Origin of the sequence: Actinoplanes oblitus (assembly GCF_030252345.1) — a bacterium.
Lineage (GTDB): Bacteria > Actinomycetota > Actinomycetes > Mycobacteriales > Micromonosporaceae > Actinoplanes > Actinoplanes oblitus.
The window spans coordinates 285718-343388 of the sequence record NZ_CP126980.1; the positions used below are offsets into that span (position 1 = coordinate 285718).

General features: G+C 70.6%; 51 protein-coding genes, 1 tRNA gene and 1 pseudogene (2 of these 53 only partly in view). 28 read left to right on the top strand and 25 right to left on the bottom strand.

The genetic code is table 11. The annotated features are described in order from the left end of the window. From Actob_RS01315 to acs, 5 genes are all read right to left on the bottom strand, one after another. A protein-coding gene (locus tag Actob_RS01315; protein ID WP_284918095.1) for a hypothetical protein crosses the window boundary here: on the bottom strand, positions 1-64 show its 5' portion. It extends 437 nt beyond the left edge of the window; only the first 64 of its 501 coding nucleotides appear in the window; the start codon lies at positions 62-64; its stop codon lies off the left edge, out of view. Positions 65-187: 123 nt separating this feature from the next. Beyond that, a complete protein-coding gene (locus Actob_RS01320; protein WP_284918096.1) occupies positions 188-2611 on the bottom strand; it encodes an immune inhibitor A domain-containing protein in 2424 nt (807 codons plus the stop codon). A gap of 200 nt (positions 2612-2811) precedes the next feature. Continuing rightward, a complete protein-coding gene (locus Actob_RS01325; protein ID WP_284918097.1) occupies positions 2812-4170 on the bottom strand; it encodes a vanadium-dependent haloperoxidase in 1359 nt (452 codons plus the stop codon). Between the two features lie 113 nt (positions 4171-4283). Continuing rightward, on the bottom strand, positions 4284-5219 hold the full coding sequence (locus tag Actob_RS01330; protein WP_284918098.1) for a helix-turn-helix domain-containing protein: 936 nt from the start codon (positions 5217-5219) through the stop codon (positions 4284-4286). A gap of 83 nt (positions 5220-5302) precedes the next feature. Beyond that, a complete protein-coding gene (gene acs / locus Actob_RS01335) occupies positions 5303-7288 on the bottom strand; it encodes an acetate--CoA ligase (protein ID WP_284918099.1) in 1986 nt (661 codons plus the stop codon). 168 nt (positions 7289-7456) lie between these two features. On the opposite strand from acs, the gene Actob_RS01340 reads away from it, so the two are divergent. Both Actob_RS01340 and Actob_RS01345 read left to right on the top strand, forming a co-directional pair. Then, complete coding sequence (locus Actob_RS01340; protein WP_284918100.1) at positions 7457-8188, top strand: Fic family protein; 732 nt, start codon at positions 7457-7459, stop codon at positions 8186-8188. 34 nt (positions 8189-8222) lie between these two features. Then, positions 8223-8702: a PH domain-containing protein gene (locus Actob_RS01345; RefSeq protein WP_284918101.1), complete on the top strand. Its 480-nt coding sequence runs from the start codon at positions 8223-8225 to the stop codon at positions 8700-8702. Between the two features lie 573 nt (positions 8703-9275). On the opposite strand, the gene Actob_RS01350 is transcribed toward Actob_RS01345, so the two are convergent. Then, positions 9276-10076 (bottom strand): HAD family hydrolase, encoded by an 801-nt coding sequence (locus tag Actob_RS01350; RefSeq protein ID WP_284918102.1) that lies wholly within the window; start codon positions 10074-10076, stop codon positions 9276-9278. A 352-nt stretch (positions 10077-10428) separates the two neighbouring features. After that, positions 10429-10800, bottom strand: a complete 372-nt coding sequence (locus Actob_RS01355; RefSeq protein ID WP_284918103.1) for an STAS domain-containing protein — start codon at positions 10798-10800, stop codon at positions 10429-10431. Positions 10801-11006: 206 nt separating this feature from the next. Between Actob_RS01355 and ssd the strand changes: the two genes are divergently transcribed. The 7 genes and pseudogenes from ssd to Actob_RS01390 all read left to right on the top strand — a co-directional run. Next, positions 11007-12077: a septum site-determining protein Ssd gene (gene ssd, locus Actob_RS01360; protein WP_284918104.1), complete on the top strand. Its 1071-nt coding sequence runs from the start codon at positions 11007-11009 to the stop codon at positions 12075-12077. Further along, positions 12074-13234, top strand: coding sequence for a TadA family conjugal transfer-associated ATPase (locus tag Actob_RS01365; protein WP_284918105.1), 1161 nt, complete (start codon positions 12074-12076; stop codon positions 13232-13234). The genes ssd and Actob_RS01365 overlap by 4 nt, the downstream gene beginning before the upstream one ends. Next, the gene (locus tag Actob_RS01370; RefSeq protein ID WP_284918106.1) at positions 13231-14022 is read left to right on the top strand and encodes a type II secretion system F family protein; all 792 of its coding nucleotides are present in this window, start codon (positions 13231-13233) and stop codon (positions 14020-14022) included. The genes Actob_RS01365 and Actob_RS01370 overlap by 4 nt, the downstream gene beginning before the upstream one ends. 211 nt (positions 14023-14233) lie before the next feature. Beyond that, positions 14234-14995: a type II secretion system F family protein gene (locus Actob_RS01375; RefSeq protein ID WP_284918107.1), complete on the top strand. Its 762-nt coding sequence runs from the start codon at positions 14234-14236 to the stop codon at positions 14993-14995. Positions 14996-15042: 47 nt separating this feature from the next. Then, the gene (locus tag Actob_RS01380; RefSeq protein WP_284918109.1) at positions 15043-15228 is read left to right on the top strand and encodes a DUF4244 domain-containing protein; all 186 of its coding nucleotides are present in this window, start codon (positions 15043-15045) and stop codon (positions 15226-15228) included. A gap of 31 nt (positions 15229-15259) precedes the next feature. Next, entirely contained in the window at positions 15260-15625 is a 366-nt protein-coding gene (locus Actob_RS01385) for a TadE family type IV pilus minor pilin (RefSeq protein ID WP_284918110.1), read from the top strand. Beyond that, positions 15625-15990: pseudogene (locus Actob_RS01390) on the top strand (Rv3654c family TadE-like protein); the annotation flags it as partial. The gene Actob_RS01385 and the pseudogene Actob_RS01390, both read left to right, overlap by 1 nt. Before the next feature lie 17 nt (positions 15991-16007). Here the strand turns inward: Actob_RS01390 and Actob_RS01395 are convergent. After that, positions 16008-18578: a DEAD/DEAH box helicase gene (locus tag Actob_RS01395; protein ID WP_284918111.1), complete on the bottom strand. Its 2571-nt coding sequence runs from the start codon at positions 18576-18578 to the stop codon at positions 16008-16010. 156 nt (positions 18579-18734) lie between these two features. Between Actob_RS01395 and Actob_RS01400 the strand changes: the two genes are divergently transcribed. From Actob_RS01400 to topA, 6 genes are all read left to right on the top strand, one after another. Next, positions 18735-19091 (top strand): STAS domain-containing protein, encoded by a 357-nt coding sequence (locus Actob_RS01400; RefSeq protein WP_284918112.1) that lies wholly within the window; start codon positions 18735-18737, stop codon positions 19089-19091. After that, positions 19088-19528 carry an ATP-binding protein gene (locus Actob_RS01405; RefSeq protein WP_284918113.1) on the top strand — a complete coding sequence of 147 codons (441 nt, stop codon included), beginning with the start codon at positions 19088-19090 and terminating at the stop codon, positions 19526-19528. Before Actob_RS01400 ends, Actob_RS01405 begins: the two co-directional genes overlap by 4 nt. Before the next feature lie 673 nt (positions 19529-20201). After that, complete coding sequence (locus Actob_RS01410; protein WP_284918114.1) at positions 20202-22622, top strand: sodium-translocating pyrophosphatase; 2421 nt, start codon at positions 20202-20204, stop codon at positions 22620-22622. Between the two features lie 89 nt (positions 22623-22711). Then, positions 22712-23230 carry a hypothetical protein gene (locus Actob_RS01415; protein ID WP_284918115.1) on the top strand — a complete coding sequence of 173 codons (519 nt, stop codon included), beginning with the start codon at positions 22712-22714 and terminating at the stop codon, positions 23228-23230. After that, positions 23227-23985, top strand: coding sequence for a hypothetical protein (locus Actob_RS01420; RefSeq protein WP_284918116.1), 759 nt, complete (start codon positions 23227-23229; stop codon positions 23983-23985). Before Actob_RS01415 ends, Actob_RS01420 begins: the two co-directional genes overlap by 4 nt. A 235-nt stretch (positions 23986-24220) precedes the next feature. Then, positions 24221-27013, top strand: a complete 2793-nt coding sequence (gene topA, locus Actob_RS01425; protein WP_284918117.1) for a type I DNA topoisomerase — start codon at positions 24221-24223, stop codon at positions 27011-27013. Between the two features lies 1 nt (position 27014). On the opposite strand, the gene Actob_RS01430 is transcribed toward topA, so the two are convergent. Beyond that, entirely contained in the window at positions 27015-28313 is a 1299-nt protein-coding gene (locus Actob_RS01430; protein ID WP_284918118.1) for a D-arabinono-1,4-lactone oxidase, read from the bottom strand. 153 nt (positions 28314-28466) lie between these two features. Here Actob_RS01430 and Actob_RS01435 point away from each other — a divergent pair, with 153 nt between their 5' ends. Then, on the top strand, positions 28467-29096 hold the full coding sequence (locus Actob_RS01435) for a TetR family transcriptional regulator (RefSeq protein ID WP_284918119.1): 630 nt from the start codon (positions 28467-28469) through the stop codon (positions 29094-29096). 16 nt (positions 29097-29112) lie between these two features. Here the strand turns inward: Actob_RS01435 and Actob_RS01440 are convergent, their stop codons facing one another. Then, entirely contained in the window at positions 29113-30318 is a 1206-nt protein-coding gene (locus Actob_RS01440) for an amino acid deaminase/aldolase (protein ID WP_284918120.1), read from the bottom strand. 74 nt (positions 30319-30392) lie between these two features. Here Actob_RS01440 and tmk point away from each other — a divergent pair, with 74 nt between their 5' ends. Continuing rightward, positions 30393-32549, top strand: a complete 2157-nt coding sequence (gene tmk / locus Actob_RS01445) for a dTMP kinase (protein ID WP_284918121.1) — start codon at positions 30393-30395, stop codon at positions 32547-32549. Between the two features lie 31 nt (positions 32550-32580). On the opposite strand, the gene Actob_RS01450 is transcribed toward tmk, so the two are convergent. Continuing rightward, the gene (locus tag Actob_RS01450) at positions 32581-33801 is read right to left on the bottom strand and encodes an SGNH/GDSL hydrolase family protein (RefSeq protein ID WP_284918122.1); all 1221 of its coding nucleotides are present in this window, start codon (positions 33799-33801) and stop codon (positions 32581-32583) included. A 196-nt stretch (positions 33802-33997) separates the two neighbouring features. On the opposite strand from Actob_RS01450, the gene Actob_RS01455 reads away from it, so the two are divergent. Beyond that, positions 33998-35110 (top strand): endo-1,4-beta-xylanase, encoded by a 1113-nt coding sequence (locus Actob_RS01455; protein WP_284918123.1) that lies wholly within the window; start codon positions 33998-34000, stop codon positions 35108-35110. Positions 35111-35467: 357 nt separating this feature from the next. Here Actob_RS01455 and Actob_RS01460 read toward each other — a convergent pair whose 3' ends face one another. Then, on the bottom strand, positions 35468-36661 hold the full coding sequence (locus Actob_RS01460) for a DNA polymerase III subunit delta' (protein ID WP_284922204.1): 1194 nt from the start codon (positions 36659-36661) through the stop codon (positions 35468-35470). A 320-nt stretch (positions 36662-36981) separates the two neighbouring features. Between Actob_RS01460 and Actob_RS01465 the strand changes: the two genes are divergently transcribed. From Actob_RS01465 to Actob_RS01475, 3 genes are read left to right on the top strand one after another with little or no spacing between them, the layout of a single operon-like run. Next, positions 36982-37308, top strand: a complete 327-nt coding sequence (locus Actob_RS01465) for a YbaB/EbfC family DNA-binding protein (RefSeq protein WP_284918124.1) — start codon at positions 36982-36984, stop codon at positions 37306-37308. A gap of 1 nt (position 37309) precedes the next feature. Beyond that, positions 37310-37606, top strand: coding sequence for a type VII secretion target (locus tag Actob_RS01470; RefSeq protein ID WP_284918126.1), 297 nt, complete (start codon positions 37310-37312; stop codon positions 37604-37606). Then, entirely contained in the window at positions 37606-38523 is a 918-nt protein-coding gene (locus Actob_RS01475) for a hypothetical protein (RefSeq protein WP_284918127.1), read from the top strand. Before Actob_RS01470 ends, Actob_RS01475 begins: the two co-directional genes overlap by 1 nt. 439 nt (positions 38524-38962) lie before the next feature. On the opposite strand, the gene Actob_RS01480 is transcribed toward Actob_RS01475, so the two are convergent. Continuing rightward, a complete protein-coding gene (locus tag Actob_RS01480) occupies positions 38963-40045 on the bottom strand; it encodes a hypothetical protein (protein WP_284918128.1) in 1083 nt (360 codons plus the stop codon). Positions 40046-40778: 733 nt separating this feature from the next. Between Actob_RS01480 and Actob_RS01485 the strand changes: the two genes are divergently transcribed. Beyond that, entirely contained in the window at positions 40779-41618 is an 840-nt protein-coding gene (locus Actob_RS01485) for a PSP1 domain-containing protein (protein WP_284922205.1), read from the top strand. A gap of 46 nt (positions 41619-41664) precedes the next feature. On the opposite strand, the gene Actob_RS01490 is transcribed toward Actob_RS01485, so the two are convergent. Continuing rightward, positions 41665-43413, bottom strand: coding sequence for a metallophosphoesterase family protein (locus Actob_RS01490; protein ID WP_284918129.1), 1749 nt, complete (start codon positions 43411-43413; stop codon positions 41665-41667). Between the two features lie 116 nt (positions 43414-43529). Here Actob_RS01490 and Actob_RS01495 point away from each other — a divergent pair. Beyond that, positions 43530-43606: transfer RNA gene (locus Actob_RS01495), tRNA-Thr, on the top strand. Between the two features lie 254 nt (positions 43607-43860). On the opposite strand, the gene Actob_RS01500 is transcribed toward Actob_RS01495, so the two are convergent. The 3 genes from Actob_RS01500 to Actob_RS01510 are packed head-to-tail and all read right to left on the bottom strand — an operon-like array spanning position 43861 to position 45569. After that, a complete protein-coding gene (locus tag Actob_RS01500) occupies positions 43861-44706 on the bottom strand; it encodes a helix-turn-helix domain-containing protein (RefSeq protein ID WP_284918130.1) in 846 nt (281 codons plus the stop codon). Between the two features lie 10 nt (positions 44707-44716). Next, positions 44717-45232: a DUF6879 family protein gene (locus tag Actob_RS01505; RefSeq protein WP_284918131.1), complete on the bottom strand. Its 516-nt coding sequence runs from the start codon at positions 45230-45232 to the stop codon at positions 44717-44719. 1 nt (position 45233) lies between these two features. Then, complete coding sequence (locus Actob_RS01510; RefSeq protein ID WP_284918132.1) at positions 45234-45569, bottom strand: hypothetical protein; 336 nt, start codon at positions 45567-45569, stop codon at positions 45234-45236. Positions 45570-46470: 901 nt separating this feature from the next. Between Actob_RS01510 and Actob_RS01515 the strand changes: the two genes are divergently transcribed. Continuing rightward, a complete protein-coding gene (locus tag Actob_RS01515) occupies positions 46471-48183 on the top strand; it encodes a GGDEF domain-containing protein (protein WP_284918134.1) in 1713 nt (570 codons plus the stop codon). Between the two features lie 106 nt (positions 48184-48289). On the opposite strand, the gene Actob_RS01520 is transcribed toward Actob_RS01515, so the two are convergent. The 5 genes from Actob_RS01520 to Actob_RS01540 form a co-directional block, all read right to left on the bottom strand. Next, positions 48290-49459, bottom strand: coding sequence for an MFS transporter (locus Actob_RS01520; protein ID WP_284918135.1), 1170 nt, complete (start codon positions 49457-49459; stop codon positions 48290-48292). Positions 49460-49537: 78 nt separating this feature from the next. After that, complete coding sequence (locus tag Actob_RS01525) at positions 49538-50056, bottom strand: DUF6226 family protein (protein WP_284918136.1); 519 nt, start codon at positions 50054-50056, stop codon at positions 49538-49540. Positions 50057-50112: 56 nt separating this feature from the next. Next, positions 50113-50313, bottom strand: a complete 201-nt coding sequence (locus tag Actob_RS01530; RefSeq protein ID WP_284918138.1) for a DUF397 domain-containing protein — start codon at positions 50311-50313, stop codon at positions 50113-50115. 203 nt (positions 50314-50516) lie between these two features. Further along, positions 50517-50711 carry a DUF397 domain-containing protein gene (locus Actob_RS01535; protein WP_284918139.1) on the bottom strand — a complete coding sequence of 65 codons (195 nt, stop codon included), beginning with the start codon at positions 50709-50711 and terminating at the stop codon, positions 50517-50519. A 553-nt stretch (positions 50712-51264) separates the two neighbouring features. Next, complete coding sequence (locus Actob_RS01540; RefSeq protein WP_284918140.1) at positions 51265-51711, bottom strand: DUF6232 family protein; 447 nt, start codon at positions 51709-51711, stop codon at positions 51265-51267. 408 nt (positions 51712-52119) lie between these two features. Here Actob_RS01540 and Actob_RS01545 point away from each other — a divergent pair, with 408 nt between their 5' ends. Further along, a complete protein-coding gene (locus Actob_RS01545; protein ID WP_328518410.1) occupies positions 52120-52578 on the top strand; it encodes a DUF2231 domain-containing protein in 459 nt (152 codons plus the stop codon). On the opposite strand, the gene Actob_RS01550 is transcribed toward Actob_RS01545, so the two are convergent. From Actob_RS01550 to ligD (Actob_RS01560), 3 genes are all read right to left on the bottom strand, one after another. Then, a complete protein-coding gene (locus tag Actob_RS01550) occupies positions 52572-53456 on the bottom strand; it encodes a helix-turn-helix domain-containing protein (RefSeq protein ID WP_284918142.1) in 885 nt (294 codons plus the stop codon). The two genes, Actob_RS01545 and Actob_RS01550, sit on opposite strands and share 7 nt — an antisense overlap. Before the next feature lie 511 nt (positions 53457-53967). Then, complete coding sequence (ligD, locus tag Actob_RS01555) at positions 53968-54876, bottom strand: non-homologous end-joining DNA ligase (RefSeq protein ID WP_284918143.1); 909 nt, start codon at positions 54874-54876, stop codon at positions 53968-53970. Continuing rightward, a complete protein-coding gene (ligD, locus tag Actob_RS01560; RefSeq protein WP_284918144.1) occupies positions 54869-55807 on the bottom strand; it encodes a non-homologous end-joining DNA ligase in 939 nt (312 codons plus the stop codon). The genes ligD (Actob_RS01555) and ligD (Actob_RS01560) overlap by 8 nt, the downstream gene beginning before the upstream one ends. A gap of 91 nt (positions 55808-55898) precedes the next feature. On the opposite strand from ligD (Actob_RS01560), the gene ku reads away from it, so the two are divergent. The 3 genes in view from ku to Actob_RS01575 are tightly spaced (at most 59 nt apart) and all read left to right on the top strand, a layout consistent with a single transcriptional unit that may run on beyond the window. Continuing rightward, on the top strand, positions 55899-56834 hold the full coding sequence (gene ku, locus Actob_RS01565; RefSeq protein ID WP_284918145.1) for a non-homologous end joining protein Ku: 936 nt from the start codon (positions 55899-55901) through the stop codon (positions 56832-56834). Between the two features lie 13 nt (positions 56835-56847). Then, entirely contained in the window at positions 56848-57336 is a 489-nt protein-coding gene (locus Actob_RS01570) for an NUDIX domain-containing protein (RefSeq protein WP_284918147.1), read from the top strand. A 59-nt stretch (positions 57337-57395) separates the two neighbouring features. Beyond that, positions 57396-57671, top strand: the start of a protein-coding gene (locus Actob_RS01575; RefSeq protein ID WP_284918148.1) for an MFS transporter. It continues 1029 nt past the right edge of the window; the window shows 276 of its 1305 coding nt (coding positions 1-276); its start codon is at positions 57396-57398; the stop codon falls past the right edge of the window.

Genomic DNA, 57671 nt, shown 5'->3' on the forward strand with positions numbered 1-57671 from the left:
ATCCGGCGGCGAGTGCCCCGGTGGCGACGGCGATGCCGATCCGGATCGTGTGGTGACTGCGCATCAGCCCATCCTCAAGGTGTGGAGCGTCGACGGTGGGACGAATCGCGGCGCGGATCGGTTCCCGGGAGAAAAGGGCGACGCCCGGGGCGTAGGGACCCCGGGCGCCGCTGTGGTGCGGGTCGGATCAGGAGACCGCCACCGTCATCGAGGTGCCGATCTGGCTCTTCACGGCGATCTTGACGCCGACCGCCGGCAGCTTGACGCCGTGGTTGGGCAGCTCGTCGTAGAAGTACTTGTCCTTGTCGTTGAAGACCGGGTTGCCCCACTGCGGGTAGACCAGCGAAGGCTTGCCGGCCTGGTGCAGCAGCATGCCGTCGGTCGGGAACAGACCGAACGGGGCGTCGTAGATCTGCACCCGCACGCGCCACGGGTTGCCGTCTGGAGCCTTGAACGGCTTCGGGTGCGCGTCGATGTAGAGGTTACGACCCTGGCCGGGGTGAGCCGGCGTGTTGTTGTCCGCCTGCGAGGTGTCCCAGTACGAGATCAGCAGGCCGGGCTGGTAGTTGTAGTGCTCCACGTAGTCCGGCTTGTCGGCGAACCCGAAGTTGTACGGCCCGGTCGCCAGGTACTTGTCGAACGAGGTGTAGCTGCGGTAACCGGCGATGTAGTAGTGCTGGTACTTGCGCACCACAGTGGAGCCGATCACGGTGAAGCCGTTCAGCGTCCAGGTGCTGGTGCCCTCGGCACCCTCGGTCGACACCGTGGCGCCGTCCGCGGTGACGGTGAGCTCGTCACCGAAGAAGCCGCCCTTGTTGGTGCCGCTGTCCGAGACGTAACGCGCCCGCAGGGTGATCTTCTTGCCGGCGTACGCGTCCAGCGGGACGTTGATGTCCAGCCACTTGCCGCCGCTCGTACCGGTCAGGCCGGGGTTCTTGCCGCCGTCGCGGGGGAACGCCGCGCCGGCCACCGTGCCGTCCAGCTTCGTCCAGGTCGTGCCGCCGTCGGCGGACGCCTCGAAGTACTGGTAGTCGTACCCGGACTCGATGTTGAAGCGGCCCTTCAGGGTGAGCGCCGCCGTCGTCTTGCCGGTCAGGTCGACCGTCTGGGTCATCGAGTTGTTCAGGTTGTCGGCGTTGCCGGAGTAGAACTGCTTGGCCCCGGCGAAGGGCGCGCCCATGTCGAACGTGACCGGCTTCTCCGGCAGGTTGACGACGACGGCCTGCTTCTTCTTGGTGTTGTACTCCTCGGGACCGAGCTTGACGGTCGCCTTCTGGCCGGCGTCGACCGACTGGTAGTTCAGCCAGCCGAGCTGCAGCTTGTTCCAGGCGCCCATGTCGCCCGGCCGGGTGCCGAGGGCCTGGTCGCCCTTGGCGTTGAGCCGGCTCTGCGCCATCAGGGTCCAGAACTCGTTCGGGTTGTCACCCGGGTGCATGCCGTCGGTGTTGTAGTCGTCCGGCAGGCCGAGGTCGTGGGTGTACTCGTGCGCGAAGACGCTGAGGCCACCGTTCTCCGGTTGGATGGTGTAGTCACCGATCCAGATGCCGGTGTTGCCGATCTGGGTGCCACCGAGCCGGTTGGTGGACGGGCCGGTGTAGCCGATGTCGTTGTTGTACGCGTACCACCGGTGGCTCCAGATCGCGTCCTCACCCAGGCTCGGGTCACCGTCGGCCTGGTCGCCGCCGGCGTGGACGATCTGGAAGTGGTCGATGTAGCCGTCCGGCTCGTTGAAGTTGCCGTCACCGTCGAAGTCGTACCTGTCGTACTGGTCGAACGACTTCATGTCGGCGGCGATCTGGGCGTCCGTGCGGCCGGCCTTCTGCTGGTCGGCGACCCAGGCGTTGGCGGCGTCGCGGACCAGTGCCCAGGTGTTGTTGCAGCTGCTGTCGTGGCAGACCGCCGGGTCGTTGGCCGGGTTGGTGGTGTCGTCGTCCTCCACCGGGTCGTTGGAGCGGCCGTAGCGCGCCTCGTTGTACGGCACCTTCACCCAGTCCGTGACCTCACCGTCGACGCTGTAGCGCCCGGACGACTGCGTCTCGAAGTAGGTCTTCAGCGACTCGGTGCCGGCACCGGTGCCGAAGTACATCTGACGGAAGTGGTCAGCGTTGTAGTCGGCCTGCCAGATCGTCGAGTTGTCGACCTTGCGGTCCGGCTTCGGGATCTGGTTGTGCAGCGGACCGTCGAACCGCGTCGGTCCCGCGGTGTCCGGGTTGGTGTCCTTGTCCGGGTAGGCCGGGTCACGCTTGTCACCGAACTCGGCCAGGATCACGAAGATCCGGTCGGTGCGCTCACGGCTCAGCTCGACGTACTGGTTCTGGCCGATACGGCCCAGCGGCCCGCGACCAGCCGGAGCCCGGCCCATGTTGACGACCCTGCTGCCGTTCCGGTTCTCGATCGACGCCTTGCCGCTGACGACGTCGGAGACCGCCTGCTCGCGCAGGTCCCGGCGCTTGTCTTCGAGCGGGTTGGGCAGATCGTCGACGAGTACGGCATCGGGCTTGGCCGACTGCCCGGCATCCGCTGGTGGGACCGCGAGGGCAGCGGCTGGGAAGGAGACCCCGACGCTGGTGACCATCGCGGCGCCAAGCAGTCCTGCGACCACCTTGCGCACTGCATACCTCCGTTGTGCGGCCGACCGCTGGGTGCAGCGACCAGGCGTAAACGGCCCCGGGTTTCGGGACTGCTTTTGAACGTAGGTAAATCAGTAGATGGACGGGAGTAAAGATCAAAATCGATAGTTGAGTGTTACGTGTTATGCCGACGCCATAACATCGGCGTCGGCACAACAGTCGTAACGGACAATATGGACGGTTAGCGCAGTCGGTTGCCGAACACGTAATTCGCTACGGAGTCACCGGTTGACAGGCCGTAATCGGCGTCCCAGCGGTAGTGGACGCCCAGCCAGAGCCGGCTCAGCGCGTCCTCCTGCGCGGCCGCGCTGAAGCTGGTGAACGTACGCGTCACGCCCGACGCGTGGATGTCCTCGGTCGTCGCGGTGAAGGTCGCGGCGTCCGTACCGTAATAGCGCTTCATGACGCCGGCCCAGGCGCCGGCGAAGGTCGCGTGCCCGGAGATGTACGCCGGGAACGGCGGTGAGAAGTGGTTGCCGGCAGCGTCGGCGGAGAGTGGCGTCCAGGCCGGCGACGGTGTCGTCAGCGCGTTGTTGTCGCTCTGCGATTCCTCGATCGCGCTGTCCGGCCGCCAGAGGTCGATGATGGTGTCGAACTTGGCATCCCAGGCCGCGATGGCGGAGTCGGCCATCGCCATCGAGAGCAGCGCGAACAGCTTGATGCGGTTGCTGCCCGGGTTGGCCTTCGAGTACTCCTGCGTGATCTTGAGGAGCTGGCCCGGCGGCTTGTAGGTGCCGTCCACGTCGTTGGCCCAGAAGTACGCGGCCGTCGTCTGGTCGGCGGTGCGCTGGTCCGGCGTCGCGGTCGCCGATCCGGCGGCCTTGACCTCGTTGACCTGGTCGGCGTAGGCCTTGCTGGTCAGCAGGGCGCTCATGCTGCTGAAGCCGCCCGGCAGCGGCGGACGGAACTGCGTGCTGGTGCCGATGCCGAACGGCTTGACCGAGCCCCAGTTCGGGGAGACCGCCGCCTTGCCCTCGGTGGGCCGCCACTGACCGGCCACGTTGCTCTGCGGGGAGTACGCGGTGGTGTTGTTCGACCCGTCGTTCGCCCGTGCGTTGATCACGTTCTGCGCCGCGGTGAGGCCGAGCTGGCTGCTGAACCCGTCCGGGCCCGGCTCGCCGTTGAAGCAGCTCTTCGCCGCGGTGCTCTGGTATCCGGAGAGGTCGAAGGACGGGAAGGCGTTGTGCAGCGCCGTCGTCGCCGCCGCGTCGAAGTTCGAGGTGGGGATGTACGTCGCGTTGTCGGTCTTGGCGACCTTGGCGATGTACGGCGTGCCCGGCGTGCCGAGCGAGATGTCGGTGTCGTACATGGCCAGGTACATCATCGCGGCGGCGCGGGTGAGCCGGGTCGGTGCGCCGGCCTCACCGGTCTGCTTCCGGAAGATGGTCAGCAGGACGTCGGTCCAGTAGTCGACGTGCGAGTCGCACGGCGGTACGGCGATGGCGTATGCCGGAGTGGGCGACACGACAGCCGCCACGCCACTGATGGAGAGCGCCGCGGCGGCCGAAGCCACCAGGGATCGCATCTTGATACTTCGCAAGGTTCCTCCCCCGAGAAGCCGGCTGGGATCTCCGCCGGCCCGAGGAAGATGATCGATGACCTTGGATCACTGCGACATGGCGAAGCGGCACTTGGCCGGAAGCTGCACGCGGCTCACACCCAGCCGCGGCGAGCGGCGGTGATGCCGAGGGTCATCCGGTTCGTCGCGCCGAGCATCTCCTCCAGCAGTTCGAAATGCCGGCGCACCCAGCGCACGCTGCGGCCCAGGCTGCGGGCGATCGCCTCGTCCTTGAGGCCGGCCGCGGCCAGGCGCAGGATCTGCTGCTGCGCCGCGCTGGGCGCCTCCATGGGCAGCGGGCCGGCCGCGTCCGGGACCGGCAGGGCACGCCGCCACAGCAGGTCGAAGAGGCGGTCCAGGGAGTCCCGCAACCCCTCGTCGCGAATCAGCAGGGAGGCGTCGCCGGTCAGCCGTACCAGGGCCGCGCTCTCCGTCACCAGCATCGGCGAGGGCAGGTCGGGCAGCACCGCGAACGCCATGCCGCCGGCCGCGGCGATCTCGACGGTCTCCCGGGACTCGGCGTCCTCCAGATGCGCGGGGGAGATCAGCCGCCGCTGGGACACCGAGGCTGGGACATCGGTCCGGGCCAGCAGGCCCAGAGGGTAGCCGTAGACGCCGTGGCACTGCCGGCGGGCCGCGGTCATCAGGTCGTGCGCCGCCGTCATCACGGCCTCCGCGTCGGGCAGCACCCGAATGTTCGCGGTCTGCTCCGCCAGCTCGGTGGGATAGTGCTGTTCCAGCAGCTCCAGCTCGGCGTACCGTTCGGCGAGCCGGCGCTGGGCGCGGGCGACCTGCCGTTGCTCCTGGTTCAGCAGGCGCCGCATCGCGACCACCGGGGAGACCGCGAAGACCCGCGGGGACGGCCCCGGCAGCTCCCAGACGAGTCCGTGGACGATCAGCTCCTGCAGTGCCGCGGACCGCTCGCGTAGCTCGTCGAGGGGCCGGCCACCGGCCCCGACCAGGTCCGCGTAGAGATGGCGGCCATCGTCGCTCAACAGGTCCACCAGCATCGAGATCATCCCAGCGGACATTAACATTTGTTAATTGATCGCGAACCGGGCGAGACCGGTGACGTTCGCTACGTCACCGGTCTCGGAAGGTGTGCTGGGGTGGGTCAGTCGTCTGACTTGCCCGTCTTCAGACCGGAACTGATCAGGTCCATGACTGCCGAGTCCTGGAGCGTCGTGACGTCGCCCAGCGACCGGTTCTCGGCAACGTCACGCAGCAGCCGCCGCATGATCTTGCCGGACCGGGTCTTCGGCAGCTCGGGGACCAGCATGATCTGCCGCGGCTTGGCGATCGGGCCGAGCGTCTTGGCCACGTGGTTGCGCAGCTCCTTGATCAGCTCCTCGCCGGCGTCACCGTCGGTCGCCACGTTGCCGCGCGGGATGGTGAACGCGACGATCGCCTGACCGGTCGTCGGATCGGTAGCGCCGACCACCGCGGCCTCGGCCACCGCCGGGTGCGAGACCAGCGCCGACTCCACCTCGGTGGTGGAGATGTTGTGACCGGAGACGAGCATGACGTCGTCCACCCGGCCGAGCAGCCAGAGCGCGCCGTCCTGGTCCTTCTTCGCGCCGTCGCCGGCGAAGTAGATCCACTTGTCGCCGTTACCGGCGCCCGCGCCGAACCGGGACCAGTACGTGTCGATGAACCGCTGGTCGTCGCCCCAGATGGTGCGCAGCATGGACGGCCACGGCTCGGTCAGCACCAGGAAGCCACCGCCGCCGTTCGGCACCGGGGTGGCGGTGTCGTCGACGACGTCGGCGTTCACCCCGGGCAGTGCGGTCATCGCCGAGCCGGGCTTGGTGGCGGTCACGCCGGGCAGCGGCGAGATCATCACGGCGCCGGTCTCGGTCTGCCACCAGGTGTCGACGATCGGGGTGCGCTCACGGCCGACGTGCTCCCGGTACCACATCCAGGCCTCGGGGTTGATCGGCTCGCCGACGCTGCCCAGCACGCGCAGCGAGGACAGGTCGTACTTCGCGGGGATGTCGTCGCCCCACTTCATCATGGTGCGGATCAGCGTCGGCGCGGTGTAGAGGATCGACACCTTGTACTTGTCGACGATCTGCCAGAACCGGCCGCGGTCCGGGGTGTCCGGGGTGCCCTCGTACATCACCTGGGTGGCGCCGTTGGAGAGCGGGCCGTAAACGATGTAGGAGTGGCCGGTCACCCAGCCGATGTCGGCGGTGCACCAGTAGACGTCGGACTCCGGCTTCAGGTCGAAGACCGCGTTGTGCGTGTACGACGTCTGGGTCAGGTAGCCGCCGGTGGTGTGCAGGATGCCCTTCGGCTTACCGGTGGTGCCGGAGGTGTAGAGGATGAAGAGCGGCTGCTCCGAGTCGAACGGCTGCGCCTGGTGCTCCGGGCTGGCCCGCTCGACCGTCTCGTGCCACCACTTGTCCTTCTCCGTCCAGGCGACTTCCTGCCCGGTACGGCGGACCACCAGCACGTGCTCGATGCTCGCGCAGCGGGCCACCGCCTCGTCCACCGTCGGCTTCAGCGCGGACGGCTTGCCCCGCCGGTACCCACCGTCGGCGGTGATCACCACCTTGGCGTCGGCGTCCTCGATCCGGGTCGCCAGGGCCTCCACCGAGAAGCCGCCGAACACCACGCTGTGCGTGGCGCCGATCCGGGCGCAGGCCAGCATCGCGACCGCGGCCTCCGGGATCATCGGCAGGTAGATCGCGACCCGGTCGCCGGCCACCACGCCGAGCTCGGTCAGCGTGTTCGCCGCCTGCGAGACCAGCTTCAGGAGGTCGGCGTAGGTGACGGTACGCGTGTCGCCGGGCTCGCCCTCCCAGTGGATCGCGACGCGGTCGCCGTTGCCGGCCTCGACGTGCCGGTCCACGCAGTTGTACGCGACGTTCAGCTCGCCGCCGACGAACCACTTGGCGAACGGCGGGTTCGACCAGTCCAGAACCTGGTCCCAGGACTTCGTCCAGGACAGGCGCTCGGCCTGGCGCTCCCAGTAGGCGAGCCGGTCGGAAGCGGCTTCCTCGTACGCCTCGGCCTTGACGTTGGCGGCGGCCGCCAGGTCAGCGGGCGGCGGGAACTGCCGCGTCTCCGAGGACAAATTCTCCAGTGTCTCGCTCATGAGGGCGGCTCCTCTGCCGTGACCGGGGTCTCTTTGTTGCACACTAGTTCTGGACCGGCGCGCTGACGAAAGTTGGTGCGTCGATGCGCAGTCCTGCGCGAATCTTGCCAGTTCCACTCGTGTTTGTGCACCCCGGGTTTTCGGCGTTTTACCGCTTACCCTGTTCAGGTGGATCCACTAGCTCCCCTGCTCGACCTCGCTGACGTCGCTCCGGCCCTGACCGCGGCCCGGGACAGCGTCGACGCCGCCATGCGGCACCGTGCCCTGCGGCGCAACGGCGGCCAGGTCGCCGCCGAAGCCAGCCTGCGCGCCGCTGTCGCCAGCGCCGCCCTCGAGGGCAACGTTCATGACCTGGAGGACGTGCGCGCCGGCACGGTCACCGACCCGACCCTGCAGGGCGCCCTGCGGGTCGCCGAGGGGCTCGGCGGCCTGGTCGACCTCTGGCCTCGCGCGCCCCGCCAGGTCCTGGCCAAACTGCATGTGCTCGCCGCCCGCGGCGTGGTGCCGGCCGAGGAGCTGGGCCGGCTCACCGGCGGTGCCGAGCGGATCGACGCGCTCGCCGGCCTGGTCGCCGGCAACGAGGAGACGCCGCCGTTGCTGCTGGCCGCGATCGTGCACGCCGAGCTGATCACGCTGCGCCCGTTCGCCGGTCCGGCCGGGCTGGTGGCCCGGGCCGCCGCCCGGCTCACCCTGATCGGGCGCGGGCTGGACCCGCGCGGCCTGGTCGTGGTCGAGGCCGGGCACCTGGCGCGCGAGCCGGAATACGTCGGCTCGGCCGGCGCCTACGCCACCGGCACGCCGGACGGGGTCCGCTCCTGGCTGCGGCACTACGCGGCGGCGGTCACGGCCGGCGCCGAGGAGATCACTACCATCGGTGACGGCGTGCTGGCAGCCGCCTGACCTGGAGATCATCGGGCCGTCGCATAATTTCAGCGTGGCTGACAACTGGGTGCGTCCGTACCAGCCCGGTTCCGGGCGCTGGCTGGTGATCGCCTGGGAGGCGTTCGCGCTGGCGATGCTCTCCTGGGCCACGGTCCGGCAGTTCGACCTGATCGGGCACGGCGTCCGCGTGGTCGCCTGCCTGCTCGCCGCGGTCTGGGTGGTCGGCGCGTGGCGGATCCTGCAGCTCGGCGTCTACGTCAGCGCCGACGGCGTGCTGATCCGCGGCCTGCTGCGGTCCCGGGTGATGACCTGGCGTGAGATCGCCAGCGTCCGCCTGCACCGCGCCACCCACCGCCTGGGCCCGTGGCAGATCGAGAGCGGCGCCACAGTGCTGCTGGACCGGCTGGACGGCGCGACGGTGAACACCGAGCTGTGGGAGAAGGGCGTGGACTTCCATTCCCGCCCCACGCTCTTCCGAGCCGTCTACCAGGAGATTCGCACTCGTCACCGGACCGCCGCCGAGCCCACCTGACGCAATGGGGGAGGGCTCCGCCGCTCGTCGGCCGGGCACATGGAGAGGGGCCGCGCTCCGCGCTCTCGGCGGACACACGACCCCTGCCACTCTCACTCGCGCGTCCGAACCGGGTTATCAAGCGTGCACCTGGGTCGTTGTCGACGGTCCTGCGGCCTGGTGGCGATGATCCCCTTGACGGCGGAAGCACCACCTCTGGCGGAGGTCCCGTCGCAACGTGCCTGCCGTGGCTGATCGCGCGTGGGTTCCCGGTGGCCGTGCACGGTGCCCGATTGCCCGGTATCCGATCTCTCGACCGCTCCGGTTCTCGTTGGCTCCGCGACTTCCTTTCTACGCCGGTTCCAGCTTGATCGCCAGGGATCCGCCCGGCAAATCTGGCGATCCACTATTACTCAGACCAATGCCATTTGCCCAGGTCACTGCGTTGCCCAGGGGAAGATCAAAGACCACATTCAGGAGCTTCGCGTACGCGGGGTCCGCGCTGCTGACGGATCGCCGCCCGCTGCGGGGCCGCTCCGGGCGTACCGGAAATCGGCGGTCCGGACGGGAGCGGACCGTGCGTTTCGGGCGGGGTCAGGCGACGGCGGCGCGGGCGCGGCGGTGGCGGCCGTAGAGGGCGAAGCCGATGGCCACGCCGACGCCGACGCCCAGGGCGGCGGCGACCGGGACGGCCGGGCGGTCGCGCAGGCGTTTGCCGAGGGCGATCGGGTGGCGGAACTCCAGCACCGGCCAGCCGCGGTCGACGGCGAGGCGGCGCAGGGCGCGGTCCGGGTTGACGACGCTGGGGTGGCCGACCGCCTCCAGCATGGGCACGTCGCTGCTGGAGTCGGAGTAGGCGAAGCAGTGGGCCAGGTCGTAGCCCCGGGTGGCGGCCAGCTCGCGGATGCCGACGACCTTGGCCGGGCCGGCGGCGTAGAACTCGACCTCGCCGCTGTAGCGACCGTCGGCGATGGCCATCCGGGTGGCGATGATGTCGGTGATGCCGAGCAGGGCGCCGATCGGGCGGACCATCTCGTCGCCCGAGGCGGAGACCAGCACGACGTCGCGGCCGGCTGCCTGGTGCTCGGCGATCAGCGCGGCGGCCTCGGCGTAGACATAGGGGTTGATCAGCTCGTTGAGGGTCTCGGCGACGATCTGCTGCACCTGCTCGACCCGCCAGCCCTTGCAGAGCGTGGCGAGGTAGTCACGGGTGCGGGCCATCGCCTGCTCGTCGGTGCCGCCGCCGAGCCGGAACATCAGCTGGGCATAGGCGGATTTCACCACGTCACGCCGGCTGATCAGGCCATCCCGGTAGAACGGCCGTCCGAAGGCCAGCGCGCTGGACTTGGCGATGACGGTCTTGTCGAGGTCGAAAAACGCGGCGCTGGGGCCCACGGGGCGAAAGTGTAGCGGTAGGGGGCTCGGGGCCGAGGACCCGTTCGCCGTGACGCGCAGTGAAAACGGTCAGGCGGGCAGGTACCTCGCATCGAGTCCAATTCAGTACTCGACTGCCGACTCAGTCTGAGGCAGACTTGTGTTTGCGACTGGGTTCAGTGTTGTTACCGTCGCGTCCCGTAGCTCTCGAATTTTATAGCTCTCGAATTTCGTGGCTTTCCAACTTCATGGCTCTCAGCTCAAGGCCCTCGGCGGCTGCGCCCCCCGCGGTTGCCGAGTCGATTCGGCTCGACCCCCCCCGGAGCCGAATCCCAGGACGACCCCCGTCTCCCCCGACGGGGGTCGTTCCCTCTCAGGCTCCGGTCGCCCGGTTCGGCAGATCGTCGACCAGCGCGCGGCCCTCGCCGCCGTCGGTCAGGCCGAAGAAGCCGCTGAGGCCGGTCACGGTCAGGACCCGGCGGAAGGCCGGGCTGGCGTTGAGCACCACGTACCGGATGTTGCTCTCCGTAGCGGCGCGGTAACCCTCGATCAGGGCACCGAGGCCGGTGGAGTCGATGAAGGACGCGTCCCGCAGATCCACGTGGACGGCCGGCGGCGACCAGCCGGTGATGGCATCCCGGATGCCGTCGGCCACCTCGTCGGCGTTGGAGAAGTCGATCTCCCCGTCCACCGTGACCGTGACGGTGCCGTCGTCCGCGAGCGTGGTCCGAATCGAGTTCCCCATGCACAACTCCATCGGTCCGTGTCGGCCCAACATACCCAACTCGAGCTACTCCATGCTCCGGCGGCCTTAACAGATCCAGCCGTCCCACGGGGGCCGTCCACAGCGTCCGAAGTAATCCACAGGCGGGGCGGCCGGCGATTGTCCGAGCGGCGGCGGGCCGGGAGGTTGGGCGAGCCCCCAACCGTGCCCACCCACCGGAGACCGCGATGCCCCAGCCACCCCGCCCCCTCCTGGTCACCGCCGACGCCGACCTGCTCGACGACCTGCTCCGACTGGCCGCCGCGGCGGGCAGCGAGGTCGACGTGGCACCCGACCCGGTCGCCGCGCGGGCCCGCTTCCGGCCCGCGCCGGTCGCCCTGATCGGCGCCGACCAGGCGGCACCCTGCCTGCGCGCCCGGCTGCCCCGCCGGCCACGGATCATCCTGGTGGCCCGGGGCGCGCCCGGCGACGAGATCTGGTCGATCGCCGAGCCGCTCGGCGCGGAACACGTCGCGGTTCTCCCGGAAGCCGAGCCGTGGCTGATCGAGCAGCTGGCCGGGCAGCCCCGCCCGCCGGCGGTCTCCCGGACCCTCGCGGTGATCGGCGGGCGCGGCGGCGCCGGGGCCAGCATCCTGGCCGCCGGGCTGGCCGCGACGGCGGTCGAGGCCCGGCACCGCACCCTGCTGATCGACGCCGACCCGCTCGGTGGCGGCCTCGACCTGGTGCTCGGCTGGGAGGAGGTCGGCGGCCTGCGCTGGTCGGGGCTGGCCGGCGCGGGTGGCCGGGTGGACCCACCGGCCCTGCTCGACGCGCTGCCGCACCGCGGTGACCTGGTGCTGCTCTCCTTCGACAGGAAGGAGCTGTCCGGCGTACCGGCCGAGGCGATGGCGGCCACCCTGGACGCCGCCCGCCGTGGCCGCGACGTGATCGTCGCCGACCTGCCCCGGCAGCTCGACGACGCCGCGGTGCTGGCCCTGCAGGCCGCCGACCGCACGCTGCTGGTGGTCCCGGCCGAGCTCCGGGCCATCGCGGCGGCGGCACGCACCCTCGCCCAGATCCGGCCGCACTGCGCCGAGATCGCCGTGGTGGTCCGCGGGCCATCGCCCAGCCGGCTCAAACCGCGGGAGATCGCCCAGACGCTCGGGTTGCCACTGGCCGGCTCGCTGCGCCCGGAGCCGGCGCTCTGCCACGACCTGGAACACGGGACCCCACCGGCCACCGGCGGGAAGGGGCCGCTCGCCGAGCTCTGCCGGCGACTGGTCACCGAGCTGATGAGCGCCCGGGCGGTGGCGGCATGAGCGTGGTGGACCGGGTGCGGCGGCAGTTCGCGAACGAGGGGGTGGAGGCGACCCCGGCAGCGGTGGTGAACGCGGTCCGCCGGGAGAACGAGGTGCTCGGCGACCGGGCTGTGCTCCGCCTCGCCGACCGGGTGCGGGACGAGCTGATCGGGGCCGGGCCGCTGGCGCCGCTGCTCGCCGACGAGTCGGTGACCGACGTGCTGGTGAACGAGAACCAGGTGTGGGTGGACCGCGGGGCGGGACTGCAACGGGCGGCGGTGCGGCTGGGGAGTGCCGATGACGTACGGCGGCTGGCGCAGCGCCTGGTCGCGGCGTGCGGGCGGCGGCTGGACGACGGGCAGCCGTGTGCTGACGCGCGGCTGCCGGACGGGACCCGGCTGCACGCGGTGCTGCCGCCGGTGGCGACTCGGGGGCCGTACCTGTCGTTGCGGACCTTCCGGCAACGGCCGTTCGGCCTCGCCGACCTGGTCGCGCACGGGACGGTGCCGGCCGGGGTGGCGCCGCTGCTGGCGGCGGTGGTCGGGGCGCGGCTGGCGTACCTGGTCACCGGCGGCACCGGCAGCGGCAAGACCACCCTGCTCGCGACCCTGCTCGGCCTGGTGCCACCGACCGAGCGGATCGTGCTGGTGGAGGACGCGGCCGAGCTGCGACCGGTGCACCCGCACGTGGTGGCGTTGCAGGCCCGGACCGCCAACGTGGAGGGCGCCGGGACGGTCGGGCTGACCGACCTGGTCCGGCAGGCGCTGCGGATGCGGCCGGACCGCCTGGTCATCGGCGAGTGCCGGGGCGCGGAGGTGGTCGACCTGCTCGGCGCGCTGAACACCGGGCACGACGGCGGGGCCGGGACGCTGCACGCCAACGCGCCGGGCGACGTGCCGGCCCGGCTGGAGGCGCTCGGGCTGCTCGGCGGCCTGCCGCGGGCGGCACTGCACGCCCAGGTGCTGGCGGCGCTGCAGGTGGTGTTGCAACTGCGGCGGACCGGCGGCCGCCGGTTGCTGGAGTCGGTGAGCGTGCTGGTGCCGGCCGGGCCGGAGCGAGTGCCGGCCGTGCTGCCGGCCTGGGACCGGGCGGCCGGCGCCGGCCCGGGAGCCGGCGTGCTGGCCCGGATGCTTCACGAGCGCGAGACGGCGGTGCCGCCGGTGCTGGGGGCCTCATGATCTGGGTGCTTCCGGTCGTCTGCCTGCTCGGCTGCGCCGTGGTGATCGTCTGGCCGGGGCGCGGAGTGCTGGACCGGCTCGTCCGGCGGCGGGCGCGCCCGGTGTTCGCCGGTCGCGGCCGGCTGCGGATGCCGGTCCTCCGGGGCCGCCGGGCGGTGCTCGGGGCGGCGGCGTCGGCCGCGGTGCTGGGGCTGCTGCTGGGCGGACCGGTGGCGGCGATGATCGGAGCTGTCTACAGCGGCCTGGGTACCCACGCGTGGGAGCGCCATCAGGCGCGCCGGCAGGTGGTCGCGTGCCGTGCGGCGTCGGTGGACCGGATGGCGGCGATGGTCGCGGACCTGCGAGCCGGCCTGCCACCGGCGCTGGTGACCGCCTCGGTCGCGGCGAGCGGGATCGCCGGCTCGCCGCGGACCGGCCCACTCGCGGGCGATGCGGCTGGACGGCTGGTGGCGGACCCGCGGCTGGCGCGGCTCGCGGAGGCGGTGTGGGCGCTGGCCGAGCAGACCGGGGCACCGGCGGCGGACCTGCTCGACCGGATCGAGGCGGATGCCCGCCTGGCCGGCCGGGCGACGGCAGCGGCCGACGCCCAAGCCGCCGGGGTGCGGATGACAGCCGGGCTGTTGGTGGCCCTGCCGCTGGCCGGTATCCCGATGGGTTACGGGATCGGGGTCGATCCGGTACGGATCCTGCTGCACACGCCGCTCGGCGCGGCCTCGGCGGTCGGCGCGCTCTTGCTGCAGTGCGGCGGCCTGTGGCTGACGCGGTGGCTGATGGACGGGGTTCGCTGATGCGGGCGACGTGCGGGGTGGCCGCGCTGTTGCGGGCTGGTGGGCCGGTGCGGGTGCCGCTCCGGCAGTGTTGCGCGGCGGCGCTGGTCGGGGCGCCCGCGCCGGTGAGCGGCTGCGCGGCGGCTTCGCCGGTGCCGGAACCGGGCGCCTTGGCTTCGCCGAGGCCGGATGCCCTTGCTTCGCCGTCGCCGGCTCCGGGGGTGGGCGAGCGATGGTTGTGAGCTTCGTATTCGTGGTGGCCGCGGTGCTGGTGCTGGTGGCGCCGCTGGGCCGGCGACGGACCGGGCGGCGGTTGGCGCGGCTCGCACCGCCGGGGGCCGGCGTCACGCGATCCGGGCCCGGCCGCGGGACCGCGGGCCGGATCCGGAGCGGGATGAGCGATCGGCGGACCCGGGTGCTGGTCGCGGTGTTCGCCGGGGTGACAGCGGCCGGATTGGCCGGCGGCTGGTGGGGTGTGCCGGTCGGCGTCGCGATCGGGATCGGCACCGACCGGTTCCTGCGCCGTCGGGAGCCGGCGGCGGTCCGGCGGGAGCGCGAGAAGGCACTCGCCGACCTGCCGCTCGGTGCGGATCTGCTGGCCGCGGCGCTGCGCGCGGGTGCACCGGTGGACCGGGCCGCGGCCGCGGTGGCCGACGCGCTCGGCGGACCGCTCGGGGCGCGACTGCATCGCACGGCCCGATCGTTGCGGCTGGGCGGCACGCCCGCCGAGGCCTGGGCTCACCTGTCCGGTGTCACCGGCGCGGAACGGCTGGTCAGCGCGGCAGTGCGGTCCAGCGCGAGCGGCGGGGCGCTGGCCGGCGCGCTGGACCGGCTCGCCGGCGATCTACGAGCGGATCGCCTGGCCGCGGCGGAAGCGGCGGCGCAGCGGGCCGCGGTGCTGATCGTGGTGCCGCTCGGCCTCTGCTTCCTGCCGGCATTCCTGCTCGCCGGGCTGGTGCCGTCGCTGCTCGCGGTACTGGACGGCCTGTGGTGAGCCGAGGGCGCGGCGGTGGGCCGCGCCCGGAGATCGAGGAGGGTTACATGGTTCAACTCGTTGCGGCGTTCCAGCGGTTGCGGACCGGGGACGGCGAGGCCGGGGTGACCTCTGTGGAGTACGCGATGGTGCTCGGTGTGGCGGCGACGATCGTCGGAGTGCTGGTCCTCATCATGAAGAGCAAGGCGGTACTGGACGCGCTGACCGATCTCGTCCTGAAGGCTCTGCGGTGAGCGCGGGCCGAGGGACGCGCGGGGCCGTGCGGTGAGCGGGTGCCGGCGGTTCGGTGGGGACCGGGGTGCGTTCACCGTCGAGCTCGCGGCCGGGCTGCCGGCACTCATGGTGCTGTTGTTCTTCGGGCTCACCGCGGTTTCCGCGGTGGTGACGAAGGCGCAGTGTCTGGACGCGGCCCGGGAGGCGGCGCTGGCCGAGGCCCGGGGCGGGCCCGGGAGTCCGGTGGCGGCGCGGATGGCCCCGGCGGGTGCCGAGATCCGGCTCGGCGGCGATCGGGAGAGTGTCACGGCGACGGTGTCGGTGCGGGTGAGGCTGTTCGGTACGCACGTTCCCGGCATCACGGTCACGGCGAGTGCCGTGGCGGCCAGGGAACCGGCGGCCGGGCCGGTGGGCTGATGGCGATCAAGGGGAGGGCGAGCGGGCGGAGCGAGATCTCGGCGGAACCCGGCGCCGGCGATCGCGGCTCGGCTTCGATCCTCGTGCTGGCGGTGGGGTTGTTGCTGGTGGCGGCGGGGGTGGCAGGCGCCCTGGTGGCCGGGGCACACGTGGCCCGGCACGCCGCGCGGAACGCGGCGGACCTGGCCGCGCTGGCGGCGGCGAGCAGGGCGATCGAGGGGCCCGGGCCGGCCTGTGCGGAGGCCGCGCACTACGCGGCGGCGAACGGGGCCCGGATGGTCTTCTGCGAGGTCACCGGGTTGGCGGTGGTGGTGCGGACCGAGGTGCCGGTGACCTCGGTGTCCGGCGTGGCCCGGGCGACGGCTCGAGCGGGTCCGGTCGGCTATGCGGCGGCCGGGCGGTCCGGACCGGCTGCGGGTTCGCTGCCGACCGGCGCGACCGGCGGGGCCGGCTCGGCCGGGAGGGCGGCGAGGACGGTGTCGAGGACCTTGACGGCGCCCGTCTTGTCCAGCGGATTGTTGCCGTTGCCGCACTTCGGGGACTGGACGCAGGACGGGCAGCCAGCCTCGCAACCGCAGCCCGCGATCGCCTCCCGGGTGGCGCGCAGCCACTCCGCGGCGGTGGCGTAGGCGCGCTCGGCGAAACCGGCGCCGCCCGGATGCCCGTCGTAGACGAAGACGGTGGGCGCCTCGGTGTCCGGGTGGTTCGCGGTGGACAGGCCGCCGATGTCCCAGCGGTCGCAGGTCGCCATCAGTGGGAGCAGGCCGATGCCGGCGTGCTCGGCGGCGTGCAGGGCACCCGGCACGTCGGCCGGTTCCACGCCCGCGTCGGCCAGGGCGCGCGGCGCGACGGTGAACCAGACGGCGACGGTACGCAGCTCGCGTACCGGCAGGTCGAGCGGCTTGGTGTCGATCACTTCGCCGCTGCCCAGCCGGCGCCGCTGGTACGACACCACCTGGCTGGTCACGTCCACCTCGCCGAGGAACAGGCCGACCGGGCCGGCGTCCAGGTACGACCGCACCTCGACCACCGACACGTCCGTCACGTCCCGCGCGTGCGTCGTCCAGTCCGGCTCCTCCTGGTGCACCAGGGCGATGGCGTCCTCCAGGTCCAGCTCGTCCACCAGGTAGGAGACGCCCTGGTGCAGGTAGACCGCGCCGTCGTGCAGCATCACGTGCGACGAGCCCTGATCGACGGTCCCGAGCAGGCGTCCGGTCGCCGCCTCGACCACCGAGACCGGGGCGCCGCCGGTGCCCCGCAGGTCCACGTCCGGGCGGCCACGCTCGGTCCAGTACCAGCCGGACGGGCGCCGCCGCAGCCCGCCCGCGCGGACCAGCGCCTCGACCGTGGCGCGGGCCGGCTCGCCGCCGAAGAGCGCCAGGTCGGCCTCGGTGAGCGGGGCCTCGGAGGCGGCGCAGCACAACTGGGGGGCGAGCACGTACGGGTTGGCCGGGTCGAGCACGGTGGCCTCGACCGGCCGGCCGAACAGGGCCTCCGGGTGGTGCACCAGGTAGGTGTCGAGCGGGTCGTCGCGGGCGATCAGCACGGCGAGCGCCTCGCCACCGGCTCGACCGGCCCGGCCGGCCTGCTGCCAGAGCGAGGCTCGGGTGCCCGGCCAGCCGCAGATCAGCACGGCGTCCAGGCCGGCCAGGTCGACGCCGAGTTCGAGCGCGTTGGTGGAGGCGAGACCGAGCAGCTCGCCGGAGAGCAGGGCCTGCTCGATCGCGCGCCGGTCCTCGCGCAGGTAACCGCCGCGGTAGGCGGCCACCCGCGCGCCCAGGCCGGGCACCGCCTCGTCGAGGGAGCGACGGGCCAGGGCGGCCACCACCTCGGCGCCGCGCCGGGAGCGGATGAAGGCGAGGGTCCGGGTGCCGGCCACGACCGCGTCGGCGAGCAGGTCCGCGGTCTCTCGCAGCGCCGACCGCCGGACGGGCGGCGCGTCCGGAATCCCGGCGATCGCGGACGCCGAACCCGGTGCGGAGGCTGAACCCGGCGCGGAGGCGGAAGCCGGCGCGGACGTTGAAGCTCGCGTGGAGGCAAAAGCCGGCCCGGAGGCTGGAGTCGGCGCGGACGCCGGTGCCGAGGCCGGCGCCGAGTGGGGTTCGGGAGCCGGCGACAGCCCGGTGAGGCCGGAATCCGGCGACGGCGGGAGCAGGGGTGGTTCCCAGAGGGCGAAGGTGACAGCGCCGCGCGGGGAGGCGTCCTCGGTCACGGCGGTGACCGGGGCACCGACCAGGCGGGTCGCGCTGCCGGCCGGATCACCCGAGGTCGCCGAGGCCAGGACGAACGTGGGGGAGCTGCGATACCGGCCGGCGATCCGGCGCAGGCGCCGCAGGACGTGGGCCACGTGTGAGCCGAAGACACCCCGGTACGCGTGACACTCGTCGATCACCACGTAGCGGAGCCGGCGGAAGAACGTGCCCCAGCGGTCGTGGGCCGGCAGCAGCGCGTGGTGCAGCATGTCCGGGTTGGTGAGGATGAAACGGGCGTGCTGCCGGATCCACTCGCGCTCCTCGCGCGGGGTGTCCCCGTCCAGGGTGGCCGGGCGGACGCCGTCCAGGCCGAGGCGGGTCAGACCACGCAGCTGGTCGGCGGCGAGGGCCTTGGTCGGTGCCAGGTAGAGGACGGTCGCCCTGGGCTCGGCGGCCAGCGCGGTGAGGGCCGGCAGCTGGTAGGCCAGCGACTTGCCGGAGGCGGTGCCGGTGGCCAGCACCACATGCGTGCCCCGCCAGGCCAGGTCGGCGGCGGCGACCTGGTGCTCCCACGGCTCGGTGATCCCCTGCCGGAGCAGCGCGGCACGCAGGTCGGCATCGATCCAGGACGGCCAGGGCGCGACCCGGCCGGCCCGGGCGGTGACCCGTTCGACGTGGGTGATCGGGGACCGCTCGGCATTCGTGCTCCGGGCTCGCAGATGGTGCAGCAGCTCAGCGGGACCGAAGGCGGTGGCAGTCACGCCAAGCACTCTGACACCATCGGGCGGCGGTGCCCAAACGAGACCGGCCGGGCACCGGCTTGCGGTCCGCCCCAAACGGGTAGGACGGTGGGTGCCACGCGTCGCCCGATGCCGGTCGGTGGTTAGATTCGCGGGGGAGATCAGGGAGGAGGACCGATGGAGCTGTCGCTGGCGACCAGGAACGTCGCCGAGCACACGGTGCTCGAAGTCGGTGGCGAGGTGGACGTTTACACCGCTCCCCGGCTGCGCGAGCGCCTGATCGAGCTGGTCGACGGCGGTGCCCGGGACGTGGTGGTCGACCTGGAGAGGGTCGAGTTCCTCGACTCCACCGGGCTGGGCGTGCTGGTCGGCGCGCTCAAGCGGCTGCGCACCGCGCAGGGCACCTTCGGGCTGGTCTGTGCCAAGGAGCCACTTCTCAAGATTTTCCGGATCACCGCGCTGGACCAGGTTTTCCCGATCTTCCCCACGGTCGAGGCCGCCACCGAACGCGACGGCAGCGGTCCAGCTTCGTGATGGCTACGGTTCGGCTGTCCTTCTCGCCGGCGCCGGTGCACGTGCGCACCGCCCGGTTGGTCGGTGTCGCGGTGGCCCGGCGGGCCGGAGTCGACGAGGCGCTGCTGGACGAGGTGCGCCTGGCGATCGGTGAGGCCTGCACCCGGGCGGTGGCCCTGCACCGGCAGTACGGGCTGGCCGACCTGGTCACGGTCGAGATGTCCGACTCGGGTTCGTACACCGTCCGGGTCATCGACCACGCTCCGATCGAGGCCAGCATCGGCCTCACCAAGCTGCCTCCGGACGAGCTGGCCGCCGAGTCGCTCACCGAGGACGACCTCACCACCGGCGTCGGCTTCGCCCTGCTCGCCGGCTTCGTCGACGACCTCCAGGTCCGCCCGGTCGAAGACGGCCCCGGCACCGAAGTCCGCATGGTCTGGCCCGTCTCCCGCCGCTGAGCTGGTCGTGACGGTGGTCTCCGGCCCTGGGACACCACCGTGAGTGCCAGCCGACCGGTTGTGGCTGGTCGTGACGGTGGTCTCCGGCCCTGGGACACCACCGTGAGTGCCAGCCGGTCGGTTGCGGCTGGTCGTGACGGTGGTCTCCGGGGCGCGGATACCACCGTGGGTGCCAGCCAGGAGTGGTTGGGGTTTGGTTCTAGCGGGTCGTGACCACCCGCGGACGTCGCCCTGGAGGGGTGGGCGTTCTGGACGCGCCAGCGTCCTGCCCGGCCCGGAAGGGTCCCTGGCGGGAGCGACGATCAGTGATCAGCGCGGATCCGAGTCAGCAGGATCTTGATGATCTTCGGCGTGCCGACAACGGACGATCTTCGGGTGACTCGCTATCCTTAATTAGGGCATTCCACCTATTTAGGATTTGCCCCTGACTGACCATCTGGCCAGCAAAAAGATCAGCCAAATCCGATACCCGCCGGAGGCGTCGCTAACACAGCGGTGAACATCACCGCGACACGGCCGGGTCGCCATGTGACGATCGCCACGTCGGACCTATACAGTACGCGAGTTATCAGCTACTGCTGGTCCCGCGTCCGCGGGTCCGGTCGATCGTTAGCAAGCGCCCGGAGGTCTCGTCCACCACTCGGGTGCGGTCGGTGTGTGTAGGAGGACATTGATGTCCGGGACCTCGGTAAACCTCGCCGCCGAAGGTGGCGGAGTGTCCCTGAGCGGATCCAACGTCACATTCGTCATCGTCGCGCTGGTGTTCGCCCTGATCGCTCTGGGCTTCGCCGCGATGTTCGTCCAGTCGGTGCTGCGCACCGGCCGGGGCACCAAGAACATGCAGGAGATCGCCGGCGCCGTGCAGGAAGGCGCGTCGGCATACCTGTTCCGGCAGTTCAAGACGCTCGCCGTGTTCGTGGTGATCGCGGTCGTGCTGCTGTTCCTGTTGCCGGTGCACGACACCGACAACGAGACCTGGGTGAAGATCGGCCGATCACTGTTCTTCGTGGTCGGAGCGGTGTTCAGCTCATTCATCGGTGGTGCCGGCATGGCGCTGGCCACCCGGGCCAACCTGCGGGTCGCCGCGGCGGCCGGGGCGACCGGGGGCCGGGAGACCGCGATGGGTATCGCGTTCCGCACCGGTGGCGTGGTCGGGTTCCTCACCGTCGGCCTCGGCCTGTTCGGCGGCGCCCTGGTGGTGCTGATCTTCAAGAGGGACGCCCCGACAGTGCTGGAGGGCTTCGGGTTCGGCGCCGCCCTGCTCGCGATGTTCATGCGGGTCGGCGGCGGCATCTTCACCAAGGCGGCGGACGTCGGCGCCGACCTGGTCGGCAAGGTCGAGCAGCACATCCCGGAGGACGACCCGCGCAACGCCGCGACGATCGCGGACAACGTGGGCGACAACGTCGGTGACTGCGCCGGCATGGCCGCTGACCTGTTCGAGTCGTACGCGGTGACCCTGGTCGCCGCCCTGATCCTGGGCCAGGCCGCGTTCGGCCAGGACGGCCTGATCTTCCCGTTGATCGTCTCCACCATCGGTGTGGTGATCGCGATCCTGGGTGTCTTCATCACCCGGCTGCGCCCGTCCGACCGCAACGGCCTGACCGCTATCAACCGGGCGTTCTACATCTCCGCCGTGGTCTCGGCGATCGCCGTGGCAGTGGTGACCTTCCTCTACCTGCCGAACACGTTCGCCGGGTTCGGGGACGCGGGGATCGGCAAGGACATCGTGGACAGCGGGCGTAACCCGCAGCTGGTGGCGATCGGCGCGGTCGTGATCGGCATCGTGCTGGCCGCCGCCATCCAGGCGCTCACCGGCTACTTCACCGAGACCAACAGGCGTCCGGTGCAGGACATCGGCAAGTCGTCGGCGACCGGCGCGGCCACCGTGGTGCTGGCCGGCATCAGCGTCGGCCTGGAGTCCGCCGTCTATTCGGCGCTGCTGATCGGCGCCGGTGTCTACGGCGCGTTCCTGCTCGGCGGCTCGTCGCTGACCCTGTCGCTGTTCGCGGTGGCGCTGGCCGGCACCGGCCTGCTCACCACGGTCGGCGTGATCGTGGCGATGGACACCTTCGGCCCGATCTCGGACAACGCGCAGGGCATCGCCGAGATGTCCGGTGACATCGACGAGCAGGGCGCGCGGATCCTGACCGAGCTCGACGCGGTGGGCAACACCACCAAGGCGATCACCAAGGGCATCGCGATCGCGACCGCCGTGCTGGCCGCCACGGCGCTGTTCGGCTCGTACACCAACAGCCTGGCCAGCTCGCTCGCCGACGCCGGAATCACCGATGTCCAGGGGGAGATCTACCAGCTGCTGAACATCGCGAACCCGCGCAGCCTGGTCGGCCTGCTGGTCGGCGCGGCGGTGGTGTTCCTCTTCTCCGGTCTGGCGATCAACGCGGTGTCCCGCTCGGCGGGCGCGGTGGTCATGGAGGTGCGCCGGCAGTTCCGCGAGCACCCCGGGATCATGGACCGGACCGAGCGGCCCGAGTACGGCCGGGTGGTCGACATCTGCACCCGGGACGCGCAGCGCGAGCTGCTCACCCCCGGTCTGCTGGCGATCATGGCCCCGATCGCTGTGGGCTTCGGGCTGGGCGCGGGGGCGCTGGCCGCGTACCTGGCCGGCGCGATCGGCGCCGGCACGCTGATGGCGGTCTTCCTGGCCAACTCCGGTGGCGCCTGGGACAACGCGAAGAAGCTGGTCGAGGACGGCGCGTACGGCGGCAAGGGCTCCGAGGCGCACGCCGCCACGGTCATCGGCGACACCGTCGGTGACCCGTTCAAGGACACCGCCGGCCCGGCGATCAACCCGCTGCTCAAGGTGATGAACCTGGTCTCGCTGCTGATCGCGCCGGCCGTGGTGACCTGGAGCATCGGCACCGACGCGAACACCCCGCTGCGGGTGGCCATCGCGCTGGTGGCGCTGGTGATCGTGACCGCCGCGGTGGTCTGGAGCAAGCGCAAGCCGATCTCGATGGGTGACGAGGCGGGGGCCGTCGCGGCGGGCGCCGCGGACACCGCCAAGGCGGCGCAGGACGCGCAGCACACCGATGCCGCGGCGCAGTCGCGGATCAAGGACAACGTGGGCTGAGTCCCGCTTCGTCCACAACGGGCACCCGGCGTCCGCCGGGTGCCCGTTCGCTTTCCCCGATTGTCCGACCAAGGCCGTACGCTGCTCCCATGCGCGCGGTCCGAATGATCCCCCTCGTGCTCCTGGTGTGGCTCGCCGGCTGTTCCTCCGGGCACGGAGCGCAGGCCTGGGCCTCCTCGGTGTGCACCGCTCTGGCCCCCTGGCGCAGCGAGATCGGCACCCTGACCACCCGCACCCAGCAGCAGATGACCACCCGCACCACCCCCGGCCAGGCGAAGGAGAATCTCGCCCGGCTCTTCGACGGTGCCCGCGCGGCGAGCGAGCAGGCCCGCGCCGGGGTGGAGCGCGCCGGGGTGCCGGATGTCTCCGGCGGCGACCAGATCGCTGCGGCCTTCGTCGGCTCGCTGACCGGCATGCGGGACGCCTACGGGACCGCGCACGACGGCATCGAGGCGCTCTCCACCAGGCCGCCGAACGCGTTCTACGACCAGGTCGCCAAGGTCGTCGAGCGGCTCGACGAGGAGTATGCGAAAAGTGGCCTGGACACCTCGAAACTCGACTCGGTCGAGCTCCGGCAGGCCTTCGAGTCGCTGCCCGAGTGCCGATGACGGAGACCGGCTGGCCGCTCATCCCGCGGGAGACCCTGCCGCCGCCGGTGCCGGTGGAGCGGCGGCCTCACCAGCGTGGGGTGCCGGGCCGTCCCGGTGGCCGTCAGCTGTCGATGTTCGGGGCGGAGACGATCGAGCCGTCGCCGGCCGATCTCGCCGGGTTGCTGGCCGGGCCGGGGCAGCTGGGGCGGATGGGTGGGACGGCCCGGGTGTCGGTGATCGTCGACGACGCGTGGCGGGTGCATGTGCTGGTGGCCGAGCTGGTCGCGCGCGGTCTGGCGGCGACCTGGGCGCCGGTCTCGCCCGACCAGGGGCAAAAGCCCGATCAAGAGCAAAACCCCCTTGGCGTACGCGGTGAGCAGCCCCCCGCCGAAGAGATCTCGGACACGCCCGGGGAACCGCCCCCTCCCCGGTTCGAGGTGCGCACCGCGTACTCCCGGAGGTTGAACGCCCTGGCCTCCGCCTGGCCCGCGGCCGCCGCCCAGCTCTTCCTCTCCGGTCCCCGCCTGCGCCTCTGGGTCGCCGCCACCGGCTGTCCCCGGCCCGGTGGGTACCGCCTCGGCCTGGATCCCGGCAAGGACACCCGCGCGGTGGACGCCGCGCTGATCAGAGCCGGTCTGGCCGGCCGCGTCTCGGAGGACCAGCGGTTCTACGTGATCGCCGGTCGCCGGCGCCTCACTCGCCTGGCCGAGCTGGTCGGCGAGCGTCCCGAGGCCGCACCGGCGGAATTCTGGCCCGGCGGCGCGGCTGCGTGATCTTCGCGGAATGTGTCCGACATAACAGTGTCCTTCCGGTGTACGGTGTCGCGGTCGGACGCGTGCGGTGGCCGGACCGTTACCATCCGACTGCGGGGTTCCCCGGGAATGAGGGCTCGTCCGGCGCGTTACGTTGAACGTCTGCGCTCTGCCGCGGCTGACGCCGGGGCCGGGCCGGGAACGCCGAGGCCGGGCGGTGAACGCCGAGGATCTCAACGAACGAACTGGGAGTGCCGTGCCGAGTGACGCCAGGACGACCCGTCTGGTCATCGTCGAGTCTCCGTCGAAGGCCAAGACGATCGCCGGTTATCTGGGCCCCGACTATCTGGTCGAGGCCTCCGTCGGCCACATCCGTGACCTGCCGCGCAACGCCGACGAGGTGCCGGCCAAGTACAAGGGCCAGCCGTGGGCGCGCCTCGGCGTCGACGTCGACAACGGCTTTCACGCCCTCTACGTGGTCTCCGACAGCCGCAAGCAGCAGGTAGCCAAGCTGCAGAAACTGGCGAAAGAGGTGGACGAGATCTTCCTCGCCACCGATGAGGACCGCGAGGGCGAGGCCATCGCCTGGCACCTGATCGAAACGATCAAACCCAAGGTGCCGGTCAAGCGGATGGTCTTCCACGAGATCACCAAGCCGGCCATCCAGGCCGCCGTGGCGAACCCGCGCGACATCGACCGCTCCCTGGTCGACGCGCAGGAGGCCCGCCGCATCCTGGACCGGCTGTACGGCTACGAGGTCAGCCCGGTCCTGTGGAAAAAGGTGATGCGCGGCCTCTCGGCGGGCCGCGTGCAGTCGGTCGCCACCCGGATCGTGGTCGAGCGGGAGCGCCAGCGGATGGCGTTCCGCTCCGCGGAGTACTGGGACATCCAGGCGCAGCTGGCAGTGCTGGGCCAGGCCGACGGGCCGCGTTCGTTCCAGGCCACGCTGATCGCGCTGGACGGCGACCGGATCGCCACCGGCAAGGACTTCGAGCCCACCACCGGGCAGCTCAAGCCGGGCGCCACGGTGGTGCAGCTGGACGGCGACGGCGCCCGCGGGCTGGCCGCCCGTCTGGAGGGCCGGCCGTTCGCTGTCACCCGGGTCGAGGAGAAACCGTACCGGCGCCGGCCGTACGCGCCGTTCATCACCTCGACGCTCCAGCAGGAGGCGGCCCGCAAGCTGCGCAACTCCTCGGCACAGACGATGCGCACCGCGCAGAGCCTGTACGAGAAGGGCTACATCACTTATATGCGTACGGACTCGGTGAACCTCTCCGAGACCGCCATCGCCGCCGCCCGCCGCCAGATCGCCGAGCTCTACGGGGCGAACAGCGTGCCGCCGCAGCCGCGCCGCTACACCACCAAGGCGAAGAACGCGCAGGAGGCGCACGAGGCGATCCGCCCCGCCGGGGACAACTTCCGGACCCCGGGCGAGGTCGCCAAGGAGCTGACCACCGACGAGTTCAAGCTCTACGAGCTGATCTGGCGCCGGACCATCGCGTCGCAGATGACCGACGCGGTCGGTAACTCGATCAGTGTCCGGATCCGCGCGGTCTCCACGGCGAACGAGGAGGCCGACTTCTCCGCGTCCGGCAAGACGATCACCGACCCCGGGTTCCTCCGGGCGTACGTGGAGTCCTCCGACGACGAGAGCGCCGAGGCCGAGGACGCCGAGCGCCGTCTGCCGAACCTGGTGAAGGACCAGCCGCTGACCGCCGACGAGTTGAACGCGCTGGGCCACCACACCTCGCCGCCGGCCCGCTACACGGAGGCCTCGCTGGTCAAGGCGCTGGAGGAGCTGGGCATCGGCCGCCCGTCCACCTACTCGTCGATCATGCAGACCATCCAGGACCGCGGCTACGTGGAGAAACGCGGCCAGGCGATGATCCCGTCGTTCCTGGCGTTCGCGGTGATCGGCCTGCTCGAGGGGCACTACCCCCGCCTGGTCGACTACAACTTCACCGCCGCAATGGAGGGCCAGCTCGACGACATTGCCGCCGGCGACGGCACCCAGCTGGACTTCCTCACCTCGTTCTACTTCGGCAGCCAGGCGCCCGGCGCGGACGACGACATCGCCAGGGCCGGCGGCCTGAAGAAGATGGTGACCGAGAACCTCAGCGCGATCGACGCGCGGGAGGTCAACTCGATCCCGCTCTTCACCGACGAGGAGAACCGGCAGGTCGTCGTCCGGGTCGGCAAGTTCGGTCCGTACCTGCAGCGCAAGGCGTCGGTGCCGGAGGGCGCCGAGGAACCGGCCGAGGACCGCGCGTCGATCCCGGAGGGCCTGGCGCCCGACGAGCTGACCCCGGAGAAGGTTGCGGAGCTCTTCCTGGCCGGCAACGGCGACCGGACGCTGGGCGACGACCCGGCCACCGGCGAGCCGGTGCTGGTCAAGTCCGGCCGCTTCGGGCCCTACGTGCAGTCCGGCGAGAGCAAGTCGTCGCTGTTCAAGTCGCAGTCGCCGCAGACGCTCACGCTGGAGCAGGCGTTGCAGCTGCTGTCGCTGCCCCGGGTGGTCGGCAAGGACGCCGAGGGCAACGAGATCATCGCGCGCAACGGCAAGTTCGGGCCGTTCATCCAGCGGCTCAAGGACTCCCGGTCGCTGGAGAGCGAGGATCGGCTCTTCACCGTCACCCTGGAGGAGGCCTTGGCCATGCTGGCCGCGCCCAAAGTCCGGGGGCAGCGCGGGGCGCCCAAGCCGCCGCTGCGTGACCTGGGCGGCGTCGACCCGGTCTCGGAGAAACCGCTGCTGGTCAAGGACGGCCGGTTCGGGCCGTACGTGACCGATGGCGAGACCAACGTGACGCTGCGCCGCGGTCAGACTCCCGAGGAGCTGACCCTGCAGGAGGCGATCGAGATGATCGCCGAGAAGCGGGCGAAGGGTCCGGCGCCGAAGAAGAAGGCGGCGGCGGCGAAGAAGGCGCCGGCCAAGAAGGCCGCGCCCGCCAAGAAGACGACGACCGCCGCGAAGAAGGCCGCTCCGGCGAAGAAGGCAGCGCCGGCCAAGAAGACGGCCGCGGCCAAGAAGGCCGCGGCCACCACCGAGTGAGCTAGTCGCCGAGGACCCGGTCCAGGTATTCGTTGGTGAAGACCCGGGCCGGGTCGAGGCGATCCCGCACCGCCAGGAAGTCATCGAACCTGGGGTACGCCGGACGCAGGTCCGCCGCCGTCCGGTAATGCAGTTTCCCCCAGTGCGGCCGCCCGCCCAGCGGCTCGCAGAGCGCCTCCAGCGCCTTGAAGTACGGCTCGTACGGGCTGCCCAGGAACTGGTGCACGGCGATGTAGGCGGACTCCCGCCCGTACCCGTGCGACAGCCACACGTCGTCCGGCCCGGTGAACCGCACCTCGACCGGGAAGAGCACCTTGAACGGCAGCGACTCGATCAGCCGGGGCAGCGCGTCGAGCACCTCGGGCAGCGCCTCGCGCGGGACCTCGTACTCCATCTCGGTGAACCGGACCCGGCGCGGCGTGCAGAACACCCGGTCGGACCGGTCGGTGTAGCTGCGGGCGCTCAGCGCGCGGGCCGCCAGCGAGTTCATGGTCGGCACCGCACCCGGCCACTTCTGCCCGATTTTGCAGACACCTTGAAAAACCGTGTTCGACAGGAACTCGTCGTCCAGCCAGCCACGGAACCCGGACAGCGGCCGGTCGTGCGCCGGCACCCGGTTGTTGACCTTGAGCTGCGCCCGGTCGGTGTACGGGTACCAGTAGAACTCCACGTGATCGTTGGCCGGGATCCACTCCTCGATGCCGGCCAGTACGTCGGCCAGCGCCATCGGCTTCTCGTCGGCCAGTAGGGTGAACGCCGGCACGCAGCGCAGCGTCACCTCGACCAGCACGCCGAGCGCACCCAGCCCGGCGCGTACGGCGGGGAACTCGGGGGAGAGCAGGTCGTACCTCTCGATCTTGCCCTCGGCGGTCACCAGGGTGACCGCCTCGACGCAGGAGGCCAGCGTGGCGTGCTTGATGCCGGTGCCGTGGGTGGCCGTGGAGATCGCCCCGGCGACCGTCTGCACGTCGATGTCGCCCAGGTTCGGCATCGCCAGGCCGTGCCGGGCCAGCAGCGCGTTCAGCACGGACAGCTGCATCCCGGCCTGCACGGTGACCAGCGGACCGTCCACCGAGACCAGCTGGTTCAGCCGGTGCACGAACATCCGCTGGTCGTCGGCGACAGCGATGGCGGTGAACGAGTGCCCGCTGCCGACCGTCTTGATCCGGCGGCCGGCCTCGGCGGCGGCGGTGACCATGGCAGCCACCTCGTCGATGCTTCCCGGTGCGAGCACCTCCGCGACGGACTCCTGGTTCTGTCCCCAGTTGGTCCACCGGCGGGAGTTAACGGGTGTAGTCATTCCGGCTTTTGTCCTCCGTCCGAGCGGACACCAGCACCTGGCGTCCCGTCGATGCGCCTCGCTCGTTGATCCGAGTAACGTTCGATTTATCTCTGAGATTTGTTCGCGACACCGTCGTGATTAAGTCTCACTGCTGAGAGGGAGTGGCGACGCGTGTCGACACCAACCGTCAGCACCGGACCGCTGCGGCGGGTTCCGGTGCAGGGCAGAAGCGTTGCCCGGGTTCAACGCATGCTCGACGCCTGCGCCGAGCTCGTGGACGAGGTCGGCTATGAGGGCCTGACCACGACGCTGCTGGCTGAACGGGCCGAGGTCGCCATCGGCTCGGTCTACCAGTTCTTCCCGGACAAGCGGGCCATCGTGCAGGCCCTCGCGCTGCGCAACATGGATGCCTACCTGCAGAGCCTCTCCGACCGCTTCGCGGCCGAGACCTTCGCGCACTGGTGGGACGCGGTGGACGCGGCCATAGACGGCTACATCCACATGCACCGTAGCGTCCCGGGTTTCCGCACGCTGCACTTCGGCGACGTCGTCGACCTGCACCTGCTCGACTCCGACCGGGACAACAACGCGGTGATCGCGGAGCGCCTGGCCGAGCTGCTCACCGACCAGTTCCAGCTGGTCGACCGGGCGCGGGTGCGGTTCGCGCTGCAGATCTCGGTGGAGGCCGCCGACGCGCTGATCAAGCTGGCGTTCCGGCGCGACCCGGCCGGTGACGAGGCGGTGCTCACCGAGGTGAAAGCGCTGATCCGGGAGTACCTGCACCGGCACGTCCAGGCCTGAGCCGGTCGACGCCGGGTCAGCCCAGGAAGGCATGGCCTTCGCCCCGGTACGTCGGGGCCGGCGTCGCTGTGTCACCGTCGATCAGCTGTAGCTGGTTGACGTGCTCGCACAGCTCGCCGGCCTTGGCGTGCCGGAACCACACCCGGTCGCCCGGGCGCAGCCGCTCGGCGGCCGCGCCCAGCAGCGGCGTCTGCACCTCACCCGGTCCCTCGTCGGACTTGAACGCCAGCCCGGCCGGCAGGTACGGCATCGGCAGCCGGGACGCCTCGGCCGGTCCGGAGGCGACCCAGCCACCGCCCAGCACTGTCGCCATCCGGGGTGCCGGGATGCGGACCACGGAGAGCGCGAAGAACGCCGCGGGGGTGGACTGCCAGCTGCGGTACGCGTCGAAGAGGGTGGGGCCGTACAGGCCGGAGCCGGCGGTGACCTCGGTGACGGACGGGTCCGCGCTGGTGACGGCGACGCTGCCGGTTCCGCCGCCGTTGACGTACTCCAGATCCGCGTGCTCGCGGACCGCCCGGACGGCAGCGGCCCGGCGGTCCAGCAGCTCCGGAAGGGCGCGGCTCTGCATCAGCCGGATGGCGCGGGCACGCAGCGCCCGGCCGGGCGGAGCGTCGCCGACCCCGGCGATGTGCGCCTCGTAGGACATCATCCCGACCAGCCGGAACCCCTGCCGCTCGGCGATCGTGCGGGCCAGCTCGCCGGCCTGGCGGGCGGAGTGCACCGGCGAGCGGCGGACCCCGATGTGCACCGAACCACCCGGTTTCCAGGAGGCGTCCAGATCCATGCAGAGCCGGATCTCCGGGCGATCCCCGGGCGGGGCGACCCGGTCGATCAGGTCGAGCTGGGACGGGTGGTCGACCATCACCGAGATCGCGCCGGCCAGCTTCGCGTCGCCGGTCAGCTCGCGCAGCGCGGCCCGGTCCGCTGTCGGGTACGCCACCAGCACGTCGTCCGTCACGCCCGAGGAGACCAGCCAGATCGCCTCGGGCAGGGTGTACGCCATGACGCCGCGCCACCCCGGCCGGGCCAGTACCCGTTCGAGCAGGGCTCGGCAGCGAACCGACTTGCTCGCCACCCGGATCGGCTTGCCCGCCGCGCGAGCCGTCAAACGGTCGGCGTTGTCGTCGAAAGCGGCCAGATCGACCACTGCCAGCGGGGTCTCCAGGTGGCGGGTGGCCGTCTCGAGCCGGTGGCGCAGAGTGTCGCGATCGATGAGCACACGCGCACGCTATCCCGACCGGGGTCAATGCGAAAGACATTCATCTCTGTGCCACCCGATGGTGCGAACCCCCGATGACCAGGGGTCGCCGGATACAGTGCTCCGAGCAGGCACCACGGGGAGGTAGGACCATCGACACGGAAAGCCGCCAGGAGACCGCGCCGGTCGAGCTCTCGGGTGCGGCCGCGCTGCGCTCCGTCCTGCGGATCCGCCCGTTCCGCCGGCTGTGGCTGGTGCTCGGCGCCGCCTCGTTCGGTGACTGGATCGGTCTGCTGGCCACCGGCCTGTTCGCCTCCGCGCAGTTCACCAACGCGGCGGCACAGGGCGCGGCGTTCGGCGGCACGATCGCCGTCCGGCTGCTGCCGGCGCTGCTGCTCGGCCCGATCGCCGGTGTCTTCGCCGACCGGTTCGACAGGCGCTACACGATGGTGATCACCGACCTGCTGCGGTTCGTCTTCTACGGCTCGATCCCGCTGGTCCCGCTGCTCGGCGGCTCGCCCGCGCTGACCGTCACCTGGGCCACCATCGCCACCTTCATCGGCGAGACGATCACCCTGATTTGGATCCCGGCCAAGGAGGCAGCGGTTCCCAACCTGCTGCACCACAAGTCCCAGATCGAGGTCTCCAACCAGCTCACCCTGGTCACGACGTACGGCATCACGCCGATCCTGGGCGCCCTCGCGCTCTCCGCGCTGACCGCCGGCGTGCAGCACTCCGGTGTCTCGCTGCCCGACTGGGCGCAGCCGGTGCAGCTCGCCCTCTACATGAACGCGCTGTCCCGGCTGGCCACGGCGCTCGTCGTCTTCTTCGGCATCAAGGAGATCGGCGGCAAGAGCGCGGAGCGTGAGCGGGACGCCGAGCAGAGCATGTTCAAGCAGTTCCTGGAGGGCTGGAAGTACATCGGCGGCACCCCGCTGGTCCGCGGCCTGGTGCTGGGCATCTTCGGCGCGTTCGCGGCCGGCGGCGTGGTGATCGGCGCGGCCCGCACCTACGCCACCTCGCTGGGCGCCGGTGAGGCCGCGTTCTACCTGCTCTTCGGCACCATCTTCCTGGGCCTGGCGGTCGGCATCGGGGTCGGCCCGATGATCGTCAAGGACCTGTCCCGGCGCCGCTGGTTCGGCATGAACATCGTGCTGGCCAGCGGCTCGGTGATGTTCCTCGGCCTGGCCTTCCACCTGTCCATGGCGCTGGTCGGCGCGCTGCTGGTGGGCGCCGGCGCGGGCATGGCGTTCCTGGCCGGCACCACACTGCTCTACGGCGAGGTCGACGACGCGGTCCGCGGCCGGGTCTTCGCCGTGGTGCAGATCGGCGTCCGGATGGTGCTGCTGCTCGCCATCACCCTGGCCGGCCTGCTGGTCGGCCTCGGCAGCTCGCGGCAGGTCGACCTGGGCCCGGTCAGCTTCGCCGTCTCGTCCACCCGGGTGCTGCTGCTGGTGGCCGGCGCGATCGGGATCTGGGTGGGCATCGGCGCGTTCCGCCAGATGGACGACAAGAAGGGCGTGCCGATCCTGGCCGACCTGTTCGGGTCGGTTCGCGGGCGGCCGCTCGCCCCGGCCGAGGAGTTCACCCGGACCGGGCTGTTCGTGGTTTTCGAGGGCGGCGAGGGCGCCGGCAAGTCGACACAGGTGAACCGGCTGGCCGACGCGCTGAAGGCGGAGGGCCGGGACGTGGTGGTGACCCGGGAGCCGGGCGCCACCGACATCGGCTCCCGGATCCGCGGGCTGGTGCTGAACAAGGAGCACGGCGAGGGGCCGTCGCCGCGGGCCGAGGCGTTGCTCTACGCCGCCGACCGGGCGCATCACGTGGCCACCGTGGTCCGGCCGGCGCTGACCCGGGGCGCCGTGGTGATCAGCGACCGGTACGTGGACTCCTCGCTGGCGTACCAGGGGGCCGGTCGTACCCTGCCGGTCCAGGAGATCTCCTGGCTCTCCTCCTGGGCGACCGGCGGCCTCAAGCCGGACCTGGTGGTCCTGCTGGACGTGGATCCCGGCGTCGGTCTGGGCCGGGTCAGCGCCCGGGGCGAGGGCGCCGACCGGCTGGAGTCGGAGTCGAAGGCCTTCCACGAGCGGGTGCGCTACGCGTTCCTCGACCTGGCCGCCGCCGACCCCAAGCGGTACCTGGTGCTGGACGCGGCGCGGCCGGCCGAGGAGATCGCGGCCGCGGTGGCCGGCCGGTTGACCGACCTGCTCGGTCCGGTCCCGGCGGAGGTCGAGGAGACCGCCAGCTCCTGAACGACCGGAGCCGGACGGTGCGCGGTCACGGCTAGCCCTTGAACAGCCGGAGCGGCACCGCGGCGGCCATCGCGGCCATCCCGGCGTCGTTCGGGTGCAGGTGATCGCCGCTGTCGTAGGCGGGGTTCAGCCGCAGCGGATCGTGCGGATCCCGCATCGCCGCGTCGAAGTCGATCACCCCGTCGTACTCGCCGGAGCCGCGGATCCACCGGTTCAGCACCGACCGCTTCCGCTCGTTCTCCGCGCTGTAGAACCCGAGCGTGTCGTCTTTGAACGGCAGCACCGTAGCCCCGTATGCCCGCAGCCCGGCCCGGTGCGCCCGGGCGATCAGCTGCCGGTGCGCCCCGATCAGGTCGTCCGCCGAGACCACCTCGTCGAGCGGCGCTGAGGTCCCCGGGTGTCCGAGATCGTTCACCCCGAGCAGCACCACCAGGAACTCCGCGCCGGGCTGGGCCAGCACGTCCCGGTCGAACCGGCGCAGCGCGCTCTGCCCGAAGTACGCCGCGTAGCCCACCGCCGGACTGCCGGCCGGTGGGTTGGGGTCGTGCAGCAGCCGGTTCCCGGAGACGCCGACGTTCGCCACCCCGCGCCGGTACCGCAGCCGCGCGGCGAGCAGATCCGGCCAGCGGTGGTTGGTGTTGGGCACCGTGTTCGCGCCGTTGGTGATCGAGTCGCCGAGCGTGACGATCGCCCCGCCGGACGCGCGCACGCTGACCCCGGACAGGAACAAGTACTGCTGGATCGTGCTGGTCGGCGTCACGGTCCGGGCCGCTGTCACGTTGCCGGCGGCGATCACGTTGTCCTGGAACGCGAATGCCGCCAGCGTGGTGACCGGCGTGCGCCCCGGGAGGTAGATGCTGATCTCCACATCGGCGCCACCCGGCACGTGCAGGTCGACCGGATCGCTGACGATCGGCGCCCCGGCCGGGACGGTGACCGACGCGCGGCGACCGAAGGTGACCCGGCGGTCGGCGGCACCGCGCCGCACGTGCACCTCACCGATCCGCAGCGGGGTCTCGCCGAACTCGTTGGTCAGCCGGACCCGGAGCTGATCGCCGCCGACGCTGAGATGCACGACGTGGCGCACTGTCTGATCGGCGAGGACCAGCGGCGCGGTGGGCGGGATGGTGGTCGGGACCGCCGCCCAGCTGGCGATCTCCCGGACCGGGGCGGCCGAGGCGGGGCTCTCGGCGAGCGCGCCGGCGGCGGCCGCGCCCGCGGTGAGGGCAAGGAGCTGGCGTCTGGTGGACATAGCACGCTCCGAAAGTTTCGGGAATATCCGGGACAGATCTTCGTAACGTAGAGCTGCCCATCTATGGCGTCAAGAGCGGAATATCGGCTACAGCGCCATGCGAACGCTCGGACGATCATCGATGGACACTGTTGACGGGAGCGGACATGGTGCATAACGTTTCGGCATGTCACCGTAACTTTCGGAGGCACTACAAATGAGATTTGGACGCATCGCCGCGTTCCTCGCGGTCGGCCTGGCCGTGGCCGGTTCCACGCCGGCCAGCGCACACCCGGGCTCCGCTTCGCCCCTGGCCGGCGCACAGCCGGGCTCGGCTTCGTCCCTGGCCGGCGCGCACCCCCGGTCGGACGACGGGTCGCTGCGGGCCGCGGCGCGCGGCACCGGCGTGCGTGTCGGCACCGCCGTCGACATGGCGGCACTCGCGGCCGACGACCCCTATCGGGCCGCCGTGGCCCGCGAGTTCGACACGGTCACCCCGGAGAACGTGATGAAGTGGGAGGTCGTCGAGCCCCAGCCCGGGGTCTACGACTGGACCGCAGCCGACCAGCTTGTCGCGTTCGCCCGGGAGAACCACCAGCTGGTTCGCGGGCACACCCTGGTCTGGCACAGCCAGAACCCGTCCTGGCTGACCGAGGCGAACTACACTCCCGCCCAGCTGCGCGCGCTGCTGCGCAAGCACATCCTCGACGAGGTCGGGCACTTCAAGGGCAAGGTGTGGGCCTGGGACGTGGCCAACGAGGTCTTCAACGAGGACGGCACGCCGCGCGACACCATCTGGCTGCGGGCGCTCGGGCCGAACTACATCGCCGACGCGTTCCGCTGGGCCCACCAGGCCGACCCCAAGGCGCTACTGTTCCTCAACGACTACAACAACGAGGGCGTCAACGCGAAGAGCGATGCGTACTTCGCCCTGGTCAAGCAGTTGCGGGCGGCCGGCGTGCCGGTGCACGGCTACGGCATGCAGGGTCACCTCGCGATCCAGTACGGTTTGCCGGACACCGTCCTGACCAACGTCCAGCGTTTCGACAAGCTCGGCCTGAGGACCGCGTTCACCGAGGTCGACGTGCGGATGCTGCTCCCCGCCGACGCCGCCAAGGTGCAGGCGCAGACCGAGGGGTTCAACCTGCTGCTGCGCGCCTGCCTGCTGGTGCGGCACTGTGTGTCGTACACGGTGTGGGGCTTCACCGATAAGTACTCATGGGTGCCGGGCGTCTTCGACGGACAGGGCTCGGCCACCCCGATGGACGAGAACCTCCAGCCCAAGCCCGCCTACGAGGGCCTACGCGAGACGTTCCTGCTCGCCGGCTGACGGACCGAGACCAGGCTGCGCCGGCACCGTCCGCCGGCGCAGCCTCTCGTCCCCTGCCTCCCGCGCTGCCGTTGCCTTGCGCGCCGCCTTTCCCTCGCTCCGCTAGCCGCTCCGGGCCGTCCTGCCCCCGGGGCGCTCTTACTTCCGCGCCGCTCAGCGTTCCGCGTCGCTTCTCAGGCCAAGATCAACTTCAAGACCTTCATTGCCACGGCCCGCGCTGATAACTGATCGCCGCTCCCGCGGGGACCCTTCCGGGCCGGGCAGGACGCTGGCGCGTCCAGAACGCCCGACCCGAAAGGGCGACGTCCGCGGGTGGTTGCGACGTGCCGAACCCAAACCCACCGCGACCGGTCTCGGTCAGCCTTTCCAGAGGTTCAGCATCATGGCTTCGACGGCGATCTCGGGTTTGACGTTCTGGTTGATGGACTCGCGGCAGGCCAGGACCGCCTCCAAGCGCCGAAGGGTGCTCTCCGGGGTCCATTTGCGCGCCGCGGCCCCGGACTGCGCGGCGACGTCGCCGTGCACCACGGCGACCGGTGCGCGCAGCGCCGTGATCAGCACGTCCCGGTAGAAGCCGGCCAGGTCGACCAGTGCCCGGTCCAGCGCGTCCCGCTGCGCCCTGGTGGCCCGCGACTTCTGCCTTTTCTCCAGGTCCTTGAGTTGCCCGGCGGAACCGCGCATCGCCCCGGCCGCGCCGCGCCCGGTGCCGCCCGCGCCGAGCGCCTGCTCCAGCGCCGAACGCTCAGCAGCGTCCGGTTCCGCCACGCTCGCCGCGGCCTCGGCCTTGGCCGCCGCGACAAGCGTCGCCGCCACGTCGAAACAGGCACCGACCCCGGTCAGCCGTTTCGGCACGGCCAGCACGGCTTCCCGGCGGGACCGGGCCTCCGCGTCGGCGGCCAGCAACCGCGCCCGGGTGATGTCACCCTGCGCCGCGGCCGCCGCCCAGGCAGCCGTGTCGGAGGCCATGCCGTCCCGGGCGACCAGCGCCGCCGCCACCGCGTCGGCCGGCGGCTGACGCAGCGCCACCACCCGGCACCGGGAACGGATCGTCACCGAGATGTCATCCGGATGGGTGGACGGCGTGCTGAGCAGGAACACCGTCCGCGGCGGCGGCTCCTCGATCGCCTTGAGCAGCGCGTTGCCGGCCGCCTCGGTGAGCCGGTCGGCGTCCTCGATAACCACCACCTGCCAGCGGCCGCCGGACGGCGCGGTGGCCGCCCGCAACACCAGCGCCCGCATCTCGCCGACCCCGATGGAGAGGCCCTCCGGCACGACGAACCGCACGTCAGCATGCGTTTTCCCGAGCACCGTGTGGCAGCCGTGGCACTCCCCGCAGCCGCTCCCGTCCCGCTCACACTGCAACGCCGCGGCAAACGCCCGCGCCGCCAGCGACCGCCCCGACCCGGGCGGCCCGGTGAAAATCCAGGCGTGCGTCATCGCCCCACTGGCCACCGGCTCCCCGGCGGCCACGCGTGCCGCAGCCCCAGCCGCCCGCCGAAGCGTCTCGACCGGCTCGTCCTGGCCCACCAGGTCAGCGAAGACATCCCGCACACTCACCCGACGATGGTATTGCCACCCTCCGACAATCCCCGTCCCGCCTCGGTTCGCGGACACGGCCCCTTGCCGCCGCGACTTGCTGTCCATCCGCCCGCCCCGCCCGCCCTTGCCGCCACATCATCGCGCCCGGCTCATCGCGTGAACCGGCTTTGGCCGTATCGTCGCCCTGACGCAGCGTAATGATCCACAGGATTCTCGGTGACTGTCAGTCCCCCGCGGAAGTTATCCACAGAGGACGCCGCGCCCCGGAAAACACCGGTAGATTCTCCTAGCGGAACGCGACGGCAAGCTGACGCGTGGTGAGGAGCCGGTGCATGGCCCGGGAGATCGACGAGGCATGGATCGATGAGGCGATCGATCGGTACAAGCGCGTCGAGGGCCTGCGCGCCGATTTCGACCGGGCCGTGGCGGCGCATCAGGTGTCGGTGCATTCGCCCGATCAGTCCATCGAGATCGTGGTGACCGCCGCGGGGGACATCGTGGACGTCCGGGTGCACGGCGGCCTGCGCCAGCGTGACCAGGCCGAGTTCTCCCGGCAGCTGCGCGCCGTCGTCACCAGTGCCACCGAGGCGGCCCGCTGGGCGCGGGAGAAGCTGCACGCCGAGGTTTTCGGATCGCTCCACCCCCTGGAAGGCCGCTGACATGGATCAACTCGCCGACCACATCGACCGGGCCGCCGAGACGCTGGCCACGATGGACCGACGGGTTCCCGGCCTGCTGCCAGCCGCTGCCGCGTTCGGCGCCGACGACGCCGGTCGCCCGGGCCGGGTCGGGCAGCGCCTGCACCAGGAGTTGGGTGCCGTCCTGCGGGCGCGGGCCGATGAGGCCGCCGGGCTGGCCCGGCGACTGTCCGATCTGTCCGATGCGGTGCGGTCCAGTGCCCGGGACTATGCCGAGACCGACACGGCGGTCCAGCACCGCTTCCTGCGAGGGCTCTGATGGCCGGGACACCGGCGGTGGAGGCCCCGCGAGACCGGCTCGATCCGCTGCTGGCAGCCGCCGAGCCGTTGCTGAGCCGGGTCGACGAGGTGCTCGCCGCGGTGGGCGCACCGGCCGGTCACGACGTCTGGCCGGAGCTGCGCCGCGTCCGGCTGCTGCCCGGCGACGCGGTGCGCGCGGTCGCCGCCCTGCATCCGGCGGCGATCGCCGAGCCGGTGGCCGAACTGCGCGCCCAGGCTCGCGCGTGTGCCGCGACCGCTGACGCGTTGCCGCTGGTCACTGACTGGTCCGGCAGTGCGGCCGAGGCCTACGAAACGGCTCGCCGCCGCACCGCCGAGCAGCTCAACGCCGGTCCGGACAGCCTGTCCCGCCGGATGACCGCCACCGCCGACCTGGCCGACGCCCTCACCGACTGGATGACCCGGACACGCCGCGACCTGGCCGTCACCCTGGCCGACGTCCTCATCTCCGCCCCGGCTCTCACCCTCACCGCCGGCCCCGCCACCGGGGGCCCGCTCGATGGCCTGATGGACGCCCAGTTCCTCGGATCGCTCAGCGGCCCCCTCGCGGGCTCACCAAGCGGCCTCCTCGCCGACACGCCGGGCGGCCCCTTCACCGGCTCGCCGGGCGACCCCTTCACCGGTTCGCCGGGCGGCCCACTCGCCGGCTCGCGGGGCGGCCCACTCACCGGCAGACCGAGCGGCTCACTCGTCGGCTCGCCGGGCGGCCTGTTCGCCGGCACGCCGAGCGGTCCGTCCGCCGGTCCGGCTTCCCGCACCGGTCTCCCCAGCCCCGAGGAGGCCCGGGCCGCCGCCGACATCGCCGCCGTGCTGCTCGCCGCGGTCGCCAACAGCTACGACCGCGCCGAGGACCTCCTCGACGCCGCCGTCGACCTCAAGACCGCGCAGCCGGTTTGACTGAGCAGTCCACGGCGGTGTGGGTCGCAGTCCCTGCTGTCGGCCATATTCGCCGACGGTGCGACCGGGCCGAATACCCGCCGATCGCCTTGAGATCTACGCCGCAGGTCTGACGGCGCGACTACAGAGGACGTTCGCTCATGTGGCGGGCCGCGCTACAATGCGGCCCGCAACGCTCAGTCCGGAATGGTCACGCCGGGTCCGGGCTGGCCACGCCGGGTCCGGGCTGGCCACGTCGAGCCCGGGCTGGCCACGTCGAGCCCGGACTGGCTACCGACGCGACCGAGGGGCAGCCACGCGGACCGTAGCTGTCTCCCTCGGCGCCGGAGTGGGACGTCACTGGGATGGCAGCCGGAGGCGTCTCAACTGGCTCATCGATCTCTCGGACTACACAGAGTGATTCTGTGCAACTACCCTTGGTAGCTGATCGGCGGAATCGCTACTGCGGACGCCGGCGCCGGGAACCCAGCAGGAACGCGAACGCGCCGCCGACCAGCAACCCGGCTCCGGTGATGACCACCGGGGCCAGTTGGGGACCGGTGACCGGCAGTGTCGTCGCGGCCGGTCCGCGGCCCGTCTCGGCCTCCCGCCGACCCGTCTCGACCTCCCGCCGGCCCGGCTCCGGGGCGACCGCCGCCGCCTCCAGCACCCCGATGCCGAGGTCCGCGACGAGCGCGGGCGATCCGTACCCGGTCTCGCCCCGGCCCTTCCCGGCGGCGCGCAGCACCGACACCTTGACCGCGGTAGCGCGGGCCGCCAGCGCGTGGCCCTTGGAGGCCTGCCGGACGTCACCGAGCGCCACCCGAACGATGGCCTTCCCGGCCGGCGCACTCTCCTGCCGCGCCTCGCCGTCCCCGGACGACGGGACCGGCAAGCCGGGAATCGACGGCACCGGCGAGCTCTTCGACGGCAGCACCGGCGACGGCGACGACTCGGTCACCGGGCCCAGGTCGCCCACCGCCACGTCGATCCGGTCGGTGGAGGTCTCCAAACGCGTACCGGAAACTCCGGGTCCGGACACCTCGACCACCGCGGGTTGGAAGCGGACCTCGCCGCCCTCGCTCGCGGACATGCTGACCCGCAGGGTCGGCGCCCGCAGGATCCGGATGCGGACCTCGCCGCCGGCGATCTCGATCCGGCCGGCGGTCATCGTCGCCGAGGCGACCGATCGCCCGCGGCCGGCCTTGCCGTCCAGGCTGGTGCTGCTCACGGCCGAGGACTTCGACGGTACGCGGATCAGCTCCCCGCCGAACCGCACCTGGTCGAGCTGAACCGACGACCGGGAGATCGTCCCGTCGCCGGACCCGCACCCGAACGCCGGCTGCCATCGGGCGTGCGCGGTCATCGCGCCGCCGCCGACCCGAATGGGTCCGAACCGCTTCGGCCCGGTGTGCTGCTCAACCGGATCGGGGTGTGACGGCGGCGCCTGCCGAAGCACCTGCTCGGCAGCGGGCGCCCCGGCGACGCGTCCGTTGAGGATCATTCCCGCGGCAGCCGACTTCACCGGCGCGTCCGCGATCATGACGCTCCGCGCATCGCCCAACCCGACGCCGGCGATCACGGATTTCGCGTCGCCGCCCGCCCGAGCGCCGCCCGCCCGAGCACCGCTCAAGCCAGCCCGATCGCCGCGCATGGCGGCCGGGACGACGTTGCCTGCCCGAGCGCCGCGAAATGCCGCCGGAGCCGATTCGTCCCCGTCGCTCGTCGAATCCGAGTCTGAATCCGAGTCCGAATCCGAATCCGAGCCGGAGTAGTCGTCCGCATCCGTGCCGGAGCCGGAATCCGAGCTCGCGTCGGAGCCCGACCCGGGGTCCAACTCCTCCAACACTTCCCCCGCACTGTCCGCCGGCGAGGGCGTCACCGAAGGCCGCTCCCGGCTGTCCCGCCGCCGCAGCCCCGCACCATGCTCCCGCTGGACCGCCGCCCCTTCCGGAAGTTCCCATCGCTCCACCCGGAGCACCTCCGACTCCGCCTGAGCCGCATACCGCTGCGCCCGGGCGCAGGCTTCCACAGCGGCGAACGCCGGAAGCGGGATGCTCAACGTGCCGGCGAACCCGAGCGCGGCGACACTGGCGGCCAACGACCTGGCGGGTGTCATGACGATTCCTTTCGACGCGAGCCGCCGGGGGCGGCGTCTACGGGACTGGCCAACGAAGGTCGATTGGGCCGGTTGCGCGGCATCTATGCGACAACCCTCGCGGGTAGTTCAAAACCGGCATTTGGTACGGCAACCCGAGGGTCGTAGGGTTGTCGGCATGGGCATGCTGTGCGCGGTCAGCTTCAACCGGTACGGCCGCCTCTACTACCTCGATCCGGGTGAGTTCTCACCGTCGGTCGGCGACCGCGTGCTGGTGCCGACCGACGACGGTCCGGAGGTGGCGGAGTGCGTCTGGGCACCGCAATGGGTCACCGAGGACACCGACGGGTTCCCCAAGATCATGGGGATCGCCGCCGATGACGACCTGCGCCGCGACGAGCTGCTGCGCAAGCGCAAGGCCGAGGCCAAGGTCGCCGCCAAAAAGCTGATCAAGGCGCACGAGCTGCCGATGAAGGTGGTGGCTGTCGATCATGTGCTGGACCAGGGCGGTGCCGGTGGCCCGCGGACGACTATCTACTTCACCGCGCCGCACCGGGTCGACTTCCGCTCACTGGTCCGCGATCTCGGCGCCACCCTGCACTGCCGGGTCGAGCTGCGCCAGCTCTCCGCCCGCGACTCGGCCCGCGTCCAGGGCGGCATCGGCTCGTGCGGACGCGACCTGTGCTGCGCCACCTTCCTGACCGATTTCGAGCCGGTCACCATCCGGATGGCGAAAGATCAGGACCTGCCGCTCAACCCGCTGCGGATCTCCGGCGCCTGCGGTCGCCTGATGTGCTGCCTCAAATACGAGCACCCGCTATATCAGACATTCCAGGCATCCGCCCCCACGATCGGCAGCCGGGTCACGACCCCCGAGGGCGACGGCCGGGTGGTCGCGCACAGCGTTCCGAAAGATGCGGTGGTGGTGCGCCTCGACGCCGACGGCTCCCGTTGCTCGTGCTCCCGAGCCTCGGTCTGCGCCCCACGCCAGGCTCACGACGCGCATTACAACCCATAAAACCCGATTTTCCGTACGCACTCCGCACGCTCCCGCCCCGCACGGCTCAAGCGCGTGGTGTCCCCGGCCCGGCCACCGGGATGGCCGGCTCGATCCGGTGCACCACGATCGGTTCCGCCGGTTTCAACCAGGGCGCGTGCGCCTCCCCGCCCGGATCCGCCGTCCACCTCCGGCACACCCGGTCAACCCCGAGCGGATGGATGGTGAGCGTCCCCTCCTGGTCGATGTGCATCCGCAGGAAGCTCTTGGCGTCCTCGATGCCCTGCCCCGCGTACAGCTCGTTCAGATTCACGTTGAACGAGCTGGCCACCAGCAGGTACAGCGCGAGCAACTGGGTCGCCACCACCGCGATCAACGGGCCGTAGAGCACCGCCGCCACCACGAACGGCCCCGGCCACGTCCAGTCCTGGAACGGCAGCCGCAGCCACACCCAGGTGCCCCCGGCCGCCAGCGCGATCTGTGCCAGCCCGTGGCTCACCCCGAGGATCCAGTGCCGCGCGTGTTTCGCCTTGGCCGCGCCCGGCGGTTTCGCGAACAGCACCGTCCCGATCATGATCAGCGTCAGCATCAGCAGCAGCGGGATGCTGAACAGCCGCTGGATGCTGCCGCCCTGCCGGGCCGCGCCGGCCATCGGCAGCATGGTCAGCGTGTGGACGATGCCCAGCATGGTGGCGAACCCGGCGTTGCGCCGCGGCACCCGGTGGAACACGCCCCAGCCGAGCTTGCGGGACACCGCGGGCTCCGGGAAGCGGGCCACCAACTCGTAGTCCCGGCTGCGGGAGCGGCTGCGGGTCAGCGTGTCCCTGGGCGGCACCACCAGCGTTTTCGGCAGCTTGTGGGTGCCCAGCAGGTAGGCGCCGCCGCCACCACAGGTGATCAGCTCCCGATCCTCGCCCGAGTACCGCGCGTAGTGGTGCAGGTCGCCGGAGACCAGCACCCGCACGTGCGCCTGGGTGGGCGCCAGGATGGTGCGCAGGAAGTAGTCGACAGCGTCGTACGCCTCGGGGTTGTCCCGCGCTTTCACCCAGGTCGGCGACGGGGTCATCAGGATGATCCGGTCGTCCGGACCGACCTCCCGGGCGGCTTTCTCGAAGTAGAGCAGCTGCGGATCGTCGATGTACGCCCCGAACTGCTCGTCCACCGCGAACAGCCACCAGTTGTTGGGCAGTTTCACGGCGAAGTACGACCGGCGCTGCTCGGTGCGCCACCCGCCGATGTGCCCGTCCTTGCGGCGCGCGAACAGGCGGAGGAACGCGGTGAGCCCGTCGTACCAGTCATGGTTGCCGGGCAGCGCGAACAACGTCGGCCGCGGCTCACCGGCCGGCGCCTCCGGCAGGGCCGCCCGGTAGGGGCCCTTCGTCCTGTTCTCGTAGCCGTCGCCGCTGGCCAGCGGATAGACCTGGTCGCCGCCCATCAGCAGCAGCCGGCCGCGGGGCAGGACGGTGCCGTCCACGGTCAGCGACGGCTGGGCGAGCAGCCAGGCGATCGAATACGTGGCGTCGAAGCCGTCGCCGAGATCCGCCACGTAATCCAGCCAGATCTCGCCGTCGGCGGTGGCCGAGTGATCGAAGAAGTCGGCGTCCAGCGCGTTCTGCAGCTCGCGCTTGTCCATGTACGCCCCGAAGAGCATCGCCAGCAGCGCGCGCAGCCCGGTGCTGAGCAGCAGCAGCGGCGCGAGCCAGCCGATCGGTTTCTGCGGCGTGAACCCGAGCTGCTGCGGATCCAGGCTGGCCGGCCGGGCCGGCATGGTGTGCTCGGCCTCCGCGGGGGGTGAGGCCGAGGGAACGACAGGCATCGACTGATCGTCTGTCACAAAAGGCACAGTAGTCCCGGAGTACGACATCGGCAGTCCGCCGTAGTCCGGGCCCACCCGCGAATCGATCTGACCGTGTCGTACACTTGGGAACTGTTGCCGCCTTAGCTCAGTCGGCTAGAGCGACGCACTCGTAATGCGTAGGTCGACGGTTCGATTCCGTCAGGCGGCTCCACGTGAGGCCCCAGGTCAGATGGCCTGGGGCTTCAGTCTTTCTAAGATCCAAATCCCGCTACGCTCCGTAGTGGGGCAATCTGGGGGCAGCGCCCCGAGGCGCCTCGAGTTCCGGCCCTTCGGCTCTCCGTGGTCCCCTCCGAACAGGGGGAGGCGGTCAGCCTGCGGCCGCGTCGCTCTGGCGCCGCTTGAGAAGAGCATCCATGGCCGCCAAGGTCTGGCACTCGCTCCGATGGCTGGTGACGCTATCGCGAGTTACGTGGTCGCCCGCAGCTGCTCAAGCTCGCCCAGAATCAACGCCCGGGCCTGGTCCCCATACCGGGCCTGACCGGCGTGAAGAGCAAAGGTGCGTGCGTACAGCGCGATCTCGCGCGGCTGGGTGATCGACAGCTCAGCCGAGACCGCTTCCACGTGCACCAGGCGGTCGTCAAACATGATGAACTGGTTGGACGGCGCCAGATACGGCGCCTCCGCGGGCAAGATGCCCAGGCGCACGCGCGCCATCGACATGACCGACAGCAGCCGATCCAGCTGACCGATCATCACATCGCGACTTCCCACCTGGGTACGGAGCGCCTGCTGAGCCATCACGAAGTGGAACGCGTGCCCGCGCCGGTAGAGGATTTGCTGCCGTTCCATCCGTGCCGATACGCCAGCCTCGATGTCGTCCGGGATCTCGTAGAACTGGACGACCCGGGTGAGTACCGCGGTGGCGTACTCGGCGGTGTGGAGAAGGCCGGGCACCAGGATCGGCTCGAACCACCGCATCAGCTGGGTGTCGGACTCCAGCGACTGGGACTTTTCCTGGCGGGCGCGTGTGCCGGTGCGGAGACGACGGCGCCATTCGACGTACATGGCCTCGATGCCGCGGACTGCGGCGATCAGATTCTCGGCCTGATCGTCGGCCCTGCAGAGCCGACACCAGACTTGGATGTCGTCCTCAGACGGCGACTGCTTGCCATACTCGATTTTCGAAACCTTGGAGCTGTGCCAGCCGGCAAGGTCGGCGAGACCCCTGCCGGTCAGCCCAGCATCACGTCGGAGGTCGCGGAGACGCTGGCCGAACGCCTCGCGCGCCTGATGGACCGTGCTTGTTGCCAAAGAACACCGCTCAGCGCACGTAGTCAGCGTGCGGGATGGCCAGCTTCCAGAGCGTCTCGCGTACCCGCACACACCGGTCAACGATCAACGGATCCACAGTCTCAGCCCCGCCCGAGAAGGTGCCGTCCGGGGTGAAGACGGTGAACACGACCCGCTCATTATCGATGAGCCAGAAGTCGTCAGCCGTGACGTCGATGCCGTCCAGGAGGTGCCGCGGGAGCCAGCGGATGTCCTCGCCGGCCGCGATGTTCAGCGGCGCCACAGTGAGTCCCCAGCGGGTGTAGTCCACGTGTGGCACGGAGACGATACGGATCCGCTCTACGCGCCGACCGCTTCGCGTTGTCTCCCGGACGAGGTCCAGCCACGGCCGGTGCCAGTCAAAGTCGTCGGCGTCACCGTGGAGGAACTTCTGGAACGGTTCAGACTCGCTCGGTGTGTGGTAGGCGTCCTCCACCTCCAGGTGAAAGGCGCTGCGCTCAAACGTCCGGAAGACGTCGTCGAACGCCGGCCCTTGCAGCAACCGCACCTCATCCGCCCTTCCGCCGCAGCCCAACCTCGACGCACGACTCATGATCTGGAACGTTGAGGTGCGTCAGGATCTCATCCTCCAGATCCGCTCCGGAGATGTTGAAAGTGGCACTCTCTCCGCTGTCTCCCCGCCAGGTTCGGCCAGTCGGTTCCAGCCGCTCCGCGAGCACCGTGTCAGGACGAAGGTGCTGGAGCAGCGACTCCGGAATCTCGACGGTCGTCGCCGGCTCTCCGGGCACCTTCCAACCCTGAACTACGCAGGTCCCGCGATCGGTCTCGTACAGCGTTGGTGACCCGCCACCCTGTGTTTCTTTGCCGAGGAACGTTAGTCGCATTTCCGATCCTTCCGGTCGAAAGTTGCTTGAGTTTGCTCGACTTCATCGAAGGTTCGTCGCGGATAGCGGCCATGTCAAGCCGTGAAATGACAAGCAAACTTGAGCAAACTCCTTGGCCCTCTAGCTCGGCCCTTCATAACGTCGTCCTCGGCGCGGCAGGTCGAACAACCGGCGTCGCTTGGAAACCATGGATGACGCGGTGAAGGCGGTGGGCATGCGCGGCACAATGATCGAGCACGGTCGGTGCCGGCGGTGGAGACGCTGCCGACCGTGGATCGTCGGCTGCCGGTGCGGGGTTGATGCCTACCCGTGCCCGGCCAACCGGCGCACCCAGCCCGCTGCGCCCCTCCGGAGCCCGCGGTGACTACGCGGACGAGCGAGACGTCGGGGGTGCACAACCCAAGACCGCGCGGTCCGCTCGGGACCCGTCAGCAGGCGATACCGCCGCAGCGGTTCTATGAGCCCCGAACCGCTGTCTGCGTGTGCGGCAGGGCGATCCGGACCAGCTGCTGGGGCTGGATTCATGTCCAAAACGCCTGGATTCGCTTTCACGAGTGCACCAACGCTGAGCCGAAGTGGGCAGCTCGGTGACCGCACCGGACTAGCAGAGCTTGTCGTGGCGCAACCGGCGGGTGATGGCCAAGGCACGACGCGGCGAGTGTCCGAGGCCCTCCTCACCCTCACCGGGATGATCGGCGACCAGGTATGCGACAAGGGCCCTCCGGCAACGACTCCCGCGAGGGGACGGAACGGTGCACCCCAACGGCAACCGGACGGGAACCGGCGGACAACGTCGGGGCGGTGAGATGACGCGGTGACATGCTTGAGCAGCGGACCGGAGCGTTCCACGGCATCAGCAACCGCGGGTGCGCCTCGATCGCTGGTCTGGAAGGTTTGGTGCGTGGTGGCGGCGGTCCTGGCCGTCGGCCACTTCATCGTCCCGGCATCGCACCCGGTCGCGCAGTCGGTGCTCTACTGCCTGGTGAGCGGTGGCACGGCGGTCGCGATGGCGGTCGGCATCCGGCTGCACCGACCGACGGCCGCGGCCGTCTGGTGGCTGTTCGCCGGCGGTCAGGTGATCTACCTCAGCGGCGATGTCGCCTACTTCGCGGCCACCGCCGGGGGAGACACCGGCTATCCCTTGCTCGCCAACGGTTTGTACCTCTCGCAGTATGTGCTGGTCGCGGCCGCGCTGGTGTTGCTGGGCCGGCGGCGCTCACCGCAGCGCAACACCGCCGCGTTGGTGGACACCGCGATCCTCGCGGTGGGTGCGGCGGTGCTCTGGTGGGTGTTCCTCATCCACCCCAGCGTCGCCACGCCGGGCATCTCGGCGATGGACCGGGTAGGGGCCACCATCTATCCGATCATGGATTTGTGCGTGCTCACCGTGGCCATCCGGCTGCTGCTCGGCGGCGGCGCGCGCCAACGGTCGTACCAGCTGTTGCTGGCGTTCCTTGGCCTGACGCTGCTCTCCGACACCGCGTACGGCCTGCTGTCGCTGTACGGGATGTACGCGAACGGTGGCTGGTCGGACGCGATCTACCTGGCCAGTTACCTCGTGCTCGGTGCTGCCGCGTTGCACCCGTCGATGCGTCAGGTCGCCGATCCGGTCGAGGGACGCTCGGGAGCGACGCTGTACCGCTTGCTCCTGCTCGCCATCGCCACCTCGGTGGCTCCCGCGGTGCTGGTCGTGCAGAATCTGCGCCACGTCGAGAGTTCGGACCTCGTCGTGGTGACCGCCTCGGCGGTGCTGTTCCTGCTGGTGCTCATGCGCATGGCCGGTCTCATCTCGGCGCAGCGCCGGATTGCCATGACGGACGGCCTCACCGGCGTCCACACCCGCCGCTTTCTCTCCGAGGCGCTGCGTGCCGAGGGCGAGCGGGCGGCCCGGCACGGCACCTCGCTCGCCATGCTGCTGCTGGACGTGGACCACTTCAAGCACATCAATGACACGTACGGTCATCCGGCGGGTGACCAGGTCCTCACGGAGGTGGCGCACCGGCTGCGGGACGCCTGTGGAAGCAACGACGTCGTCGCCCGGTTCGGCGGCGAGGAGTTCGCCGTGCTGATGGCATCGGATCCCGACGGGCCGGCCGCGCTGGCGGAGCGCCTGCGGGAGCTGATCGCCGGGACGCCGGTGCTCGTCGACGGCCGTACGGAAGTCGCGGTGACTGTCTCGATCGGCGCCGCCGAACTGCCCGGCGAGGCCTCCACCGACGATCTTCTCAACGCGGCCGACGCCGCGCTGTACGCGGCGAAACGCGGCGGGCGTAACCGGGTGGTGATGAGTGGCTCCGAGCCGGCGGCCGCTACTCCGGCCGGCGGGCCGGCCGACATCGACGAGCAGATCCGGCGCTGGACCGCGACGGTGACCGAGGCGGTACGCCGCCGCGCGCACGACCCGGACGTGCCGGCGGCCCTCGTGGCCGGCGTCTGCGCCGCATGGGTGGTCATGCGCACCGCCGGCGCCGAGCATGCGGGCCTGACCGCGGCGGAGGCCCGCGCCGAGCTGCGGCGCTGCCGAGGGGTGCAGTTTCACCCGCAGGCGGTCGACGAGTTCCTCGCGCTGGAGGCAGCCGGGCTGCTCGATGCCCCGGCACTCGTGGCGGCGTGACTGTTCCCAGCGACGCCCGGACAGCGGTGCTCGGTCGGCCACTTACGGCGGTCAACGATCCCGGATCATCGATCTGGACGCTCGCGTTTCCTGATCGGAAACGCTCTTATCGCACCGGCTTCAGTGCCGGCGACAGCACGAACGAGAGCGCCAGCAGCACGCCGACAGCGAGCAGGCCGCGAGCCACGCTCAGGTGGTCGCCGAGGAAACCGATCAGCGGCGGGCCGCCCAGGAACGCCAGGTAGCCGATCGAGGCGACCACGCCCACCCGCGGCGCGGCCTTGGCCGGCTCGTCGGCGGCCGCGCTCATCCCGATCGGGAAGCCGAGCGAGGCGCCGGCGCCCCAGAGCAGCGCCCCGATGAAGGCGATCACCGGGTGCCCGCCGAGGGCGAAGAGCAGCAGCCCGCCCAGCCCGATCACGGCGAGAACCCGGACCACCGGGACCCGTCCGTAACGGTCCAGCAGGCCGGGGCCGTACCAGCGGCCGATCGTCATGGCGGCCAGGAACACCGCGAAGGTCAGCGTGCCGATCGCCGCCGAGGTGCCGTAGTCGTCGATCATCGCCACGCTGATCCAGTCCACCCCGGCGCCCTCGGTGAACGCGAAGGCCAGCACGAACACGCCGATGATCAGGGTGCGCGGCTCCCGCCAGAACGTGAAGATCCCGGAGGGCGCGGGCTTCTCCTCGGCCGGTGCCGTGTCGTCCGGCCCGAACTTGCCGGCCGTCGCCGCGACGATCAGCACCGACGTCACGACCACCAGCACCAGGTGCCAGGTGACCGAGATGCCGAGGGCGACGGCACCGGCCCCGAGGACCGCCCCGGCGACAGTGCCGACGCTGTACCCGGCGTGGAACCGCGGCATGATCGCCCGGCCCAGGCGACGCTCCACCACCGCCCCCTGCACGTTCATCGCCACGTCCCAGGCGCCGGTGGCGAAGCCGTACACGTAAAGTCCGGCGACCACCGCGAGCACGCCGGACCGGTAACCGATGGCGACCACCGTGAGCGCCAGCCCGAAGGTCAGGGCCATCGCGATGACCGTGCGCCGGGACCCGAACCGTTCCACGATGTGCCCGGCCAGCGGCAGCGCCGTGATCGAGCCGATCGCGGCGGCCAGCAGCACCAGTCCGAGCTGCGACGGGCTCAGCCCCAGCTGGTCGCGGATCTGCGGGATCCGCGACGCGAAGGTGGCGATCGCGACGCCCAGGAAGACGAAGGCGAGATAGACCGCGCGGGTGGCCGCGCGCAGCTGGGTGTCGGTGCCGGTGATCACCGGCTGGACGCTACCCGCCCGGGTCGGGGCCGTGGGTGCACGCCCACGGCCCTGCCCGGCACTCCTGGAGACGGAGCGTCAGGAACGCAACTGCCAGGGCGTCCACTGCACCGGAGCGGCGAACCCGCCACGCCGGGCATCCCGGGCGCCGGCCGCGGAGAGCGGCCCCTCCTGGTCGGCGCACACTCCGGCGCCGATGAGCCTGGCCTCGTAGAACGACCCGCTCAACCCGCGGCGGACCCGCTCCCAGAGACCACCCTCGACCAGCGCGTCGGCGTGCCGGTAGAGCTGCTCGATGAGCAGTTTGGGGTCCTCGTCGCAGGTGCCGCACAGGCAGGCCGGCAGCGTCCGTGTCCACCATCGGCCGAGCCGCAGGTGCAGGCTCGGCTCGGCGAACTGGATCGCCAGCGGCGCCGCGGTCGGGATGCGGGGGATGAGCCGGACGGTCCGCGCGAGCGCCTCGTCGAGCCCGAGCGGTTCCTTGGTCTCCCGGCGCTCCACCTGATAGCGCTCGGTGAGCTCGTCCAGCAGGGTGTCGGCCGCCTCGTGCAGCAGGGTGAAGCGGTCCGAATCGGTGGCGTGCTGGTTGCCGTCCACCAGTGCAGTATGCCGCGCTCGGCCCGCGACACCTAGGTGCTCCGGTGGGAACGGATTCATGCCCGGCCGAACTCCTCGGCCTTGACACCGGCGAGGAAGGCTTCCCAGACCTCCCTGCTGAAGGCCAGTGGGGCCGCGTCGAGGTCCTTCGAATCGCGGATCAGGAACAGCTCACCGACCCGCGCGACCTCGACACACGCGCCGCTGGCGCAGCGTCTGCTGCGCCGCCACGGCGTCTCCGTGGTCGTTTTGATCATGTCTGTACACCTCCGTGGTGGTTCGAATCCCACGGTATGCGACAGAGCCGATCGTCGGCGTTCGCCGACATGAGTGAAAACTAAAGGACGCCGCTTATCTCACGAATTGTGAGTTATGCGGCGCTCGTTGCTTATGAAATACGTACTTTGCGAGTATTTTGGACCGACCCGCTCCGGGTGCCGGAGCGGGTGGCCACGAGTCTTCAGAAACGGAATTCGCCCGCGTTGACGCCCTCGACGAACGCATCCCATTCGGCCTTCGTGAAGGTCAGGGCGGCGGCTTCGGGGTTCTTCGAGTCGCGGATCAGGTAGCTGTCGTCGACTTTTGCGACCTCGACGCAGGTCGACGTGCCGCAGCGGCTGCTCTTACGCCATGCGGGCGCGTTGATGTTCTCCATCTGGGGACTCTCCACAGGTTTATGCCGTGCCCGACGCTGGGCACGGCTTGCTTTTCTATATGTGCGCCCAGGCCGAGCGGTTCTGGTTGCCGTTTTCCAGGGCTTGCCGAAGGAATCGGATCGTGTCGTCTTCGTCTGCGGCTTCGTGCTGGACCCGGTCGAAGTGCGCGCGTCGTGTCGCGCCGGCTCCGTGGTCCGCGTGCGGTGCAATGCCGGGTGACCAGCCCGTCTCGATGACGACCGGAAGGTAGGTGAGGCCGGCTCGTGCCCGGGTATCCGGGAGGACGAGTCGTGCCTGTCGCCGCGCGACAGTGGGTGAGACACCCTCAGCCATGGGACCTTCATCGTTGAAGTAGTCGAACCGAGCGGTGGAGCTAGTCACTTTGCTACCTCGCTGACTGCTGCGTATCAGGCGGCACTGTGGCAACAAGACCACTGTCAGTCAGCGAGGTCGCGGATATCCTAGTACTGTCCTATCAGAACGAGACGTCCCAGGTGGGGTTTTGGTTCGAATCCCCCTTGTCACCCATTAGGAAAATGCCAGGTCGGCTGGTCAGGCGGCGGCCAGGCCGTAACCCCACGGGGTACGCCGGCCGTCCTCCATGGCGCGGCGCAGCGCCCGGCCCACCTGGTTGAAGACCCGGACGTCACTCGAGGAGTACAGCACCACAGCGGTGCCGTGATATTGCGCGTGCAGCTCCCAGCGCCGGGGCTGGCGCCAGAAGAACGCGAGGATCGGGCCGATGATCGCGAGGAAGCCGAACACATACAGTGTCGGGTTCGCCAGCAGGGTCCACGCGGCGGCGACCGCCAGAAGCGTTCCGGCGGCGAGGTGCGGGGCATAGGGCCGGGTCCGCGCCGGGGCCTGGACCAGCCCGACGTGACGCAGGTCCGCGACGGTGAAGCTCAACGACTCCGGCGAGGTGTGCCAGGTGAAGAAGGCCTCGGTGATCTCAGCATCCGACCCACGGTAGTAGGTCCGCGTACCGCGTGTGCTCATGGCGCACTCCTTCTCGCGTTACCTTGCGAGGTAGAGACGGTCGAGGCCACCATTGGCGCAAGAGACGAATCCCCGCCTCGCTCGTGCACTTGAACAGTCGCGATGGGAACGTCGCACAAGGACGAAAGCGCGGTAGAGGTGACAACGGCACCCGTTTGCCGCCGGGTGCCGTTGTTTTGTCTCTCCCTCCACTCCGCCCTTGTTGCTCTACGCTCAGTGAAGCACGCCACGTTTCCCTTCGCCACAGCGCAAACTGCCATGTTGCAGATTACGGGGAAGCGGGCGGCGGACCGGGCGTGTGGCGCCCGGCATGCGCGAGGACGGTTTCATAGCCATATCGACCGGGTAGGCCAACCGTGGAAAGCCGCAACGAACCTGTATTTCCGCAGGTAGGGGAGGGCGAACCGGATGGAGAGCCGACTAAGGATAGCGGGGCAGGCGGTGCAGCCGGTCCTGGTGATGTTCCCGCTCGGCCTGTTCGCGATGGCCGTTTTGTTTGACATTGCCGATTTGCTCGGCGGGCCTACCATCTTGGGCGCCCTGGCCTACTGGAACATCGTGGCCGGCCTGGTCGTCGGGGTGCCCGCGATGCTGGCCGGTGCGATCGAGGTGATGCTGCTGCGCCGCCCGCAGGCCCGGCGGCTGGGTGCGCTCCGCACTCTGATCAACATGGGCGTCCTGGTGGCGTTCGCGGTGATCCTGATGGTCCGGATCCGGGCGGCCGACCGGGTGGCCGGCGGCGGCCTGTTCCTGGTCGAGCTGCTCGCCCTGGGCCTGGCCGGTTTCGGTGCCTGGTTCGCCGGTGAGCTGGCCAACGGCCGGGCCCCGGCTTTCGCCCGGGCGGCGGCCGGTCCGCGTAACTACTGAAGTTTTTCCAGCTTACGGATCTGGTCGTCGATGAAGGCGAGGGTCGCCGCCTCGTCGGCGGCCTCGTCCCAGATCTTGTCGAACCGGGCGCGGTGCTTGCCGGTGGTCTCCCGGTCCTCGTTCATCTCGTCACCGAGCCCGGTCTCCCGGTAGAGAACCTCGCCCTCGCCCAGCGTGAGCAGGTCGAACATGGCGTTGTTGGTGACCGCCGCGTCCAGCGTGAACGGCACCATCCGGATGGTGATGACGTTGTCCGCGGCAAGCTGGCGGAGCTCGCGCAGCTGATCGGCGAAGACCGCCGGACCACCGATGGTGCGTCGCAACACCGACTCGTCGAGCATCACCAGGATCCGCACCTCACCGGCCGACGCCCGGCCGAGCAGGGCGTCCCGGCGCAACTGGCGGGCCGCGATCCGGCGCTGCCGCTGGTCCTCGGTGAGCTCGTCCTCGTACCGGGTCATCAGCGCCACCGCGTACTGCGGGGTCTGCAGGGGACCGGGAACGAAGTAGACCGAGTACGACCGCATCTGGGCCGCCTCGTTCTCGTACTCGATCAGCTTCCGGGTGGCGTCGGTCAGGTTCTCCCGGAACTCGGGGGTCTGGTACCACGCCTGCCGCTGGCGTTTCCGCGCGATCCGCGCATCCGCGACCAGGTTGGCGATCGTCTCCTTATCCCTGATGCGGAGGAAGGTCAGCAGCGGCCGCAGGTCGTTCGGCGAGATCGAGACGTCGCCGTTCTCGATGCGGATCACTTTGCTGAGCGACCACTCCATCTCCTCGGCGACCTGGAGTTGTGTCAGATCGGCGTGTTCTCGCGCCTCACGAATCGCGAGCCGGACACGCCGGCGCGCGACGGTGGGTGAATCGCCCTCAGGCATGGATCCTTCATCAGGTCGTGGTCCGTCCCGGCGGCGGGCGCCGCCGAGAGCCGTTCTTATTACTGTCCTATCAGAACAGCGATGGCAACCGCAGAGTAGGCATGGCCGCACTCTCAGTGTGGCGCCCGGCGATCGCGACCGCCCAGCCGGGCGCAACGCCGCGACCGCAACGCCCCGACGGTGAAGTGGCCTCACAAGGAAGCGGCACCCGGTTGCCGCCGGGTGCCGAACTGCTCCCTGCTACGCATCCGCCCGCGTAGCTCTGGAAATCCAGTCAAGCACGCCATCCGGCTGCTCGCCACCAGACAGAGTGCCATGCTGCAGGTTGCTTGGCGGCTTTTCACCGCCAAGCACCCGAACTGACCGATATTCGAATCATTCGCAGCCGGCACGATCGCGGCACCCGCCCAGGTCCGCGCTGCTTCGGCGCCACCGCTTTCCGGTACGCCGATCGGCGCCGCCAGGTGCGCGGAGCCGCCGTCCCGCCGAACGGCCGACCGCCCCTCGGTGATCAGTGAACGGGCAGCTCGGGGCCGGGATCGAGGAGGTCGGCGAGGAGGTCGCCGTGGGTGTCGGCGCGGTGCAGGGCCTCGGCGGCGGTGAACTGACGGGCCTCGGTGTCACCGGTCGCCATGGCCTCGGTTTCCGCCCAGGTCAGTGGAGTCGACGCGGTGGGTGAGGCGCCGGCGCGCAGGGAGTACGGGGTGACTGTCGTCTTGGCGGCGTTGTTCTGACTCCAGTCGATGAAAATTTTGCCGGGGCGCAGCTGTCTGGCCATCTTGGCGGTGATCGAGGCGGGGACGAGTCTGGCGAGTTCCTCGGCGACGCGTCTGGCGTAACCGGAGACCACGTCGGCGGTCTGGGTGCCGGAGATCGGGCAGCACAGCTGCATGCCCTTCTTGCCGGAGGTCTTCGGGTACGCGGTGATCCCGTCCTCGGCCAGCCGGTCGCGCATCAGCACCGCCACCGCACAGCACTCCCGCAGCCCGGCCGGCGCGCCCGGATCCAGGTCGACCACGAGCAGATCCGGGTCGGCGCCGATCCGCCACTGCGGGGTGTGCAGCTCGATCGCGGCGAGGTTGGCCAGCCAGACCAGGGTGGGCAGCTCGTCGACGACGACGTACTCGATGGTCTCCCGGCTCTTGGTGGAGCCCGGTGCCGGCAACGTCTCCAGGCGCACCCAGGACGGCGTACCGGCGGGTTTGTTCTTCTCGAAGAAGTGGGCGCCCTCGACGCCGTTGGGGTAGCGGATCCGGGTCACCGGGCGGTCGCGCAGGTGCGGCAGCAGGAGCGGGGCGATCCGGGTGTAGTAGTCGATCACCTCGCCCTTGGTGAAGCCGGCCGCCGGGAACATCGGTTTGTCCAGGTTGGACAGCTCCAGGTCGCGACCCTCCAGCCGCACCACGAAACGGTCAGGCATCGTCGGAACACTCCGCGGGTCTCTTGTCGTCACGCAACCGGAGAAAGCGCGGGAACCGGAGGCGACGGTCGGGCGTCTGGTTGCCGTAACGGATCTCGGCGACCAGCTCCGGGCGTACCCACATCGCTCCTTTGGCATCCGCGCGGGGCACCGCTCCGGAAGCGAACGGCGAATCCGGGGTGGCGAGCGGCGTCAGCCGCGCCAGCAGCTCCTTCTCGGCGACGGCGCCGATCCCACCGCCCACCCGACCGCGGAAGGCCAGGCCGTCCGGGGTCGGCACGCCGATCAGCAGGCCGCCCAGCTTGCGGGCGCCGGGTCGCCAGCCGCCGATCACGTAGTCACCGGTCCGGTCGAACTTGACCTTTATCCAGTCGGGGGAGCGCTGGCCGGGCAGGTAGACCGAGTCGGAGCGCTTGGCCAGCACGCCCTCGAGGTGGTTCTCCCGCGCGGCGGCCTCGGTGGCCGGACCGTCGCCGAACGACGGCGGCACCATCCAGCGCGGCCCGGCCAGATCCAGCTCCTCCAGGCGCTCGCGGCGGGCGAGATAGGGCAGCCCGGTGTAGTCCATGCCGTCGAGATAGAGCAGGTCGAAGATCAGATAGGTGGCCGGCAGGGTGGCGGCGAGCCGGGCCGCCCGGTTGGGGTCGCGGACGTGCATCCGCTCGGCGAGGGCGGTGAACGAGGGGCGCCCGGCCGCGTCGAAGCAGACCATCTCGCCGTCCAGCAGGGTGCCCTCGGGCAGGTGCAGCTCGGCGATCTCCGGGTAGGCGGCGGTCACCACGGCGCCGGAGCGGGCGAACAGGTCCGGCGGCCCGCCGCTGAACAGCGCGAGAACCCGGACTCCGTCCCACTTGAATTCGTAGCTCCAGTCCGCGCCCACGGGAAGCCGGCCCGCGGTCGCGAGCATCGGGGACAGCGGTGATCCCGGCACCCGATCACCATAGGCAAAAGCATTCACCTTACGCAGGCGTCCCAGTAATGACATTCTGATCAGGTGCCGTGACGGGGGTTGGGAGACGATCATGCGAGCGATCTGGAAAGGCGCGGTCTCGTTCGGTCTGGTGTCGATCGCGGTCAAGCTGTACTCGGCGACCGAGGAGAAGGACATCCGCTTCCACCAGGTCCATCGCACCGACGGGGGGCGGATCAAGTACCAGCGCACCTGCTCCGTGGACGGCGAGGCGGTGAGCTATGACGACATCGCCAAGGGATACGACATCGGCGGCGGGGAAATGGTGATCTTGACGGATGAGGACTTCGCCGATCTTCCGTTGAGCACCTCGCGCGCCATTGACGTGCTGGAATTCGTGCCGGCCGAGCAGATCGACCCGATCCTGTTCGCCAAGGCGTATTACTTGGAGCCGGAGGGGCAGGCGGCGAAACCGTACGTGCTGCTGCGGGACGCGCTGCGGGACGCCGACCGGGTGGCCATCGTGAAGATCGCCATCCGGCAGCGGGAGCAGCTGGCCACCCTGCGCGTCCGGGACGACGTGCTGGTGCTGAACACCATGCTCTGGCCGGACGAGGTGCGCGCGCCGGAGTTCGGGTTCCTGGACGACGACATCGAGACCCGGCCGGCCGAGCTCGCCATGGCCAGCTCGCTGATCGACTCGATGGCCGGGGACTTCCAGCCGGACGACTTCAGCGACAACTACCGGGCGGCGCTGCAGGAGGTCATCGACGCCAAGGTGGAGGGCCGCGAGGTGGTGCAGCCGGAGGAGGCGGAGGAGGCGGCGCCGGCCGCTGTCGACCTGATGGCGGCACTGAAGGCCTCGGTGGAGCGGGCCAAGAAGGCGCGTGGCGAGGCGGACTCGGAAAACTCCGAAAAATCGGCCAAGAAGGCCGTGAAGAAAGCCACTCCCGCGAAAAAAGCCGCGAAAAGTACGCCGGCCGCCAAGAAGGCCACCGCGCCGCGGAAATCCACCACTGCGGCGAAGGCCACCAAGAAGAGCGCGTAGTTAGGCTTCACGGGTGGCATTGACGTGGGCTGAGTCTTACCTGGGCAAGGTGCGCGCGAGCATCGGCGACACCGACACGATCTTCTTCGTCGGTGCGCGCACCGTGCTGCTCGACGAGCAGAACCGGCTGCTGCTGATCCAGCGCTCGGACAATCACCGGTGGGCCATCCCGGCCGGTGCGATGGAGCTGGGCGAGAGCATGGAGGAGTGCGCGGTCCGGGAGCTGTGGGAGGAGACCGGGCTGCGGGCCACCTCGCTGACGCCGTACGCGTTCTACACGGCGTACACCTACACCAACGACTACGGGCACACGTACCAGCAGGTGCTGATGACCTTCGTGGTGCACAGCTGGGAGGGCGAGCTGCTCCGCGAGACCGAGGAGAGCGTGGACGCCGGCTTCTTCCCGCTCGACGCGCTGCCCGGGCCGAAATCGTTCGTGATCGACGAGGCGCTCGCCGACCTCGACGAGTTCCGCAGGAGCGGCCGGCTGGTCATGAAGTAGCGAACATATGGCGTAAATCGCGGTGCGGGAGAACGCTGCCCCCGGCAGGATGGCCCCTCGTGACCGACCGCAAACGCCGGCTGAGCGTGGATCTGACCCCGTTACGCACCTCCCGGGACTTCCGGCTCGTCTTCGTCAGTGGCGCGGTGACCAGTTTCGGGTCGTTCATCAGTTACGTCACCATTCCGTACCAGGTGGCGAAGCTGACCGACGACCCGCTCATGGTGGGCCTGATCGGGGTCTGCGAGCTGGCCCCAATTCTGATCATGGCGTTCGTCGGGGGCGCGCTCGCCGACTACCTGGACCGCCGGCTGCTGGTCCGGGGCAGCGAGGCG

Coding starts and splice junctions, on each gene's coding strand:
- Actob_RS01330 (WP_284918098.1), bottom strand. CDS start 5,219: ATGTCCGCTGGGATGATCTCGATGCTGGTGGACCTGTTGAGCGACGAT.
- acs (WP_284918099.1), bottom strand. CDS start 7,288: ATGAGCGAGACACTGGAGAATTTGTCCTCGGAGACGCGGCAGTTCCCG.
- Actob_RS01355 (WP_284918103.1), bottom strand. CDS start 10,800: ATGGGGAACTCGATTCGGACCACGCTCGCGGACGACGGCACCGTCACG.
- ssd (WP_284918104.1), top strand. CDS start 11,007: ATGCCCCAGCCACCCCGCCCCCTCCTGGTCACCGCCGACGCCGACCTG.
- Actob_RS01365 (WP_284918105.1), top strand. CDS start 12,074: ATGAGCGTGGTGGACCGGGTGCGGCGGCAGTTCGCGAACGAGGGGGTG.
- Actob_RS01370 (WP_284918106.1), top strand. CDS start 13,231: ATGATCTGGGTGCTTCCGGTCGTCTGCCTGCTCGGCTGCGCCGTGGTG.
- Actob_RS01375 (WP_284918107.1), top strand. CDS start 14,234: ATGGTTGTGAGCTTCGTATTCGTGGTGGCCGCGGTGCTGGTGCTGGTG.
- Actob_RS01380 (WP_284918109.1), top strand. CDS start 15,043: ATGGTTCAACTCGTTGCGGCGTTCCAGCGGTTGCGGACCGGGGACGGC.
- Actob_RS01400 (WP_284918112.1), top strand. CDS start 18,735: ATGGAGCTGTCGCTGGCGACCAGGAACGTCGCCGAGCACACGGTGCTC.
- Actob_RS01410 (WP_284918114.1), top strand. CDS start 20,202: ATGTCCGGGACCTCGGTAAACCTCGCCGCCGAAGGTGGCGGAGTGTCC.
- Actob_RS01415 (WP_284918115.1), top strand. CDS start 22,712: ATGCGCGCGGTCCGAATGATCCCCCTCGTGCTCCTGGTGTGGCTCGCC.
- Actob_RS01420 (WP_284918116.1), top strand. CDS start 23,227: ATGACGGAGACCGGCTGGCCGCTCATCCCGCGGGAGACCCTGCCGCCG.
- Actob_RS01430 (WP_284918118.1), bottom strand. CDS start 28,313: ATGACTACACCCGTTAACTCCCGCCGGTGGACCAACTGGGGACAGAAC.
- tmk (WP_284918121.1), top strand. CDS start 30,393: ATGACCAGGGGTCGCCGGATACAGTGCTCCGAGCAGGCACCACGGGGA.
- Actob_RS01450 (WP_284918122.1), bottom strand. CDS start 33,801: ATGTCCACCAGACGCCAGCTCCTTGCCCTCACCGCGGGCGCGGCCGCC.
- Actob_RS01455 (WP_284918123.1), top strand. CDS start 33,998: ATGAGATTTGGACGCATCGCCGCGTTCCTCGCGGTCGGCCTGGCCGTG.
- Actob_RS01465 (WP_284918124.1), top strand. CDS start 36,982: ATGGCCCGGGAGATCGACGAGGCATGGATCGATGAGGCGATCGATCGG.
- Actob_RS01470 (WP_284918126.1), top strand. CDS start 37,310: ATGGATCAACTCGCCGACCACATCGACCGGGCCGCCGAGACGCTGGCC.
- Actob_RS01475 (WP_284918127.1), top strand. CDS start 37,606: ATGGCCGGGACACCGGCGGTGGAGGCCCCGCGAGACCGGCTCGATCCG.
- Actob_RS01480 (WP_284918128.1), bottom strand. CDS start 40,045: ATGATCGCGGACGCGCCGGTGAAGTCGGCTGCCGCGGGAATGATCCTC.
- Actob_RS01485 (WP_284922205.1), top strand. CDS start 40,779: ATGGGCATGCTGTGCGCGGTCAGCTTCAACCGGTACGGCCGCCTCTAC.
- Actob_RS01490 (WP_284918129.1), bottom strand. CDS start 43,413: ATGCCTGTCGTTCCCTCGGCCTCACCCCCCGCGGAGGCCGAGCACACC.
- Actob_RS01510 (WP_284918132.1), bottom strand. CDS start 45,569: ATGCGACTAACGTTCCTCGGCAAAGAAACACAGGGTGGCGGGTCACCA.
- Actob_RS01530 (WP_284918138.1), bottom strand. CDS start 50,313: ATGATCAAAACGACCACGGAGACGCCGTGGCGGCGCAGCAGACGCTGC.
- Actob_RS01535 (WP_284918139.1), bottom strand. CDS start 50,711: ATGGAGAACATCAACGCGCCCGCATGGCGTAAGAGCAGCCGCTGCGGC.
- Actob_RS01540 (WP_284918140.1), bottom strand. CDS start 51,711: ATGAGCACACGCGGTACGCGGACCTACTACCGTGGGTCGGATGCTGAG.
- Actob_RS01545 (WP_328518410.1), top strand. CDS start 52,120: ATGGAGAGCCGACTAAGGATAGCGGGGCAGGCGGTGCAGCCGGTCCTG.
- Actob_RS01550 (WP_284918142.1), bottom strand. CDS start 53,456: ATGCCTGAGGGCGATTCACCCACCGTCGCGCGCCGGCGTGTCCGGCTC.
- ligD (WP_284918143.1), bottom strand. CDS start 54,876: ATGCCTGACCGTTTCGTGGTGCGGCTGGAGGGTCGCGACCTGGAGCTG.
- ku (WP_284918145.1), top strand. CDS start 55,899: ATGCGAGCGATCTGGAAAGGCGCGGTCTCGTTCGGTCTGGTGTCGATC.